This is a genomic window from Streptomyces sp. NPDC001709 (assembly GCF_053596375.1).
In genome coordinates this window covers 55,883-109,402 of the sequence record NZ_JBSFGB010000025.1, presented here as the reverse complement: position 1 = coordinate 109,402, position 53,520 = coordinate 55,883, and the positions used below count along the sequence as shown (strand labels likewise).

Below are 53,520 nucleotides of genomic sequence, written 5' to 3'. Positions count from 1 at the left end.
CGTCGCCGATGACCGGGACACCGGCGGCCTTGGCGGCGAGCGCGGCCTCGTAGATCGCGGTGACCTGCGGGACGCCGACGCCGGCGACCACACGCGTCGTACAGATGGAGCCGGGCCCGACGCCGACCTTGATGCCGTCGGCGCCCGCGTCGACCAGGGCCTGGGCGCCGTCGCGCGTGGCGACGTTGCCGCCGATGACGTCGACGCCGGAGGAGTTCGACTTGATCTTGGCGATCATGTCGCCGACCAGGCGGGAGTGGCCGTGCGCGGTGTCGACGACGATGAAGTCGACGCCGGCCTCGATCAGCGCCTGGGCGCGCTCGAAGGAGTCACCGGCCACGCCGACCGCGGCGCCGACCAGCAGCCGGCCCTCCGAGTCCTTCGCCGCGTTCGGGTACTGCTCGGCCTTGACGAAGTCCTTGACGGTGATCAGGCCCTTGAGGACGCCGTCATCGTCGACCAGCGGCAGCTTCTCGATCTTGTGCTTGCGCAGCAGCTCCATGGCCTCCGGGCCGGAGATGCCGACCTTGCCGGTGACCAGCGGCATCGGGGTCATGACCTCGTGCACGCGGCGGCTGCGGTCGCTCTCGAAGGCCATGTCACGGTTGGTGACGATGCCGAGGAGCCTCTTGTCGCCGTCGGTCACCGGGACGCCGCTGATGCGGAACCGGGCGCACAGCGCGTCGGCCTCGGCGAGCGTGGCGTCCGGGTGGATGGTGATGGGGTCGGTGACCATGCCGGACTCGGAGCGCTTCACCAGGTCGACCTGGTTGGCCTGGTCCTCGATGGAGAGGTTGCGGTGCAGGACGCCGACGCCGCCCTGACGAGCCATCGCGATCGCCATGCGGGACTCGGTCACCTTGTCCATGGCGGCGGACAGCAGCGGGATGTTGACCCGCACATTCTTGGAGACGTACGAGGCGGTGTCGATCTCGTCGGGCGCCATGTCCGACGGGCCCGGCAGCAGAAGCACGTCGTCGTAGGTCAGCCCGAGTGTCGCGAATTTACCGGGCACTCCGTCGACGTTGACAGTCATGACACCTTCCCCAAATGGCCTTGATCGGTGCGGATGTCCATGCTAACGGGAAGCATCGCTAGCAAATTCCACGGTACGGGGTCGCTTCAGGCTTCGTATGTTCGTACGGAAACGGAGGCGTGCCTGTTCAACTGAAGGAACTGCAGGGGCTTCACCCTGGGTTTTACTGCTCGGCGAGCGCCCTGAGGCGGCTCAGCGCACGATGCTGAGCCACCCGGACCGCTCCCGGTGACATTCCCAACATCTGACCCGTCTCCTCCGCGGTCAAGCCCACGGCGATGCGCAGCAGGAGCAGTTCCCGCTGGTTCTCGGGGAGGTTGGCCAGCAGTTTCTTGGCCCACTCGGCGTCGCTGCTGAGCAGGGCGCGCTCCTCGGGGCCGAGGGAGTCGTCGGGCCGTTCCGGCATCTCGTCGGAGGGCACCGCGGTCGAACCCGGGTGGCGCATGGCGGCGCGCTGCAGGTCGGCGACCTTGTGGGAGGCGATGGCGAAGACGAACGCCTCGAAGGGGCGGCCGGTGTCGCGGTAGCGGGGCAGCGCGAGCAGGACCGCGACACAGACCTCCTGGGCGAGGTCCTCGACGAAGTGGCGCGCGTCCCCGGGGAGCCGGGACAGCCGGGTACGGCAGTAGCGCAGCGCCAAGGGGTGGACATGGGCGAGCAGATCATGCGTGGCCTGCTCGTCCCCGTCGACGGCGCGATGCACGAGCGCACCGATCGCCCCGTGGGCCGTGCCCGCCTCGTCGTCGCGCATCGGTCCATGGTGCCCTGCGGCCGTCCGGTCCGTCGCATTGTGCTCGTGGTTGTGCACCGAAGCGTTATGAGCAGGCGCGCCGGCACTCATTCCCTGCGCCCTCCCCTTCCGCTCGACCGACTCGTCCCCGAGAGACTCCACACCTCAAGGATGCGGCATCCGCGGCGAAACGAGCAGCACGCGTCTGGCGGGCCGCCTTGCGCATGGCCCGCCGAAGTGTCCGTCGCCGGCGTACGCCGAGGGCGCGAACAGCCGTCCCGTGTACGCGCCTATGCCCGCCGAGCAGCGCCGACCACGGATGTTCCCGGAGTGGATCTCCGTTCCCGGGTGGCTCCTCGGATGTGACCGGGTCCACCCTTCGAAGGCACCTCACGACCGCACCCCTGGGCAACCGGAACACCCGTCACGGCGATTCGCACCCCGGACGGCACCCCGAGCGGCGTGCCGAGGGGGCTGCACGGGTGATGCCGGCGGCTGCGAGGTGCCCCGCTGCTGCCAGGGGAGGCGGATACGCGTCCGGCTCCGGGAGTGGTGCCCGGTGGCGGCCGGTCCCGCCTTCCCCGCGGGGCTGGGCACTGCCTACCGGACCAGTCCCCAGCGGAAGCCGAGCGCCACGGCGTGGGCCCGGTCCGAGGCGCCGAGCTTCTTGAACAGGCGCCGCGCGTGCGTCTTGACGGTGTCCTCGGAGAGGAACAGCTCGCGGCCGATCTCGGCGTTGGAGCGGCCGTGGCTCATGCCCTCCAGGACCTGGATCTCGCGCGCGGTGAGCGTGGGCGCGGCGCCCATCTCGGCCGAGCGGAGCCGGCGCGGGGCGAGGCGCCAGGTCGGGTCGGCGAGGGCCTGGGTCACGGTGGCCCGCAGTTCGGCGCGCGAGGCGTCCTTGTGCAGATAGCCCCGGGCGCCGGCGGCGACCGCGAGGGCCACGCCGTCGAGGTCCTCGGCGACGGTGAGCATGATGATGCGCGCGCCGGGGTCGGCGGAGAGCAGGCGGCGCACGGTCTCCACGCCGCCCAGGCCGGGCATGCGCACGTCCATCAGGATGAGGTCGGAGCGGTCGGCGCCCCAGCGGCGGAGGACTTCCTCGCCGTTGGCCGCCGTCGTCACGCGCTCGACACCGGGCACGGTCGCGACCGCGCGGCGGAGCGCCTCTCGGGCAAGCGGGGAGTCGTCGCAGACGAGGACGGATGTCATGACCGCCCTCCGCAGCTGATGCGCGTCACCTTGAGCCTCCAGGCTGGTACGGAATCGTCACCTGTGCGGTCGACCGTCTCGGACGCCTGCCCGAGCGCTTGTGTTTTCAACCGCCTCCGCACTCTCAACGACGGTCACTCGAAAGAGTTACGGGGCTGCCTGCCGTCTTCGGCACTCTACGTGAGGGGGTCGACACGGTGCAGACATGACCAACGGACCCTCAACTTTTCATCACAACTATGCCCCATTTGGCCGCTTTTCTTCCCGTTTCGCGGTGTCCGAGGCTAGATTCGCAATGAGTCATATTTTCATCTCCTTAGACCGGAGATGTACGGTCGTTGGCACCGTATCCGCTCAGAACGGCTACAAGGGGTCACGTAATGGCAGATTTCTCCCGGCTTCCCGGACCGAACGCGGACCTGTGGGACTGGCAGCTGCTGGCCGCCTGCCGCGGCGTGGACAGCTCGCTCTTCTTCCACCCGGAGGGCGAGCGCGGGGCGGCTCGGAGCGCTCGCGAGAACTCGGCCAAGGAGGTCTGCATGAGGTGCCCTGTCCGTGCGGAGTGCGCGGCGCACGCGCTGGCGGTACGCGAGCCGTACGGCGTATGGGGCGGCCTGACCGAGGATGAGCGTGAGGAGTTGATGGGGCGTGCACGCAACCGCCTGGTGACAGCCTCGGCCACCGGCGCGGATACCGCCCCCAACCATTGAAGGAACGTTTCTGCACCTAAGGATCCGCCGGGCGCGTCTTTCCGCCCACCATGGGCACGCCGCCTCGCGACGCGCGTGCCCATGACACCGCCGCCCTGAGTTCTCTACGCCCGCATCCCTACGCCCGCACCCCTGCGACCGAATCCCTGTGACGGATCCCTACGACGGACGCCCGGCCACCCTGGACAGCTGTTCCAGCGTCGCCGCCACCGCCGGCACCTGTGCCAGGTCGGGCAGGGTGAGGGCGACGATCTCGCGCCGTACCGCCGGTTCCAGCCGCACCGTGCGCACGCCCCTGGGCCGTACCGACTCCACCGCCAGCTGCGGCAGTACGGCGACGCCCAGGCTCGCGCCGACCAGGCCGACCACCGCGGGGTAGTCGTCCGTGGCGAAGTCGATGCGCGGGGTGAAACCGGCGCCCTCGCACACCTCGACCAGCTGGCCGCGGCAGCGCGGACAGCCCGCGATCCAGGGCTCCTGGGCCAGCTCGCCGATGGCGACGCTCGCCGCGCGGGAGAGCCGGTGCCGCTCGGGCACCAGCGCCACCAGACGGTCCATCAGCAGGGGCCGTACGACCAGGTCGTCCCAGTCCTCGGCGACCGCCGCCCCCTCGTAGCGGAAGGCAAGGGCCAGATCGCAGTCGCCCTCGCGCAGCAGCTCGACGGACTTCGGGGGCTCGGCCTCCTCCAGGGAGACGCGGGTGCCGGGGTGGGCGGCGCGCAGGGCGGCCAGGGCGTTGGGGACCAGGGTGGAGCTGCCGCTGGGGAAGGAGACCAGCCGGACCCGGCCGGCGCGCAGGCCGGCGATGGCGGCGACCTCCTCCTCGGCCGCGGTGAGCCCGGCGAGAATGCCGGAGGCGTGCCTGACCAGGGCTTCCCCGGCCTGGGTCAGCCGCATCTCGCGGCCGGTGCGGACCAGCAGCGGGGTGCCGACCGAGGACTCCAGGGCCTTCATCTGCTGGCTGACGGCGGGCTGGGTGCAGCCCAGTTCGCGCCCCGCCGCCGAGAAGGAACCGGTGGTGGCGACGGCGCGCAGGACGCGGAGATGACGGGCCTCGATCACCCGTCAAGCATAAGGGCAGCTTGGAGATGGTGCGTGATATTCGCTCGACGCTTTGAGGTGGGGTCCCGTACCGTGCGGATATGAAGCTTCTCTCGGTCAATCTGGGCCGCCCCACGCCGGTGCCGTACACGGACCAGGCGGAGGGTGTGACGGGCATCGACAAGCAGCCGGCCGACGGGCCGGTGAGGGTGGCGGCGCCGGGTCCCAAGGGGGTCGGCGCGAGCGGGCTCGCCGGGGACGCGGTGTGCGAGCTGCGGCACCACGGCGGGGACGACCAGGCGGTGTACGCCTACGCGCGCGAGGATCTCGACGACTGGGAGCGCGAACTCGGCCGATCGTTGGCCAACGGTTGCTTCGGAGAGAACCTGACCACCGACGGGCTGGATGTCTCCGGGGCGCTGATCGGTGAGCGCTGGCGGATCGGCGGCGGGGTCGTTCTGGAGGTGACCTCGGGCCGGATCCCGTGCCGTACGTTCCAGGGCCATCTGGGCGAGCGCGGCTGGGTCAAGAGGTTCACCCTGAAGGGCGCGACGGGCGCCTACCTCCGGGTGATCGAACCGGGTGAGATACGGGCGGGCGACCCGATCGAGATCGTGCACCGGCCGGACCACGAAGTGACGGCGGCGATGCAGTTCCGCGCGGTCACCACCGAGCGTGAGCTGCTGCCGCGCGTGCTCGCGGCGGGCGAGGCACTGCACACGGAGACCCTGGCGAAGGCCCGCAAGTACGTGGCGGAGCACCAGGGCTGACGGGGCGTCCCCGGCCGGGAACGCCTTCCTCCCGAGGGAGGGGAGCAGTCAATACCCTTGGGCCATGACAACGGCTCTGATTACGGGATCGACCGCGGGGATCGGCGCCGCGTTCACGCGGCGACTGGCGGCTGACGGGCATGACCTCGTCCTGGTGGCGCGGGACGCGAAGCGGCTGCGCGAGCAGGCGACCGAACTGCACGACCGGCACGGCATCGAGGTGGAGGTGCTGGCCGCCGACCTGTCCGAGGACAAGGGCATCGAGGCGGTGGCCGACCGCCTGGGCAGCCGCAAGAACCCGGTCGACCTGCTGATCAACAACGCCGGCTTCGGCAACAAGGGCCGCTATCTGGACGTGCCCATGGCCGACGAGCTCAAGATGCTCAAGGTGCACTGCGAGGCGGTGCTCCGGCTGACCTCGGCGGCCGCCGAGGCGATGCGCGAGCGTGGCCGGGGCGGGATCGTCAACGTCGCCTCCGTGGCCGCCTTCGTACCGCGCGGCACCTACGGCGCCTCCAAGGCGTGGGTCGTGCAGTTCACGCAGGGCGCGGCCAAGGACCTGGCCGGCAGCGGGGTGCGGCTGATGGCGCTGTGCCCCGGCTTCGTGCGCACCGAGTTCCACCAGCGGGCCGGGATGGGCACGGACAACATCCCGGGCTGGATGTGGCTGGACGCCGACAAGCTGGTCGCGGCGGCCCTGGCCGATCTGGCGCGCGGCAAGTCGCTGTCGATCCCCGACCCCCGCTACAAGGCGCTGATGGGCCTGGTGAAGGTCACCCCGCGCGGGCTGCTGGGCGGTGTCACGTCCCGTACGGGGCGGAAGTACGGGCCGCAGTAGCGGACGGGTGGCGCTGCCGTCCCGGTGCGAAAATGAGCGTGACACACACCGGGTCAGGGGGGCCGGGAGGCGGCGTCATGACCTTTGTACAGCTCATCGAGTGCAGGACGAGCCGGCTGGATGAGATGAACCGGCTCATGGACGACTGGGTCGCGCAGACCAAGGGGAAGCGGACGGCGACGCACGCGCTGGTCGGCAAGGACCGCTCGGACGCGTCGCACATCGTCGAAGTGGTGGAGTTCCCGTCGTACGAGGAGGCGATGCGGAACTCGAACCTCCCGGAGACCGACAAGATCTTCCAGGAGATGGTCGCCCTGTGCGACGAGACGCCGACGTTCACCGATCTGGACGTCGTGCGGGACGAGCGCCTCGCCGAGGACACCGTGCGCAGGTTCTTCACCGTGCTCGAGACGCCGGGCGAGCTGCCTCCGCTCAACGACCTTCTCGACGAGGACATCCACAGCCATGACCCGGTGAATCCGCAGGACACCATCGGGCTGGACAACGCCCTCACCGAGTACCGGATGTGGCGTGGCGCCTTCGACTTCGGCTTCACCGTCGAGGACGTGCTGGCCCAGGACGACCGGGCCTGCGCGCGGTGGTCCTGGAACGCGACGCACAAGGGCGACTTCCTCGGGATCGCACCCACCGGCAGGAAAGTGACCATGACCGGGCTGACGCTGTTCCGGTTCACGGGCGAGGGCAAGATCGCCGAGACCTGGTGGCAGCACGACCAGCTGGGGCTGATGCAACAGCTCGGCGCGCTGGACGAGTTGGAGCAGTAGCGGTCTGGGGCGGTAGCGGTCCGGACAGGGCGAAGGCCCGGCTCCCCCTGCGGGGAACCGGGCCTTCGTACGAGCGTGTCAGGCTCAGTGGGCGTGGCCGTGGCCGTGGCCCGCGGCGGCCGGCTCTTCCTCTTCCTTCTTCTCGACGACCAGGGTCTCGGTCGTGAGCAGCAAGGAGGCGATGGAGGCGGCGTTCTCCAGGGCGGAACGGGTGACCTTGACCGGGTCGATGACGCCGGCCTTGACCAGGTCGCCGTACTCGCCGGTGGCGGCGTTGTAGCCCTGACCCTTCTCCAGGTCCTTGACCTTGGAGACGATGACGTAGCCCTCCTGGCCGGCGTTCTCGCCGATCCAGCGCAGCGGCTCGACGACCGCGTTGCGGACGACCGCGACACCGGTGGCCTCGTCGCCGGTCTTGCCGAGGTTGCCCTCGAGGACCTTGGAGGCGTGCACCAGGGCGGAGCCACCACCGGAGACGATGCCCTCCTCGACCGCGGCGCGGGTCGCGGAGATGGCGTCCTCCAGACGGTGCTTCTTCTCCTTCAGCTCCACCTCGGTGGCGGCGCCGACCTTGATCACGCACACGCCGCCGGCCAGCTTGGCGAGGCGCTCCTGGAGCTTCTCGCGGTCCCAGTCGGAGTCGGTGTTCTCGATCTCGGCCTTGATCTGCGCGACGCGGCCCGTCAGGTCCTCCTGCTTGCCGGCACCTTCGACGATCGTGGTGTCGTCCTTGGTGACGGTGACGCGGCGGGCGGAGCCGAGCACGTCCAGGCCGACCTGGTCGAGCTTGAGGCCGACCTCCTCGGAGATGACGGTGGCACCCGTGAGGATCGCCATGTCCTGCAGCATCGCCTTGCGGCGGTCGCCGAAGCCGGGGGCCTTCACCGCGACGGCGTTGAAGGTGCCGCGGATCTTGTTGACGACCAGGGTCGACAGGGCCTCGCCCTCGACGTCCTCGGCGATGATCAGCAGCGGCTTGGAGGAGCCGGCCTGGATGACCTTCTCCAGCAGCGGCAGCAGGTCCTGGATGGAGGAGACCTTGCCCTGGTTGATGAGGATGTACGGGTCCTCCAGGACGGCCTCCATGCGCTCCTGGTCCGTCACGAAGTACGGCGACAGGTAGCCCTTGTCGAAGGCCATGCCCTCGGTGAAGTCCAGCTCCAGACCGAAGGTGTTGGACTCCTCGACGGTGATGACACCGTCCTTGCCGACCTTGTCCATCGCCTCGGCGATGAGCTCGCCGACCTGCTGGTCCTGGGCGGACAGCGCGGCGACGGCGGCGATGTCGGACTTCTCGTCGATCGGGCGGGCCGAGGCGAGCAGCTCGTCGGAGACGGCCTTGACCGCGGCGTCGATGCCCTTCTTCAGGGCGGCCGGGGAGGCACCGGCGGCGACGTTCTTCAGGCCCTCGCGCACCAGCGCCTGGGCGAGCACGGTGGCGGTGGTGGTGCCGTCACCCGCGATGTCGTTGGTCTTGGTCGCCACCTCCTTCACCAGCTGGGCGCCGAGGTTCTCGTACGGGTCCTCGATCTCGACCTCGCGGGCGATCGTGACACCGTCGTTGGTGATGGTGGGGGCGCCGAACTTCTTGTCGATGACGACGTTGCGGCCACGGGGGCCGATCGTCACCTTCACCGTGTCGGCCAGCTTGTTGACGCCGCGCTCGAGGGCGCGACGGGCGTCCTCGTCGAACTTCAGGATCTTCGCCATGACAGCGGGAGCCCTCTCGGAAATCTATGGGTGGAAAGACAACTGCGCCCCGGACGCCCGGCTTCGTTATCGGTCGCGGGGGCCAGGGGCGCAGCTCAGGAGCAAAGGAATGCTCGAGGTGGTTACTTCTCGATGATCGCGAGGACGTCGCGAGCCGAGAGGACGAGGTACTCCTCGCCGTTGTACTTCACCTCGGTGCCGCCGTACTTGCTGTACAGGACGACGTCGCCGACCTTGACGTCGAGCGGAAGGCGCTCGCCGTTCTCGAAGCGGCCCGGGCCCACGGCGAGGACGGCGCCCTCCTGGGGCTTCTCCTTCGCGGTGTCCGGGATGACCAGGCCAGAGGCGGTGGTCTGCTCGGCGTCGAGCGGCTGGACCACGATCCGGTCCTCGAGCGGCTTGATGGCAACCTTGGAGCTGGTGGTCGTCACGATCCGACCTCCCCCTTCGGAGATCTCACGGGGTTAACTGTCTGAGGTGGCGACCAGGTGGATCCGTCGTCGCGGGTGCCGGACCTGCCCGTCGCGTTTGTTGGCACTCTCCAGGGGGGAGTGCCAGAGCCGAGACTATGACCGCGATTAGCACTCGGTCAAGCGGAGTGCCAATGCCGTGCGGCGCGTCGGCCGGATCTTGTCGGCGCCGGGCTCGTTCAGTGGGCCGGTGTCGCCCCGCCGTCCTGGGGGCTGCCGCCCCCAGACCCCCGCTTCGGCCTGGACGGCCTCGTCCTCAAGCGCCGGACAGGCTGATTGGTGCCGGCCCTCGCTGAAGCGTCGGCGAACGGTCCTACAGGTAGTCCTCAAGGCGTCCCACCGTCAGCCCCCGCTGCTGCACCCTCCGCAGTACCCAGGCCGTGCGCTGCCTGAGGCTCGGGCCCGTCGTCTCGTCCGGGCCGATCAGGATGATGTCGCCGGGGCGGAGGTGGTGTTCACCGTGGGCGTAGACGAGGTCGGTCGGGGTCATCGCGGCGCGCCAGAGGACGACCGTGGAGATGCCGCAGTCGGTCGCCGCGCGCAGGGTGGTGGTGTCGTACGAGCCGTACGGCGGGCGGAAGAGGCGGGGGCGCACGCCGAGGCTGGATCTGAGCCTGGCCTGCTGGCCGCAGATCTCGGCGCGCTGCCCGGCGTAGGGCAGCCCGGCGAGCGCGCGGTGGTCGAGGGTGTGGTTCTGGATGCCGGCGCCCAGCCGGTGCAGGCGGGCGAAGTGGCCGTAACCGGGGCCCGCGACGCTGTCGGTGAGGAACATGCTGACCGGCAGCCGGAGTTCGCGGACCATGTCGACGAAACGGGGGTCCTTGTCGGCGCCGTCGTCGTAGGTGAGGAAGACGACCCGGTCGTGGGTGGGGACATGGTCCACGGCGCGGGGCAGGGTGCGGCCGCCGGTCTGCGGGGAGAGGGCGAGGACGCGGGCGGGGTGCAGCGGGGGGCTGGCGAGGGGCTCGGTCAGGCCCCAGCGGCGGTAGCTCTGGTCGGGGGTGGGGCCGTGCGGGCGTACGCCCTCGGCGGCCTTCTTGCCGAGGCGTTCGATGGGGTCGACGGACTGGGCGCAGGCGGTGAGGAGGAGGGCCGAGGCGAGGAGTGCGCCGGAGTACCGGCCGAGGCGGCGTCGCCGCCCGGAAGCCGCTCTCCGGTCCCCCGCCCCCGGCCTCACAGGTAGTCCTCCAGGCGGGCCACGGCGTAGCCCTCGCGCGTGACCTTGTTCAGGAAGCGGCGCATGTCGTCGACCATCGTGCCGTCCCAGTCGGAGCGGCCGCGGAAGTGCGTGAGGACGATGTCGCCGCGGCGCATCCTCTGGTCGTCCTCGCGGTACTCCCAGTGGTCGACGTAGACCTCCTCGTTCCAGATCGGCGCGTACTTGATGCCGCAGGCCTTGGCGGCGCGCAGGGTGTCCTGGTTGTAGTTGCCGTACGGTGGGCGGAACACCGTGGGGCGCTTGCCGAACTGCTTCTTCATGATGTCCTGCATGCCGCAGATCTCGTCCTTCTGCTCCTCGTAGGACAGACCCGGCAGGTAGGGGTGGTGCAGGGTGTGGTTGTCGAGGGTGTGGCCGTAGGACCGCATCGTGCGGAAGTAGCCGTAGTCGTCCTTGACCAGGTAGTTGCTGAGGAAGGCGGTGTACGGGACCTTCAGGTCCTCCATCATCCGCAGGAACCTGGGGTCCTTCTCCGAGCCGTCGTCGATCGTGAGGAAGACGATCTTCTTCTTGGTGGGGATCGTGGTGAAGACCGGCGGCAGGTCCCAGTCCTCCTGGTGGTCCACCTCGAAGCCGGCCCGGGCGGTGATCTCCGGCTTCCTCCTGGGTGGCGGGGGCGGGGTCAGCGGGGCCTGTTTCAGCCCCCAGCGCTTGGCGGCGGCGACCAGGCGGGCGTGTTCGGCGGCCTGGCGGGCCTGGGGGCCCAGGACCTGCACGGGGCCGGATGCGTGACGGGTCGTGCCGAAGCCGGAACAGCCGGGCAGGAGGGCCGCGAAGGCCAGTGCGACGGCGGCCCCCCGGAGCAGAACACGGGTCCCTTTTTTATCGTTTTGTACGACTGCTCGCATGGTGCCGGATCCTCCCAGGCAAGAGCCCTGAGCCCGGACCGACACCGCCACCGGAGGCGCACGATCCACCGACTGGCCCACAATGAGCCGGTGAACGACCTCGCCCTGCTCCTCACCCCCGAAGGCCGCGCCCTCCTCGACGAGGTCCGCGACACCGCCCCGGCGGACGAACTCGCCGTCGCCACCCGGCTGCGCCGCGACCATCCCGCCGAACTGGTGTCGGCCGCGCTCGGCCAGGCGCGGCTGCGGCAGCGGGCGGCGGCGAAGTTCGGGGCGGCGGACGCGGGGCGGATGTTCTTCACGCCCAACGGGGTCGAGCAGTCGACGCGGACGAGCGTGGCGGCGTACCGCGCGCAGCGGCTCAAGGGGCTCGGCGTGACCTCCGTGGCCGACCTGTGCTGCGGGATCGGCGGGGACGCGATCGCGTTCGCCCGGGCCGGGATCCGGGTGCTCGCCGTGGACCGGGACCCGGTGACGGCCGCCACGGCCCGGGTGAACGCCGAGGCGCTGGGGCTGGGCGAGCTGATCGAGGTCCGGGAGGCGGACGTCACCGAGGTGGACACCGGCGGGTACGACGCCGTGTTCGTCGACCCCGGCCGGCGGGGCGGGCGGTCAGACGGGGCCGCGCGAAGCGCGTCGGTGAGGGGTGGTGGTCGGGCGACGGGCGGGCGGATCTTCGACCCCGAGGCCTATTCCCCACCCCTGTCCTGGGCGGTCGAGGCCGCCCGCAGGGCACCCCGCGCGGCGCTGAAGGTGGCGCCCGGCATTCCGCACGAGGCCGTGCCCGCCGACGCCGAGGCCGAGTGGATCTCGGACGGCGGGGACGTGAAGGAGGCGGTGGTGTGGTTCGGGACCGAGCCGGGCGCGGTCCGCGCCACCCTGCTGCCCGGCCCGCGCACACTCCTCGGCAGGGGCCTGCCCGATCCCCGGGTGCGGCCCGTGGGGCGTTACCTGTACGAGCCCGACGGCGCCGTCATCCGCGCCCATCTGGTCGCCGAGGTCGCCGAACAGCTGGGCGGCGGCCTGATCGACCCCACCATCGCCTACGTCACCGCCGACGACCTGCGCCCCACCCCGTACGCCTCCGCCTACCGGATCACCGACCAACTCCCCTTCAACGTCAAGAAGTTGAAGGCCCTGCTGCGCGAACGGGAGGTCGGCACGCTCACCGTGAAGAAGCGCGGCTCGGCCGTCGAACCGGAGGAACTGCGTAAGAAGGTCAAGCCGCAGGGGCCGCACGCGGCGACCGTGTTCCTGACGCGGGTGGCGGGGGCGCCGACGATGCTGGTCGGGCAGCCCGCCTAGCTACCTACCAGAGTCCGGCGCCACCTCGGCGGCCCGGCGCAGCAGCAGGTGGCGTTCCTGCTCGTTGCGGGCCAGGGTGGCCGCTCGTTCCAGCTCCGTGCGGGCCTCCGCCGTGCGGCCGAGGCGGGCCAGCAGGTCGGCGCGGACGCTGGGCAGCAGGTGGTAGTCGCGCAGGGCGGGTTCGGCGGCCAGGGCGTCCACCAGTTCCAGGCCCTCGGCCGGGCCGTCGGCCATCGACACGGCGACCGCGCGGTTCAGCTCGACCACCGGGGACGGGGCACGGGCGGCCAGCAGGCCGTACAGGGTGGCGATGGCGCGCCAGTCGGTCTCCTCGTACGTGTAGGCGTGCGCGTGGCAGGCGGCGATGGCCGCCTGGAGGGCGTACGGGCCCGGGGCGCCCGTCGCCGTGGCGCCGGCGCGGTCGAGGGCGCGGATGCCGCGGGCGATGAGCATGCGGTTCCAGCGGCGGCGGTTCTGGTCCTTGAGCAGGACGGGCGCGCCGTCCGGGGCGGTGCGGGCGGCGGTGCGGGACGCCTGGAACTCCAGGAGCGCGGTCAGGCCGTGCACCTCCGGCTCCTTGGGCACCAGCACGGACAGCACGCGGGCCAGGCGCAGCGCGTCCTCGCACAGGCCGGGGCGCAGCAGGTCGTCGCCGGCGGTCGCCGCGTACCCCTCGTTGAAGATCAGGTAGATGACGTCCAGGACGGAGCCGAGGCGGGCCTCGCGGTCGGGGCCGTAGGGCATCTCGAAGGCGATGTTCTTCTTCGCCAGGGTGCGTTTGGCGCGGACGATGCGCTGGGCGATCGTCGGCTCCGGGACAAGGTAGGCGCGGGCGATCTCGGTCGTGGTCAGGCCGCCGAGCAGGCGCAGGGTGAGCGCGGTGCGGGCCTCGGGCGACAGCACCGGATGGCAGGCGGTGAACACCAGCCGGAGCAGGTCGTCGTCGATGTCGTCCGGATCGGCGGGCTCGTCGTACGAGACCGGGGCCGACTGCGCGAGGTCCCGGCCGATCTCCTGCAGCTTGCGGGCGTAGGTCTCGCGGCGCCGGACCAGGTCGACGGCGCGGTGCCGGGCGGTGGCCATGAGCCAGGCGCCGGGGTTGTCGGGCACGCCGTCGCGGGGCCACCGCTCCAGGGCGGCGACCAGCGCGTCCTGCGCCAGTTCCTCGGCGATACCGACGTCCCGGACGATCCGGGCGACGCCGGCGATGACGCGGGGCGACTCCAGGCGGAAGACGGTCTCGATGGCGTGGGCCGCAGTGGACCGTGCTGCGGTGGGCTGTGCTGCGGTCGGCTGTGCTGCGGTCGGCTGTGCTGCGGTGGGCTGTGGTTCCACAGCCCACCATGCAACACCTCCGTCGGCGTTGCGCCAAGGAATGGTCAGGCCTCGGCGATCTCCCGCACCTCGCAGGTCACCGTCCAGTACTCCTCGTGGGTCCGGACGAACCGCTTGGTCCACTCCAGGGCCTCGTCCATGTCCTTGCACTGCATGAGGGCATAGCCGCCGATGACCTCCTTCGACTCGGTGAACGGCCCGTCCGTGACGGTGAGCTTCCCGCCCTCCCAGTGCACCCGCTTGCCCTGGCCCTGAGGGGTCAGCCCGGCGGTGTCGAGCATGACGCCGGCCTTGGTGATCTCCTCGATCAGGGCACCCATCCGCTCCATCAGCTCGGGGCTGGGGCCCTCCGGCGGGGCGGTGGTCTCGTCGATCTTCACGATGGAGAGGTAACGCGGCATGGTGACTCCTTCGGTCCGGCGGCTGGGTCCTTCCCCGCCACTCACCCATGCGTCGAACGGAAGAGCCCGGGATCGACACGCCCCGGAACTTTTTCTTCGAATTTCTTCAGCGCAGGGACGCCCACAGGTCCCTCGCCGCCGGCTCCTTCGCGATCACCCGGTTGGGGTCGGAGGGGGCGGTGACGACCGGCATCATCACCGTCTTCACATGGCCGGCGGTCAGGCCCTCGAGGCTCTGGCCGAGCCGGATCAGCTCGGCCAGGGAGTCGAGGCCGGTGTCGGTGGTGAGGCCGGCGGTGACCGCGTCGGCGACCCGGTACAGCCTGGCCGGGTCGGTGAGCAGACTGGTGCTGCTCATCTGCTCCAGCAGGTCCTTCACCAGCATCTGTTGCAGGCCTATGCGGCCGAGGTCGCTGCCGTCGCCTATGCCGTGCCGGGTGCGGGCGAGGGCCAGGGCCTGCTCGCCGCCGAGGTGGTGGTGGCCGGCCTCGAGGTGCAGATGGCTCATGTCGTCGTCGATGTCCCGCGTGGTGGTGACGTCGACCCCGCCGAGCGCGTCGACCAGGTGCGCGAAGCCGGAGAAGTCGATCTCGATGTAGTGGTCCATGCGGACGTTCGTGATCGACTCGACGGTCTTCACCGCGCACACCGGCCCGCCCACCTCGTAGGCGGTGTTGAACATCGCGCCGTACGCCACCGCCGTCGAGCCGCCGGAGGCCAGCGGGCAGGAGGGGCGGGTGACGAGGGTGTCGCGCGGGATGCTGACGACGGTGGCGCTGGTGCGGCCCGCGTCGAGGTGCACGACCATCGCCGTGTCCGAGCGGGCGCCGGAGCTGTCGCCGCCGCCGAGCTCCTTGTTGGCCTTGCCGCTGCGCGAGTCCGAGCCGAGGACCAGGACGTTCAGGGAGCCGGTGGGCAGCGGGGAGGCGGCGGCCGAGGGGTTGACCACCGCCTTGGCCGGGCGGTCGTCGCCCAGTGCGCTGTTGATGTCGACGCCTTTGATGTTGTCGTTCAGATGCCAGTACGCATAGCCGGCCAGCGCCGCGCCCAGTACCAGGACGCCCGTCAGGGTGATGCCGACGGCCTTCAGCGCTCTCGACCGTCGGCCCACCTGTCTGCCGGCGTCGCGTTGCTCCTCTTGTCGCGTCACGGCAGGAACGTAAGTCCGAATTATTAGGGGACTGTTAGCAGAACCGGTGAACGGCGGACTTCTTGGGAAATTCTCATCCCAGCGTCACCGTGGGTACCGGATTGCCGCCGCTCCAGGACGCGTTGAAGCCGAACGTGACCGAACCCCCGTCCGGCACGGTCCCGTTGTAGGAGGCGTTGGCGCACGACACCGCCGTCCCCGACTGGGTGCAGGTCGCGTTCCAGGCCTGGGTGAGCTGCTGGCCGGCGGGGTGCCGCCACCGCTGCCGCCCAGCGCCTCCGCGATGCCGTAGTACGCGGGTTTCGGCTGGTGGTTCTCGTCGTACGGGGTCGCCGCCCCGTAGCCGGGGAAGGTGCCGGGCACCCAGGAGTCGGCGTCGGTGAAGCCCCACACGGTGACGTTCACACAGCGGGCGACCGCCGCGCAGGCGGCCACGACGGACTTGAAGTCGGCCTTCTGCTGCGCCGGGTCGGCCGCGTGCGCCCAGGTCAGCGCACGTCCCAGGCGGCGATCCTGCTCTTGTAGCGGCCGACCTCGGTGCTGACGTGGTTCTGCGGGGCGCATCCGAAAGTTTCGGTTGCGGAACCGATTGACTTCGGAGGAGCGTGGGGGTGCCCACCCCACCCGTCAATACGTCACCTTCCGGCCACCCGCGTCACGGGGCAGCCGTGCTGCTGCGTACGACGAGGCTGGTCGCCAGCTCCACCCGGGTGGCCGCCCGCTCCCGCCGCTCGCGTCCCAGCTCCAGCACCAGCCGGGCCGCCGCCTCGGCCATCTCGGTCAGCGGCTGCCGTACGGTCGTCAGCGGCGGGCCGACCCAGCGGGCCACCGGCAGATCGTCGAAGCCGACCACGCTGAGGTCCTCCGGGATGCGCAGGCCCAGCTCGCGGGCGGCCTCGTACAGGCCGAGGGCCTGCAGGTCGTTGCCCGCGAAGACGGCCGTCGGCCGGTCGGGGCGGCGCAGCAGCGCAAGGCCCAGGCGGTAGCCGGAGTCGTGGTGGAAGTCGCCGGCCGCGATCAGCGAGGGCTCGACGGGCAGGCCGGCCGTCTCCAGCGCGGCGCGGTAGCCGTCGACGCGGGCCCGGCTGCACATCATCCGGGACGGGCCGCTGATCGCGCCGATCCGGGTGTGGCCGAGTTCCACCAGATGACGGGTGGCGGCCAGCCCGCCCTGCCAGTTGGTGGCGCCGATGGACGGCACGTCCGGGCCCGGGTCGCCGGCCGGGTCCATCACCACGAACGGGATGGAGCGGCTGGTCAGCAGCGCCCGCTGGGACTCGTCCAGCCCGGACAGCACCAGCACCACGCCGTGCGGGCGGCGGGCGGCCACCTGGTCGGCCCAGGTCCGGCCCGGCGTGAGCCGGCCGGCCGACTCGGAGAGCACGACGCTCAGCCCGGCCTCCCGGGCCACGTTCTCCACGCCCCGGATGACCTCCAGCGCCCAGGCGCTCTCCAGCTCGTGGAAGACCAGGTCGATCAGCGGGGAGCGGGACGCCTCGGCGCGTCGGCGCCGGTAGCCGTGGGCGCGCAGCAGCTCCTCGACCCGGGTCCGGGTCGCCGGGGCGACATCGGCACGGCCGTTGAGCACCTTCGAAACAGTCGGAGCCGACACCCCGGCCGCACGGGCGATCTCGGCGATAGTCGCCGTCTGTGTCTCTGCCGACTTCGAAGGCTTCATGCCCGGGATCGTATCCCCGCGGCGCCCCTTGACGAAGGCCTTGGCGGGTCATAGGTTCCCGGAACATTCGGTGTATTCAGCGAAACATTCGAACCATTCGTGAGCGATAGTCAGAGTGATGGGAGTTCCATGGCCACCGCTCCTTGGCGCGACCCCGCCCTGCCCGCCGACGCCCGCGTGGCCGACCTGCTCTCCCGGATGACCCTGGAGGAGAAGGCCGCCCAGCTGTACGGCGTGTGGGTGGGCGCCGCCACGGACGGCGACGGGGTCGCACCCCTCCAGCGGGAGATGACCGCCGCATACGACTGGGACGAGCTGATCGCCCTCGGTCTCGGCCAGCTGACCCGCTCCTTCGGCACCGCCCCCGTGGAGCCGGCGCTCGCCGCGCAGGCCCTGGCCCGTGCCCAGCGCCGGATCGCCGCGGCCGGCCGCTTCGGCATCCCCGCCGTCGCCCACGAGGAGTGCCTGGCCGGCTTCACCGCCTGGCGCGCGACGGCGTACCCGGTGCCGCTCGCCTGGGGCGCCTCCTTCGACCCCGCGCTGGTCGAGGAGCTGGGCCGGCGCATCGGCCACGACCTGCGCGCCTCCGGCGTCCACCAGGGCCTCGCGCCGGTCCTGGACGTGGTCCGCGACCCGCGCTGGGGGCGGGTCGAGGAGACGATCGGCGAGGACCCGTACCTGGTCGGCACCATCGGCACGGCCTACGTCCGCGGTCTGGAGTCGGCCGGTGTCGTCGCCACGCTCAAGCACTTCGCCGGGTACGCGTCCTCGGCCGGCGCCCGGAACCTGGCGCCTGTCCGGGCGGGCGTACGGGAGTTCGCCGACATCACGCTGCCGCCGTTCGAGATGGCGCTGCGCGAGGGCGGGGCCCGCTCGGTGATGGCCGCCTACACCGAGACCGACGGGGTGCCGGTCTCGGCCGACCCGCGCCTGCTGACCGGGCTCCTCCGCGACGAGTGGGGGTTCACCGGCACGGTGGTCGCCGACTACTTCGGCATCGGCTTCCTCCAGACCCTGCACCGGGTCGCGGCGGACGAGGCGGCGGCGGCCCATCTGGCGCTGGCCGCGGGCATCGACGTCGAGCTGCCGACCCTGCGGTGCTACGGCACCCCGCTCGTGACCGCCGTGCGCGAGGGCCGTATCCCCGAGGCGCTGGTGGACCGCGCGGCCCGCCGGGTCCTGCTGCAGAAGTGCGAGCTGGGCCTGCTGGACGAGGACTGGCGCCCCGAGCCGGCGGGCCCGGTCGACCTGGACTCGGCGGAGAACCGCGCCCTGGCCCGGCGCCTGGCGCAGGAGTCGGTGGTCCTGCTGGACAACCCCGACGGCCTGCTCCCCCTGCCCTGCGACGCCCGGATCGCGGTCGTCGGCCCGCGCGCGGCGGACGCGCTCGCCATGCTCGGCTGCTACTCCTTCCCCTCCCACGTCCTCACCCACCACCCCGACGTCCCGCCCGGCATCGAGATTGCCACCCTGCTGGACTCCCTGCGCGCCGAACTCCCCGACGCCAAGGTCACGTTCGCCGCGGGCTGCGCGGTCGCGGACCCGGACACCGCCGGCTTCGCCGAGGCGGTGGCCCGGGCGGCGGAGGCGGACGTGTGCGTGGCGGTGCTCGGCGACCGGGCGGGCCTGTTCGGGCGGGGCACCTCCGGCGAGGGCTGCGATGCCGCCGATCTCCACCTCCCCGGCGTACAGGCGGGGTTGCTGGACGCGCTGGTGGCGACCGGCGTCCCGGTGGTGCTGGTCCTGCTCACCGGACGGCCCTACGCCCTGGGCCGGTGGCATGGCCGGCTCGGCGCGGTCGTCCAGGCCTTCTTCCCCGGCGAGGAGGGGGGACCCGCGGTGGCCGGGGTGCTGTCCGGCCGGGTGAACCCCTCCGGCCGCCTCCCGGTGAGCGTGCCGCGGATGCCCGGTGGCCAGCCCTGGACCTACCTCCAGCCCCCGCTGGGCCTGGCCGGCGAGGTCAGCAGCCTGGACCCGACCCCGCTGTACCCGTTCGGGCACGGCCGCTCGTACACGACCTTCGTCTGGGAGGACGTGCACGCTCCCGAGGCCGGGATCCCCACGGACGGCTCGTACGACCTCTCGCTGACCGTCCGCAACACCGGCGACCGCGCGGGCGCCGAGGTGGTCCAGCTGTATCTGCACGACCCGGTGGCGAGCGTGACCCGGCCCGACGTACGGCTGATCGGGTACCGGCGCGTGGAGCTGCCCCCGGGCGCCTCCCGCCGGCTGACCTTCCGCTTCCACGCCGACCTGGCCGCCTTCACGGACCGCACGGGGGCACGGGTGGTGGAGCCGGGCGCGCTGGAGCTGCGGCTGGCGGCGTCGAGCACGGACGTGCGGCACACGGCCCGGATCCGGCTGACCGGGCCGCTGCGGGTGGTGGGGGCCGAGCGGCGGCTGCGGTGCGAGGTGGAGGTGTCCCGCGGCACTGATTGAACGTCAGGGGCCGGGTGGAACGTATGGAGCCATGGCGGAGGCACACAGACCCCCCTTCCGCAAGACCCCTGACACGGGCGTTCAGGATGGCTTCAGGTTGCCCCTGGCAGGGTCGTCGATCACCTGACACCCCCTCACAGGAGCACCTTTTGACGACGACGAAGTCCGTCATGAAGAAGCTGCCCGAGGTCACCCTCGCGTTCTGGATCATGAAGATCGCGGCGACGACCCTGGGCGAGACCGCGGGCGACCTGTTCGCCCAGACCCTCAAGCTCGGCTACTTCCTCACCACCATCGCGCTGTTCCTGGTGTTCGTGGTGACGCTGGTGGTCCAGCTGCGCTCGAAGCGCTACAACCCGTTCTTCTACTGGACCGTGATCCTGTCGACCTCCATGGCCGGCACCACCATGTCCGACTTCATGAACCGGGACGCCAGCGCGAAGTACCTCTCGAACGGCGCCACACACCTCGGCTGGGGTCCGCAGGGCCTCGGCCTCGGTTACCCGGAGGGCGCCGCGATCCTGATCTCGATCCTGCTGGTGATCTTCCTGGGCTGGAAGCTGAGCGGGATGACCTTCCAGATCACCGAGATCGTCACCTTCCGGGGCGAGGCCCTGTTCTGGTCGGCGATCCTGGTCTCCAACACCCTCGGCACCTCGATGGGCGACTTCCTGTCCGACAGCTCGGGCCTGGGCTATCTGGGCGGCGCGGCCCTGGTGACCGGCCTCCTGCTGGTCCTGGTTGCCCTGATGAAAGTCCCGGCGGTGCCGAACGTGCTCCTCTTCTGGATCGCGTTCGTGCTGACCCGCCCGCTGGGCGCCACGGCCGGCGACCTGCTCACCAAGCCGGTCGCCAAGGGCGGTCTGGACCTGGGTACGGCGGGTTCCTCGGCGGTGCTGCTCGCGGTGCTGTTCGCCCTGATGGGGTACGCGCACCTCCAGGAGCGGCGGGCGGCGACGGCCCCGGAGTTCGCCGGCCCCGAAGCGGAGGCGGACCAGCCGCAGCGGGTCGGCCGCCGGTAACGCGAAACCCCGCCCCGGAGATCCGGGGCGGGGTTTCAGTGGAGCGCCGGGCAGGCCTTGCACCTGCATCTCCCCGCAGGAAGCGGGACGTCTTTCCTTGGACCACCAACGCACCGCGTCCGAGCCGGTGTTCCCCGTTCCGGGTTCCCGGCCGTTCGCTGTGTGATGATCATAGACCAGATCGGCCGCACACCTCAACTTCGGCCGTCGGCCACCGGCTCGAACCGCCAGCGGTGCACGGCCCGGGTCACCAACCCACCGTCCGGCTCGGGCAGTTCGGGCAGCTCGGCGTCGTACGGCGCGTCCCACCACGTGATGACCAGCACCCGGTCCTGCGGCGCCCGGAGGGTCTCGCGGCGCAACGGCTCTTGAGCCAGGCGTTGTTCGCGTACCCAGGCGAGCAGCTCCGCGCCCCGGCCCTCGGCCGCCCGGGCCTCCCACATCAGCGCGACGGTCACGAGTACAGGTTCTCCTTGCTGACCTCGTGCACATGGTCGTGGTTGCCCGGGACGTGCGGGTCGGTGACCGGCAGGGAGGAGTCGGCCGACAGGTCCCAGCTGGAGGCGGCCCGGTTTCGGGCGACCATCTCGGCGCCGAGCGCGGCCACCATCGCGCCGTTGTCCGTGCACAGCTTGGGGCGCGGGACGCGCAGCCGGATACCGGCCGCCTCACAGCGCTCCTGGGCGAGGGCGCGCAGCCGGGAGTTGGCCGCGACTCCGCCGCCGATCATCAGGTGGTCGACGCCCTCGTCCTTGCAGGCGCGGACGGCCTTGCGGGTGAGGACGTCGACGACGGCCTCCTGGAAGGACGCGGCCACGTCGCGTACCGGGACCTCCTCGCCGGCCGCGCGCCTGGCCTCGATCCAGCGGGCCACGGCCGTCTTCAGACCGGAGAAGGAGAAGTCGTACGCCGGGTCGCGGGGGCCGGTCAGGCCGCGCGGGAAGGCGATCGCCTCCGGGTCGCCCTCGCGTGCGTACCGGTCGATGACCGGGCCGCCCGGGAAGCCCAGGTTCAGCACGCGGGCGATCTTGTCGAAGGCCTCGCCGGCCGCGTCGTCGATGGTCGAGCCCATCGGGCGGACGTCGGAGGTGATGTCCTCCGACAGCAGCAGGGACGAGTGGCCGCCGGAGACCAGCAGGGCCATCGTCGGCTCGGGCAGCGGGCCGTGCTCCAGCTGGTCGACGCAGATGTGCGAGGCGAGGTGGTTGACGCCGTAGAGGGGCTTGCCCAGGGCGTAGGCGTAGGCCTTGGCCGCCGAGACGCCGACGAGGAGGGCGCCCGCGAGACCGGGACCGGCGGTCACGGCGATGCCGTCGAGGTCCTTCGCCGAGATTCCCGCCTCCTTCAGCGCACGGTCGATGGTCGGGACCATCGCCTCCAGGTGGGCGCGGGACGCCACTTCCGGGACGACACCGCCGAAGCGGGCGTGCTCGTCGACGCTGGAGGCGACGGCGTCCGCCAGCAGGGTGGTGCCGCGGACGATGCCGACGCCGGTCTCGTCGCAGGAGGTCTCGATGCCGAGTACCAGCGGCTCGTCGCGTGAGTCAGTCATTGCTCTCGGTTTCCTGTACTGATGGACGTACTGCTGAGGAGGGGTCGCTCAGGCGCATCACCAGGGCGTCCACGTTGCCCGGCTGGTAGTAGCCGCGCCGGAAGCCGATCGGCTCGAAGCCGAAGCGCTCGTAGAGCTTCTGTGCGCGGACGTTGTCGACCCGGCATTCGAGCATCACCTCGTGGCACTCGAACGCGGTCGCCGCGCGCAGCAGCTCGGCCAGCAGCAGGGCGCCGAGGCCGGTGCCCTGGTGCTCGCGCGCCACGGCGATGGTCTGGACGTCGCCCTGCTCACCGGCGGCGACCAGTCCGGCGTAGCCGACGATGTGGCCCTCGGTCTCGGCCACGAGATAGCGCCGGGTCGCCTCCGCGCCCCGGGCGTGGGCCAGCTCGGACCAGAACATGCCCCGGGACCAGGCGTCCTCGGGGAACAGGTCCTTCTCCAGCTCCAGGACCCGGTCGATGTCCCACCAGCGCATCTCGCGCATGCGTACGGTCACTTCGGGGTGACCACCTTGTAGTTCTTGGGAACCTGGGCGTCCGGGCGGCGCAGGTACAGCGGCCGGGGTGCCGGCAGCTCCTCCCCCGCGGCCAGCTTCTCGACGGCGAGCGAGGCGAGGGCCGCGGCGGACACGTGCTCGGGCTCGTGGGTGCTCGGGAACGTGTCCGGGTACAGCAGCGCGCCCGCGCCGACCGCCGGGAGGCCCGCGACCTGCTCGGCGATGTCGGCCGGCCGGTCCACGGCGGGGTCGGTCAGCCGGGTGCGGGAGTCGGCGTACTTCGCCCAGTAGACCTCCTTGCGCCGGGCGTCGGTCGCCACGACGAAGGGGCCCTTCTCGATGTCGGCGGCATAGGCGAGGCCGTCCAGCGTGCACACGCCGTGCACCGGGACGCCCAGCGCGAGGCCGAAGGTGTCGGCGGTCATCAGGCCGACGCGCAGGCCGGTGTAGGGGCCGGGCCCGATGCCGACGACGATCCCGGTGACCGCCTCCAGCTTCAGCCCGGCCTCGGCGAGCACACGGTCCACGGCCGGCAGCAGCAGCTCTCCGTGCCGGCGCGCGTCCACCTGGCTCGACGAGGCGACGACGCCCGTGCCGTCGTGCAGCGCGACGGTCACGGCGGGTGTTGCGGTATCCAGAGCGAGCAAGAGCACGCGAACAGCCTACGGCGCCCGCGCCCCCTGCATGGCCGTCCGGGTCGTACGGTCACTGACTGCTACGGTCTGTACGAAGTACGACATATGGCGCGAGGCAGAGGTGGGCGCGGGTGACAGGGACCAGCTCGGGGATCGTGGCCGGCCTCACCGCGCTGGCCGTCGCAGCCGTCGGCTTCCTCACCTACCAGGCCCGGGCGACCGTACCGGCGGGCCTGGGCGCCGGGCCCACGGCGAGCGTGTCACCCTCGGCGACCGCCTCGAAGGCGCCGCGCGACCGGAACAACCCGACCGCCCTGCCGGGCGGATCCGGCCAGGGGGAACGGGTCGTGTACTCGGTGGACGACGACCGGGTCTGGCTGGTCGGCCCCGGCGACCAGGTGGAGCGGACCTACAAGGTCGTCCCGGGCAGGGTCGATCCGCCGGTGGGCACGTACTGGGTCACATCGCGCTCGAGCGCGACCAACGGGACGGACGGCATGCCCATCGAGCACGTGGTGCGGTTCACCAGCGTGGACGGGGTGGCGATCGGCTTCAGCGCGGAGGTGGGCAGCGGAGCGGCTGCCGCCGAGCCCGGCGTGCGGACCGGGGGGATTCGGGAGACGCGGGTCGACGGGGAAGCGATGTGGGAGTTCGGGACGGTCGGGGTGAAGGTGGTGGTGATCCGCTAGGGGCAGTGCCGGGTTCGGCCGTCTGGCGTCTGCGGGTGCGTTGTGGCTGGTCGCGCAGTTCCCCGCGCCCATTCGGGGCGCTGCAGGTCCCGGGGTGGTCTGGAAACCGCCTCCGCCGCCGCGCACGACGCCAGCAGGTCGTGCATGGACACCCCGGTGGGTCGGGACTCGGTCATGGGCGCCTCCTGAGGTGCGGGGGCGGAGGTAGTTAGGTATGCCTAACTACGGGCTGGGTACCATGTGACCACGCCCGGGGCGTCCTGCGCAATATGTTGCCGACGGACTGTCGGAATCCTGATGCCGGTCAAGCAGTGAGCGTCTCCAGACCGGCCTCGGCCCAGCGCTCGCCCAGCCCGGTCACCGTCACGTGCCGTACCTCGTCCGTGGTGTCGCCGACGGCGCGGTGGATGACGACCTGGAGGCGGTCCTCGGTCAGTTCCTCGACCTTGCCCTCGCCCCACTCCACGACGATCACCGAGTCGGGCAGGTTGACGTCGAGGTCCAGGTCCTCCATCTCGTCCAGGCCGCCGCCGAGCCGGTAGGCGTCCACGTGGACGAGGGGCGGGCCGCCGCCGAGGGAGGGGTGCACCCGGGCGATCACGAAGGTCGGCGAGGTGACCGCGCCGCGCACGCCGAGGCCCTCGCCCAGGCCGCGGGTCAGCGTGGTCTTGCCGGCGCCCAGCTCACCGCTGAGCATCACCAGGTCGCCCGCGCGCAGCAGCTTGGCAAGCCTGCGGCCCAGCTCCCGCATCTGCTCGGGCGAGGTGATCGTCAGCCGGGTCTCAGCGGGGTCCCGCGGTGCTGCTGGTGCTTCCATAGCCCATAACCGTAGCCCCTGCGGGCACCGCACCCGCGCGGGTGAGCAGGTCGGCGAGGCGGTCGGTGACCACTTCCGGGTGTTCCAGCATCACCAGATGCCCGGCGTCCGGGACCAGGACCAGCTCGGCGTCGGGCAGCAGGTCGGCGATGGCCTCGCTGTGCTCGCTGGGCGTGACCAGGTCCTGGACGCCGGCCAGCACGAGCACCGGCATGTCCCGGAAGGAGGCGAGCGCCTCGGTCTTGTCGTGGTCGGTGAAGGCCGGGTAGAACTCGGCGACCACGTCGATCGGTGTGGACTCGATCATCCGCTCCGCGAACCGCTCGACGGCCGGGTCGACGTCCCGCCCCGCGAACGAGTACCGCTTGATGATCCCGGCGAACAGATCGGCGGTGGCCCGGCGCCCCTTCTCCACCAGCTCCGCCTGCTGCCCGAGCGCCTTCAGCACGCCGGGCAGGATCCGGCGCACCGCGTTGACGCCCGCGAGGGGCAGCCCGAAGTTGACCTCGCCGAGCCGCCCGGACGACGTACCCACGAGGGCGGTGGCGACGACCCGGTCCCGGATCAGCTCCGGGTACTCGGAGGCGAGCGCCATCACGGTCATGCCGCCCATCGAGTGGCCGACCAGCACGATCGGCCCGTCGGGTACGGCGGCGTCGAGGACGGCCTTCAGATCGCGGCCGAGCTGGTCGATGGTGACGGGCACCCGGTCCCGGGTCTGGGCCACGCCCCGCCCGGAGCGGCCGTGGCTGCGCTGGTCCCAGTGCACGGTCCGCACCACCCCGCGCAGGGCCGCCCGCTGGAAGTGCCAGGAGTCCTGGTTGAGGCAGTAGCCGTGGCAGAAGACGACGGTGACCGGGGCGGGCGCCTTGCGGCCGAACAGCCGGCGGCGGCGCGGGGAGACGTTCGGTCCCGGGTCGGGCTCGACCTCGTCGACCTCGTAGTACAGCTCGGTGCCGTCGTCGGCGTACGCCTTGCCCGGGGTGCCGCGCAGGGTGCCGTAGGGGCCCGCCGAGTCCAGCGCCAGCCGGGCCTTCCTGCGCATCCCGCGGCCCACCGTCATCCGCTCGATGGCGACGCCGGCCGCCGCGCCCGCGGCGAGCACGCCTATCGCGGCACCGGCGATGCCGGTCGCCCTGCGCCAGCTCCCGGCCGCCTCCGCGGCGGAGGCGGCGGCCGCCGAGGCGACGACGTCCGCCAGGGCCTCCGCGCTGCTCTCGCTCACGTACCGCTCCTCTTCGCCGTACTGCAGTTCGCCTGGGTGGGTGCATCGGATGTTCGGATGTAACGATGGTTCCGGTCGTGCCGGTATGACCGGCGTTACAACCGAGCCGTGCTGTCGCTCACGAACGGATTACCCGACTCTTCCCCGTTCACATGGACGCGTTCACATAGACGCGGGGAACCCGGGTTCCGATGCGTGTGACGATTTCGTAAGCGATCGTGCCGCAGGCCTGCGCCCAGTCCTCGGCGGTGGGCTCACCGCGGTCGCCGGGCCCGAACAGCACGGCCTCGCTGCCCACCGCGGGCTCGTCCCCGCCGAGATCCACCACGAACTGGTCCATGGCGACCCGTCCGGCGACCGTACGCCACTTGCCGTCGACCAGCACCGGGCCGGTGCCGGAGGCGTGCCGGGGGATGCCGTCCGCGTAGCCCACCGGCACCAGGCCGAGGGTGGTCTCGCCGGGCGTGACGTAGTGGTGGCCGTAGCTGATGCCGTGCCCGCCGGGCACGTGCTTGACCAAGGCCAGCGAGGCGGTGAGCGTCATCACCGGGCGCAGCCCGAAGTCGGCCGGGGTGCCCAGCTCCGGGCTGGGCGAGATGCCGTACAGGGCGATGCCCGCGCGGACCAGGTCGAAGTGGGTCTCGGGAAGGGTGAGCGCGGCGGGCGAGTTGGCGATGTGCCGCACCTCGGGTCGCACGCCCTGCTCCTCGGCGTACGCCAGCATCTCCCGGAAGCGGTCCAGCTGGGCGGCGATGGAGGGGTGCCCCGGCTCGTCGGCGCAGGCGAAGTGCGACCACAGCCCGGTGATCCGGACCAGCCCCTCGGCCTGGGCGCGCAGGGACTCACGGATCAGCTCGGCCCAGTCGTCCCCCGGCTGGCAGCCGTTGCGGCCGAGCCCGGTGTCGGCCTTGAGCTGCACGCGCGCGGTGCGCCCGGCCTCGCGGGCGGCCGCGACGACCTCCCGCAGCGCCCACATCCCGCTCAGGGACATGTCGATGTCGGCCTCTATCGCCTGCCGCCAGGGGCCGCCGGGCACCCACAGCCAGCACAGGATGCGGCCCGGCAGCCCGGCCGCGCGCAGCGCGAGGGCCTCCTCGGGTGTGGCCGTGCCGAGCCAGGTCGCGCCCGCGTCGAGGGCCGCGCGGGCGCACGGTACCGCCCCGTGGCCGTACCCGTCGGACTTGACGACGGCCATCAGGGCAGCCGTGTTCGCCCGGGCCCGCAGGGCGCGCACATTGGCCCGCAGGGCACCCAGATCGATCTCCGCGCGGGCGCGCAGGGGGGCGGTCGGCACAGTCGCAGTCTCAGTCATGGCGCCCCCAGTCTCTCAGAGGGCCGCTTGGGCCCCGATCACGGACTCAGGTACCCGGCCGGCGCCCCCACACGTAGACGTGGTCGCCCTTCTTCAGCACGTCCCACAGCCTGCGCGCGTCGTCGAGCTTCAGGTTGACACAGCCGTAGGAGCCGACGGTGGTGTAGATGCTGCCGTAGACGGCGTGGAAGGCCTCGCCGCCGTCGAAGAACTGGGCGTAGGGCATGGGCTGGTCGTACAGGGTCGACACGTGGTTCTTGTGCCGCCAGTAGATGGTGTGCCAGCCCTTCCTGGTGACGAGCCCCTTACGTCCGCTGCGCATCGGCACCGGTCCGAACACCACCTTGGAGCCCTTCTGCACCCAGGTGAGCTGGCGGTCCAGATCGACGCAGGCGACCTTGTACGACCGCACGGGACACTTCTTGGCGGCGTTCGGGTTCTTCTTCGCCGCGGCGAGCATCATCGTCGACCAGGTGACGGGTCCGGCGAACCCGGTGGCGGGCTTGATCTTGTGCTTCAGCTGGAACGCCCGGACGGCCCTGCAGTCGGCGGCGGACTGTTTGCCGTCCACCTTCAGCTTCAGCCAGCGTTCCACCTGCCGCTGGTACGGCCCGGTCCGCTTGCTGCACGCCACCCTGGCCACGGCGTCGGCGAGCGGCACGTACTCGATGAGGTCGTACGTCCCCGCAGGCGCGGCCTTGGGCTCGACGGCGTCCTCCTGGGCGGTGGGCGTGTACACCTTCGGCGGGAGTGCCTGGTCGGGCGTGTCGATCTGCCAGGGCTGACCGGGTCCGGGGGCGACACCGGGGACCAGTTCGGGGGCGGTGCCGGGAGCGGGGGCCGGGGCGGGGGCAGGGGGTGCGGGGGTGCCGGCCCGTACGGGCGGTACGGCAGGTACGGCAGCGGCCGCGGTCCCGGCCGCCGGGAGTGCGGTCGCGGTGGCGAGCAGCACCGTGACGGCACGCGACGCGATTCGTCTGACGATCATGCGATCAGCCAAACGTCCGGCTCCACCGGATCAACGGTGCCGCGCGGGAGGGGTCACCCGAGGGGTGGAGCGGGGTACGTCGGTCGCGGCCGGCTTCGGGGCGCCGTAGCCGCGGGCAGTCGTGCCGCTGGGCGCCCGTCACGGAAAGCGGCACCCCGTCAGCGCCGGCAAGCGCCCCCGCTCCCGCCCAGCGACAGCACAGGGCGCCCCGCCAGCGCAGGCAAGCGAAACCCCGGTCGGCTACAGCGCCCGCACGTCCCGCCACGCCTCCGGAATCCGTGCGGCAACGTCATGCGCCCCCGCCGGCGCCCCCGCCGCCGCGAACCGCCCGGCAAGGCCATGCAGATACGCCGCCGCACTCCCCGCGTCCACAGCGGACAGACCCGACGCCAGCAAGGACCCCGCGAGCCCCGACAGCACGTCCCCGCTGCCCGCCGTGGCCAGCCAAGAAGTCCCCGTGGCGTTCACCCGCACGGCCCCACCCCCCGCGTCGGCGACCAAGGTCGTGGAGCCCTTCAACAGCACGGTCGCCCGGTACACCGCCGCCAGCTCCCGCGCCGCCGCCAGCCGGGCCCCCTCGACCTCCTCCCTGCGCACCCCCAGCAACGCGGCGGCCTCCCCCGCATGAGGCGTCATCAGCGTCGGGGCCGTACGCCCGCGCACCGCGTCCCGCTCGGCCAGCCGCAGCCCGTCCGCGTCGAGCAGCACCGGCACGTCCGCGCCCAGCACCTCGGCCACGGTCGCCGCGTCGTCCCCGGCGCCCGGCCCGGCCACCCAGGCCTGCACGCGCCCCGCCTTGTGCGGCCCCCGGTCGGACACGAGCGTCTCCGGGAAGCGGGCGATGACCGCGTCCCCCGCGGGCCCGACGTACCGCACGGCTCCCGCACCGCCCCGCAGCGCCCCGGAGACGGCGAGCACGGCGGCGCCCGGATAGCGCGCGGATCCGGCGGCGATCCCCACGACCCCCCGCCGGTACTTGTCGCTCTCCGCGGCCGGCACCGGCAACAACCGTGCCACGTCAGCGTGTTGCAGGGCCTCCAGCTCACCGTCGGCGGGCAGTTCGAGACCGATGTCGACGAGCCGCACGACCCCGGCGTACTCCCGCGCCGGATCGATCAGCAGCCCCGGCTTGTACGTCCCGAAGGTCACCGTCAGATCGGCCCGGACCGCGGCGCCCCGCACCTCACCGGTGTCCGCCTCGACCCCACTCGGCAGGTCCACGGCCACCACGGCGGCACGGGACCGCCGGGCGACCCCGGCCAGGGCCTCGGCTTCGGGCCGCAGCCCGCCCTTGCCGCCGATTCCCACGATCCCGTCCACCACGAGGTCGGCCCGCTCGACCAGTTCGTCGACGGCGTCTGACGCGGCGACGGATCCCCCGGCCCTGCGCAGGGCCGCCAGCCCACCGGAATGCGCCCGTTCGGGCGTAAGGAGTACGGCCGTCACCCCGGCCCCCCGCCGGGCCAGCCGCGCCCCCGCGTACAACGCGTCACCGCCGTTGTCGCCACTCCCGACGAGCAGCACCACCCGGCTGCCGTAGACCCGCCCCAGCAACTCGGCGCAGGCAGCGGCCAGTCCCGCGGCGGCCCGCTGCATCAGCGCACCCTCCGGCAGCCGCGCCATCAACGCCCGTTCGGCCGCCCTTACCGTCTCCACGCTGTACGCAGTACGCATGGCACCGAGTCTGCCCCGCAACCCCCACCACCCACACCCGGGGTACTCGGGGACACCTCACCGAACGGGCCTAGCCCTCGGCGACCACCACCGCCGAAGCGACGCCCGCGTCATGACTGAGCGACACATGCCAGGACCGCACGCCCAGCTCGGCGGCCCGCGCGGCCACGGTGCCCTTCACCCGCAGCCGGGGCTGCCCGCTGTCCTCGACGTACACCTCGACATCGGTCCAGTGCAGTCCGGGCGGCGCGCCCAGCGCCTTTGCCAGGGCCTCCTTGGCGGCGAACCGAGCCGCGAGCGAGGCGATCCCGCGCCGCTCCCCGCTGGGCAGCAGCAGCTCCCGCTCCACGAACAGCCGGTCGGCCATCCCGGGCGTCCGCTCCAACGACGCGCGAAACCGGTCGATCTCGGCGACATCGATCCCCACTCCGATGATGCTCATGCCCGGCAGCCTACGGTCGCGGCCCCCGTGGCACCCGCCCACCTGCCGAAACCCGGCTGCCGGACCGGCGCGAGCCGTCTACGCTCCGTCCATGACCTCCCAGGCCTACCTCTCCGACCTGTTCTCGCTGGACGGCCGTGTCGCCCTGGTGACCGGAGGCAGTTCCGGCATCGGGCGGGCCATCGCCGGCGCGCTGGCGCGGGCCGGCGCGAGTGTGGTGGCCGTGGCCCGCGGCAAGGAGCAACTGGAGGCGACCGTGGGCGAGTTGACGGCCGACGGCTGCCGGGCCGGCTGGGTCGCGGCCGACCTGGGCAGCCGCGCCGGGGTGCGTGCGGCGGCCGAGGAGGCGGCCGGTGTCTTCGGCGAGCCGGACATCCTCGTCAACTCCGCCGGGATCAACCTGCGGCCGCCGATGAGCGAGCTGGGCGAGGACGTGTGGGACACCACCATGGCCGTGAACCTGGAGGCGCCCTTCCTGCTGGGGCAGCGGTTCGGGCCCGGCATGGCGGAGCGCGGCTTCGGCCGGATCATCCACATCACCTCCCAGCAGGCCCACCGCGCCTTCGTGCAGAGCGGCGCGTACGGCGTCTCCAAGGGCGCGCTGGAGTCGCTGGCCCGCTCCCAGGCCGAGGCCTGGTCGCCGTACGGCGTCACCGTCAACACCCTGGTGCCGGGCTTCGTGATGACCCCGCTCAACCAGCGGCTGTCCGCCGACCCGGAGAAGGTGACCGCCCTGGCCGCCCGCACGATGACCGGCCGCAACGGCCTGGCCGAGGACTTCGAGGGCGCGGCCGTCTTCCTCGCCGGCCGCGCCTCCGCCTATGTCACCGGCCAGTCGATCTTCGTCGACGGCGGTCTGTCGGTGCACTGAGCCCGCGCCCCGAGCAACCGCAACTCGGCCCTACTCCACCGTCACCGACTTCGCCAGATTCCGCGGCTGATCCACCTCGTTGCCCCGGGCGGTGGCCAACTCGCAGGCGAAGACCTGCAGCGGCACCGTCGCCACCAGCGGCTGCAGCAGGGTCGGGGTGGCCGGGATGCGGATCAGGTGGTCGGCGTAGGGGACGACCGTCTCGTCACCCTCCTCCGCGATCACGATGGTGCGCGCCCCGCGGGCCCGGATCTCCTGGATGTTGGAGACGATCTTGTCGTGCAGGACCGAGCGGCCGCGCGGGGACGGCACCACGATCACCACCGGCACGTCCTCCTCGATCAGCGCGATCGGGCCGTGCTTCAGCTCGCCCGCCGCGAAGCCCTCGGCGTGCATATAGGCGAGTTCCTTGAGCTTCAGGGCGCCTTCCAGCGCCACCGGGTAGCCCACGTGGCGGCCCAGGAAGAGGACCGTGTTCTTGGTCGCCAGGGTGCGGGCCAGCGCCCGCACCGGCTCCATGGTCTCCAGGACCCGCTCGACCTCCTCGGAGATCCGGGAGAGGTCCTTGATCACCGCCTGGATCTCGTCGCCCCACTTGGTGCCGCGGACCTGACCCAGATACAGCGCGACCAGATAGCAGGCCACCAGCTGGGTCAGGAACGCCTTGGTGGAGGCCACGGCGACCTCCGGCCCGGCGTGCGTGTAGAGCACGGCGTCCGACTCGCGCGGAATCGTGGACCCGTTGGTGTTGCAGATGGCCAGCACCTTGGAGCCCTGCTCGCGGGCGTGCCGCAGGGCCATCAGGGTGTCCATGGTCTCGCCGGACTGGGAGATGGCGATGACCAGGGAGCGGCCGTCCAGGATCGGGTCCCGGTACCGGAACTCGCTGGCCAGCTCCACCTCGCACGGGATGCGCGTCCAGTGCTCGATGGCGTACTTGGCGATCAGGCCGGCGTGGAAGGCCGTACCGCACGCGACGATGACGACCTTGTCGACCTCCCGCAGCTCGGACGGGGCGATCCGCACCTCGTCCAGCGTCAGCGAGCCGGACGGGTCGATCCGGCCGAGCAGCGTGTCGGCGACCGCCTTGGGCTGCTCGGCGATCTCCTTGAGCATGAAGTAGTCATAACCCCCCTTTTCCGCCGCCGACGCGTCCCAGTCGACGTGGTACGAACGGACCTGCGCCGGCTGCCCGTCGAAGCCCGTCACCGTCACGCCGTCGCGGCGCAGCTCCACCACCTGGTCCTGGCCCAGCTCGATCGCCGACCGCGTGTGGGCGATGAACGCGGCGACGTCCGAGGCGAGGAAGGCCTCACCCTCTCCAACGCCCACCACCAGCGGCGAGTTCCGGCGCGCGCCCACGACCACGTCCGGCTCGTCGGCGTGCACCGCGACCAGCGTGAACGCGCCCTCCAGCCGTCGGCACACCAGCCGCATGGCCTCCGCCAGGTCGGCGGTCACCGAGAACTCCTCGGCGAGGAGATGGGCGACGACCTCGGTGTCCGTCTCGGAGGTCAGTTCATGGCCCCGCTCGGCCAGTTCGCCCCGCAGCACCGCGAAGTTCTCGATGATGCCGTTGTGGACGACGGCGACCCGGCCCGCGTTGTCGAGGTGCGGGTGGGCGTTGGCGTCCGTGGGGCCACCGTGCGTGGCCCAGCGGGTGTGGCCGATGCCGGTGGCGCCCGTCGGCAGCGGCCGTTCGACCAGTTCCTTCTCCAGGTTGACCAGTTTCCCTGCCTTCTTCACCGCGGCCAGCCCGCCGTCGGCCAGCACGGCGACGCCCGCCGAGTCGTATCCGCGGTACTCCAGCCGCTTCAGTCCGGCCATCACGACGTCGAGCGCCGACTGCGGCCCTACATAACCCACGATTCCGCACATGGGCCGCAGCCTACGGCCAGGGAACGGCCCGAACAGGCCTCCGCCTGCCCGAAATCGGAAATTCTCGCCGCCGTACGGAGGTGTTTTCGGCTGCGGGAGACCGCCGAGGTCTGCACCGAGTGCCTGGCGTGACCCGGCGGGCAGGGATGCGTGACGGACCCCACCCACCGTCCCGTTCAAACTCCGTTAACAATGGACTGTGATCTCACCGGTCTCCTCGATGCCCCGGAGCGCCCACCGGCACAGGCCGGAGGTGACTCCCTACGTCGACCTCACCCGCGCCGAGTGGAGCGCGCTGCGCGACAAGACGCCGCTGCCGCTCACCGCCGAGGAGGTGGAGAGGCTGCGCGGTCTGGGCGATGTGATCGACCTGGACGAGGTGCGGGACATCTACCTCCCGCTCTCGCGGCTCCTCAACCTCTACGTCGGCGCCACGGACGGCCTCAGAGGCGCCCTGAACACCTTCCTCGGCGAGCAGGGCTCCCAGTCCGGCACCCCGTTCGTGATAGGGATCGCCGGATCCGTGGCGTGCGGCAAGTCGACCGTCGCCCGTCTCCTGCAAGCTCTCCTGTCCCGCTGGCCCGAGCACCCGCGCGTGGAGCGGGTGACCACCGACGGCTTCCTGCTGCCGACCAAGGAGCTGCAAGCCCGTGGCCTGCTGTCACGGAAAGGTTTCCCCGAGTCCTACGACCGCAGGGCGCTGACCCGTTTCGTCGCCGACATCAAGGCGGGGAAGGGCGAGGTCACCGCCCCCGTCTACTCCCACCTGATCTACGACATCGTCCCGGGCGAGAAGCTCGTCGTCCGCCGGCCCGACATCCTGATCGTCGAGGGCCTCAACGTCCTCCAGCCCGCCCTGCCCGGCAAGGACGGCCGCACGCGGGTCGGTCTCGCCGACTACTTCGACTTCAGCGTGTACGTCGACGCGAACGCCGAGGACGTCGAGCGCTGGTACCTCAACCGCTTCAAGAAGCTGCGCCAGACCGCCTTCCAGGACCCGAGCTCGTACTTCCGCAAGTACACCCAGGTGTCCGAGGAGGAGGCCCTCGACTACGCCCGCACGCAGTGGCGGACGATCAACAAGCCCAACCTGGTCGAGAACATCGCCCCCACCCGCGGCCGGGCCACCCTTGTGGTCCGCAAGGGCCCGGACCACAAGGTGCAGCGGCTGCGGCTGCGCAAGCTGTGACGCCCGGTCGGCACCACCGTCCTGGGCCGGCACGCTCACGCTGCCGGCCCAGAAGGGGCTGTGGGCGAGGCAGCGTTAGCGCACGGCGGAGGCCGGCAGCCTCTAGAACACTCTTTCGCAGTTGACGACGGTGTCGCCGGAGTCGCGGTACACCGTGTCGGAGCCGCCGGGCAGCTGCGCGCCGCAGTTCACGAAGTCGCCACCCGCGTTGTCCTGCACACCGACCGTGTCATTACGACCGTCGGTGGTCACCATGTCGATGCCCGTACCGGCGTCGACGGTGGTGTTGACCGGAGCCATGGAACCGTCGAAGGTGTCGTTCCCATCGCCCAGCTGGACGGCGAGGCCGCTGGCGATGCCGCAGTCGGCGGTGAAGGCGTCCACCCGAGTGCAGCCCGGGCCGATCGCGATGCCCGTGCTGTCGCTGAGGATCAGATGGTGGGTCATGGGATCGACGCTCGCCGTGACGTGGTTCGCCACGCCGGCGCGCGCCTGGAGCCCGACGAGGCCGCCGAAGATGCGGAACGCCGTGGAGCCCGGTGTCTGGGCGGCGGCCGGGGTGGCGGCCGAGGTGACGAGAACACCCGCCACCAGGGCCGGACCGACCGCTCGCTTCAAGGTACTGCTCACGATCTTCATGCTGCGTTTTCTCACTTCCGTCGAGGGGGGCACGCCACACGGGGCGGCCTCGACGGAAGGGATACCGACAGCGATCGATTACGCATCCTTTATTACGTTCATAGGGTGATTCGCGTCGCGCGAAAGGGTGACTACCCCAGCGCCGACTTCACCGCGTCGGCGAGCCGCCCGGCCACCGACCGCGCCTGGTCGATGTCCGCCGCCTCGACCATCACCCGCACCAACGGCTCGGTACCCGAGGGACGGAGCAACACCCGCCCCGTCTCGCCGAGTTCGCGCTCGGCCTCGGCGACGGCGGCGACCAGGTCGGCGGACGTCCGCACCCGGGACTTGTCCACGTCCGGCACGTTGATGAGGACCTGCGGCAACCGCTCCATGACAGAGGCGAGCTCCCGCAGCGAACGCCCGGTCTCCGCGACCCGAGCGGCCAGCAGCAGCCCCGTCAGCGTGCCGTCGCCGGTGGTCGCGTGGTCGAGGATGATGACGTGCCCGGACTGCTCGCCGCCGAGGGCGTACCCGTGCTCCTTCATCTCCTCCAGCACGTACCGGTCGCCGACGGCGGTCTGCACAAGCTGGATCCCGGCCTTCTCCATCGCCAGCTTGAAGCCCAGGTTGGACATCACCGTGGCGACCACCGTGTCGGCCCGCAGCGCGGAGTGCTCCCGCATCGCCAGGGCCAGCACGGAGAGGATCTGGTCGCCGTCGACCTCCTCGCCGGTGTGGTCCACGGCCAGGCAGCGGTCGGCGTCGCCGTCGTGCGCGATGCCGAAGTCCGCGCGTTGCTCGACGACCGCGGCCTTCAGCCGGTCCAGGTGGGTCGAGCCGCACCCGTCGTTGATGTTGAGCCCGTCCGGCTCCGCACCGATGGTGACGACCTCGGCGCCCGCCCGGGAGAACGCCTCCGGCGAGACCCCCGAGGCCGCGCCGTGCGCTTCGTCCAGGACGATCTTCAGTCCGTCCAGCCGGTTCGGGAGGACCGACAGCAGATGGGCGACGTACTGCTCGAAGCCCTCGTCGTAGGACCGCACGCGGCCCACGCCCGCACCGGTCGGCCGCTCCCACGGCTCGCCGTGCCGGTGGGAGTCGTACACCGCCTCGATCCGGTCCTCCAGCTCGTCGGCGAGTTTGTGGCCGCCGCGGGCGAAGAACTTGATGCCGTTGTCCGGCATGGCGTTGTGGCTGGCGGAGAGCATCACGCCGAGGTCGGCGCCGAGCGCGCCGGTCAGGTGGGCCACCGCGGGCGTCGGCAGCACACCGACGCAGAGCACGTCCACGCCCGCGCTGGCCAGGCCCGCGACCACGGCCGCCTCCAGGAACTCCCCGGACGCCCGCGGGTCCCGGCCGACCACCGCCGTCGGCTTGTGGCCCGCGAAGGTGCCCGCCTCGGCCAGCACGTGGGCCGCCGCTACGGACAGACCGAGCGCCATCTCGGCCGTCAGGTCCGCGTTGGCGACACCGCGCACGCCGTCCGTCCCGAAGAGTCGTCCCACTTGTCCTCCATCCGATCACACAAGCCTTTGAGCACCTGAGCGTCTTGTGTCGTTATACGCCCTCGGCTGGGATAAACGAACGCCCCGACAGCACATGTGGCGTGCCGCCGGGGCGTTCGGAGTACGCAGAGGGGCCGGAGCCCGTAATACGTACGAGCAGGCAGCGAAGCTTAGCGCTTGCTGTACTGCGGAGCCTTGCGGGCCTTCTTCAGACCGGCCTTCTTGCGCTCGACCGCACGGTCGTCGCGGCGCAGGAAGCCGGCCTTCTTCAGGGGGCCGCGGTTGTTGTCGACGTCGGCCTCGTTCAGGGCGCGGGCGACACCGAGACGGAGGGCACCGGCCTGACCGGAGACACCGCCACCCGCGATGCGGGCGATGACGTCGTAACGACCCTCGAGCTCGAGCACCTTGAAGGGCTCGTTGACTTCCTGCTGGTGCACCTTGTTCGGGAAGTAGTCCTCGAGGGTGCGACCGTTGATCTTCCACTTGCCGGTGCCCGGAACGATCCGGACGCGGGCGATGGCGTTCTTCCGGCGGCCCAGGCCGGCGGCCGGCTGGGGCTCGCCGAAGCGGGAGGCCAGGGACTCCGAGGTGTACTCGCCCTCGACGGGGACCTCGGACTCGGTGGTGTAGCTCTCGATGTCGATCTCTTCGATCGGCTGCTCGGCAGTGGTCTCGGCCACGATTCTCCTCAGATTCTCTTCAGTCTTAGGGGGTGGCCGGACTTACTGCGCGACCTGGGTGATCTCGAACGGAACCGGCTGCTGCGCAGCGTGCGGGTGGTTCTCGCCGCGGTAGACCTTCAGCTTCGAGAGCATCTGACGGCCCAGGGTGTTCTTGGGGAGCATGCCCTTGACGGCCTTCTCGATGGCCTTCTCGGGGTTCTTGTCGAGCAGCTCGTCGTAGCGGACGGAGCGCAGACCACCCGGGTAGCCGGAGTGGCGGTACGCCATCTTCTGGGTCCGCTTGTTGCCGGACAGGTGCACCTTGTCGGCGTTGATGATGATGACGAAGTCACCAGCGTCGACGTGCGGCGCGTAGATCGGCTTGTGCTTGCCCCGGAGAAGGGTCGCTGCGGTGGTGGCGAGACGGCCCAGGACAACGTCCTGAGCGTCGATGACGTGCCACTGGCGCGTCACATCGCCGGGCTTGGGGCTGTACGTACGCACGGTTCGTAGCCTTCGCTTCGAGTGAATGGTCCTGAACAGGTCACCGAAACGATCACGACAGCCTTGACCGCACCGCGGTGACGCAAACCGCGTGCTGATCGCTGGTCATCGGCCCGGTGGACCGGTGTAAGGGCCCGTCCCGTGAGAATGAGCAAGCCAATACACAACGAAGAAGCAGGTTACCTGGGCGCCCCCGGCAGGGTCAAAACGAGGCTCTTCCCCCTCATGTCGTGCGGACAAACAAGGCATGCCGACCGGCGCACTCCAGCACCCCTCGGCCCCCGTCTAAGATGCGCCCCATGAGTTACGGGCAGGGGGGACCCCAGTCTCAGTGGGATCCCTGGAAACCGAATTCCCAGCAGCCCTGGAACAGCGGCGGTGACGACGGGACCCCGGACTGGGCGGCGCTCGCCGAGGCCTCGGAGACCCGCACCAAGCGCCGCAAGCTGCTGTTCATAGCCGGCGGCGCGGTCGCCACCGTCGCGATAGGCACCGCGGTCGCCATGGCCGTGGTCTCCGCGAACAGCGGCAACAGCGCCCACGGCACCCCCACCAACCTGCCCTCCAGCGCCTCCGTGCCGAGCGGCTCGGCCACGCCGTCCTTCGCCCCCACCAGCGCCCCGCCGCCGCTGGACCCGAGGGACTTCATCGCCAGCGCCAAGAAGGACACCGCCCCGCTGAGCCCCGACACCCTGTTCCCGGGCACGCAGCTGACCATGAGCAGCACGGTGTACAAGAAGGGCGCCACGGCCGACACGACCAACTGTGCCTCGGCCGCCTCCGGCAACCTGCCGAAGATCTTCTCCGCCAACGGCTGCAAGCGCCTGATCCGCGTGACCTACAGCAACGGCGGCATCGCGATCACCGTCGGCGTCGCCGTCTTCGACGACCAGGCCCAGGCCACGAAGGTCAGGAAGCTGGCCGCCAAGAAGGCCATGGTGCGCTCCCTGCCCGGCAAGGGCGTCAAGAACTTCTGCGACGCCGCGGTCTGCCTGACGACCACGAACGCCGTCGGCCGCTACGCCTACTTCACGACCGGTGGCTTCCTCAACGGCAAGAACGTCACCAACAAGGACACGAAGGTCTTCGGCGTCGGCAACGACCTGCAGCAGTTCACCTTCAACCAGATCTACCGCCGCGGCCAGGCCCAGGCCTCCGCGGCGGCGAACCGGTAGGGCCTGTCCAGCGGATCAGGTCGCGGGAAGGCGACGGCGCCTCATAAGCCCCCGCGTCCGCGACTGGATCCGCCGGGCAGGCCCTACGTCAGCAGCACCCCGCCGACGGAAGCGAACGCTTGTTCCGCGCCTCCTTGCTGCGCGCGGCCAGCAGCTCGTCGGCGGGGTAGCCGACCTCCTCCAGGGTCAGCCCGTGCGGCCGTACGACATGGACGGCCGAGTCCCGCACCCCCGCGGCAAGCACCTTGCCGGGCCACTGAGGCCCGCGGTGCCCGTCCCCGACGAACAGCAGGGCGCCGATCAGCGAGCGCACCATGTTGTGGCAGAAGGCATCGGCCCGGACGGTGGCGGTGATGATCCCGTCGGCGCCCTTTTCGAGGCTCAGCTCCTGCAGCGTCCGGATGGTGGTGGCCCCCTCCCGCTTCTTGCAGTACGCCGCGAAGTCGTGCTCCCCCAGCAGCTGCCGGGCGGCCTCGTTCATGGCGTCCACGTCGAGCGGCCAGTCGTGCCAGAGGACGTGGCCCCGCAGGAGGGGGTCCACTCCCCCGGGGTTGTCCGTCACCCGGTAGGCATAACGCCGCCAGATGGCCGAGAAACGGGCGTTGAAGCCGCTGGGAGCCTCTCGCAGGGCCCAGACCCGCACGTCCTTGGGAAGGCGCCCAGCGAGCCGCTTGAGCAGCTTCCCGCTCTGCTCCGCCCAGACCTCCCGGGGCAGATCGACATGGGCGACCTGACCGCGCGCGTGCACACCGGCATCGGTCCGTCCCGCCACGGTGAGGTCGTACGTCTCCTTCGACCGCGTCACCGTACGCAGGGCGTCCTCGATCTCACCCTGCACGGTCCGCTTGCCGCCGGCCTGCTTGGCCCAGCCGTGGAAGTCGGTGCCGTCGTAGGAGAGGTCGAGGCGGATGCGTACGAAACCGGGCTGTACTTCGTCAGTCACACGAGAATTCTTTCAGGGCGGTGTCATGGGGAAAAACGTGAAAGCGGGCCCGCCCCGAAGGGCGGGCCCGCTTCCAGCGTCAGGCAGAGACTCAGGCCTCCGTCGACTCCTCGGCAGCGGCCTCCTCGGCCGGCGCCTCGGTGGTCTCCGCAGCCTTGGCCTCGTCGGCCTCCTTGACCGCACGCTTGGTGGCGGCCTCGGCCTCACCCACGGCCTTCTGCTGCACCGTCAGCGCCTCGACCAGCTCGATGACGGCCATGGGCGCGTTGTCGCCACGGCGGTTACCGATCTTGGTGATGCGGGTGTAGCCACCCGGACGGTTCTCGTAACGCGGGCCGATCTCGGTGAAGAGCGTGTGGACGACGCTCTTGTCCGTGATGACCTGGAGCACCTGACGGCGGTTGTGAAGGTCGCCCTTCTTCGCCTTGGTGACCAGACGCTCGGCGTACGGGCGCAGGCGGCGGGCCTTCGCCTCGGTGGTGGTGATACGGCCGTGCTCGAAGAGCGCCTTCGCGAGGTTCGCGAGGAGCAGCTTCTCGTGCGCGGCGCTGCCGCCCAGACGGGCACCCTTGGTGGGCTTCGGCATTGTTCTTCTCCTGTGTGTCTGCCCCGGCCGTGTCAGGTACCGGGGTCAGGAACCCGATGAGCGGATGCTCACCGGCAACGACCGGTCAGTACGGTCAGTACTGCTCGGTCTCCACGAAACCCGCGTCCGCGTCGTCGTCGGCGCCGAAGGCGTCGGCAGCGGCCGTGGGGTCGAATCCGGGCGGGCTGTCCTTCAGGGCCAGACCCATGCCGGCCAGCTTCGCCTTGACCTCGTCGATGGACTTCGCACCGAAGTTACGGATGTCCAGGAGGTCGGCCTCGGAGCGGGCGACGAGCTCACCCACGGAGTGGATGCCCTCACGCTTGAGGCAGTTGTAGGAGCGGACCGTGAGCTCCAGCTCCTCGATCGGCAGCGCGAGGTCGGCGGCAAGGGCGGCGTCCGTCGGGGACGGGCCCATGTCGATGCCCTCGGCGTCGATGTTCAGCTCGCGAGCCAGACCGAACAGCTCGACCAGGGTCTTACCGGCCGACGCCATGGCGTCCCGCGGACGCATGGCCTGCTTGGTCTCGACGTCGACGATCAGCTTGTCGAAGTCGGTGCGCTGCTCGACACGCGTGGCCTCGACCTTGTACGTGACCTTCAGAACCGGCGAGTAGATCGAGTCGACCGGGATACGGCCGATCTCCTGGCCCACCTGCTTGTTCTGCACGGCGGAGACGTAGCCGCGACCGCGCTCGACGGTCAGCTCCATCTCCAGCTTGCCCTTGCCGTTGAGCGTGGCGAGGACGAGGTCGGGGTTGTGCACCTCGACACCGGCCGGGGGCGCGATGTCGGCGGCGGTGACCAGACCCGGGCCCTGCTTGCGCAGGTACATCACGACCGGCTCGTCGTGCTCCGAGGAGACGACCAGCTGCTTGATGTTGAGGATCAGGTCGGTGACGTCCTCCTTGACGCCCGGCACGGTGGTGAACTCGTGCAGGACACCGTCGATCCGGATCGAGGTGACGGCGGCACCCGGGATCGACGACAGGAGCGTACGGCGCAGGGAGTTGCCGAGGGTGTAGCCGAAGCCCGGCTCCAGCGGCTCGATCACGAACCGGGAGCGGAACTCGTCGACGACCTCTTCGGTCAACGAGGGACGCTGAGCGATCAGCATGTGTGGATCAGATCCTTCTTTCGTGGACGCCCGCTATTTGACGTCCGACGGAGACCGCACCCGTGAAAAGTGCGGGTACTGCAAGGGTACGGGCGGTACGACCCGAAGGAGCCGTACCGCCCGGAACCGCAGCCTTGCGAGGCAGCCGTGCGTCAGACGCGGCGGCGCTTCGGCGGACGGCAGCCGTTGTGCGGGGTCGGGGTGACGTCCTGGATGGAGCCGACCTCGAGGCCCGTGGCCTGCAGGGAGCGGATCGCGGTCTCACGACCGGAACCCGGGCCCTTCACGAACACGTCGACCTTGCGCATGCCGTGCTCCTGGGCGCGGCGGGCAGCCGACTCGGCGGCCATCTGCGCGGCGAACGGCGTGGACTTCCGGGAGCCCTTGAAGCCGACGTGGCCGGCGGAGGCCCAGGAGATCACGTTGCCGGACGGGTCCGTGATCGAGACGATCGTGTTGTTGAACGTGCTCTTGATGTGCGCGTGGCCGTGAGCGACGTTCTTCTTTTCCTTGCGGCGCACCTTCTTGGCAGCGCCCTGACGACCCTTGGGGGGCATCTATAACTCCTACGGGAGGTGGTCGGTCCTACAGCGAAGACCGCTGGACGGCGAGTCCGCTGCGGACTACTTCTTGCCCGGCTTCTTCTTACCGGCGATGGCGCGACGCGGGCCCTTGCGGGTGCGGGCGTTGGTGCTGGTGCGCTGACCGCGGACGGGCAGACCGCGACGGTGACGCAGACCCTGGTAGCAGCCGATCTCGACCTTGCGGCGGATGTCGGCCTGGATCTCGCGACGGAGGTCACCCTCGGTCTTGATGTTGTTGTCGACGTACTCGCGGATCGCGACCAGCTGCTCTTCGGTCAGGTCACGAACGCGGGTGTTCGGGTCGACGCCGGTCGCAGCCAGCGTCTCCTGCGAGAGGGTCCGGCCAATGCCGAACACGTAGGTGAGGGCGACCTCCACGCGCTTTTCGCGCGGGATGTCAACACCGGAAACGCGTGCCATTCAATGGCTCCTGGTGATCTTCGGAGGTCTTCCGCAGAACCGGCTCCCGGCCGCCGTATCAGGTACGAACCGGGTCCCCGGCCTCCGACCGGGGGTGTCAAGCCGCTTGCGACGGCTTGGGTCCTGCGTATGAACAATTCAGCTCGCGTCGCGCGAATCTCTGCGATAGAGGTGCAGAGGGAGATGGTCGTGCGTCAGCCCTGGCGCTGCTTGTGGCGCGGGTTCTCGCAGATGACCATGACCCGGCCGTGACGGCGGATCACCCTGCACTTGTCGCAGATCTTCTTGACGCTCGGCTTGACCTTCATGGGATTGAGGTTCTCCGGGTCAGTGCCACCACCCCGCCTTCAGCGGGATGCGGGCAAGATCTACTTGTAGCGGTAGACGATCCGGCCACGCGTCAGGTCGTACGGAGACAGCTCCACCACGACCCGGTCGTCAGGGAGGATGCGGATGTAGTGCATACGCATCTTGCCGCTGATGTGTGCCAGGACCTGGTGGCCGTTCTGGAGCTCGACCTTGAACATCGCGTTCGGAAGAGACTCGACGACAGTGCCCTCGATCTCGATGGCACCTTGCTTCTTGGCCACGCTTCGCCCTTCGAATCGACTACCTTGGCCGGCTTTCGTAGCAGTCTCAGGCTTGAAGGCATGAGGGTGCACGAGAGCCGACGAGTCAGTCTACGTCGGCGTCCCGGGAAAGGCGAATCGAGAGAGTCTGCCCCATGCGTGAGATCACTAAGCGAGCGGATCGGGGGCGGCCGTGATGCCGTACTCCGCCAGCTTTGCCTTGCCTGCGTCCGGTGCGGTGAGGACGAGGGGGCCCTGGGCCGTCAGGGCGACCGAGTGCTCCCAGTGGGAGGACCAGGTGCCGTCCGTCGTGATGACCGTCCAGTCGTCCGACAGGACCTCCGTGCGCGGGGTGCCGAGGGAGACCATCGGCTCGATCGCGAGGCAGAAGCCGGGGACCAGCTTGGGGCCCTTGCCGCGGCGGCGGTCGACGTAGTTCAGCAGATGCGGGTCCATGTGCATCTCGGTGCCGATGCCATGGCCGCCGTAGTCCTCGATGATCCCGTACTTGCCGCCGCCCGGCTTCGGCTGGCGGCGGATGTACGTCTCGATCGCGCGGGAGATGTCGACCAGCCGACTGCCCTGCTTCATGGCCGCGATGCCGGCCCACATCGACTCCTCCGTCACCCGGGAGAGCTCGACCAGCTCCGGAGCGTGACCGGAGCCCACGAAGGCCGTGTAGGCCGCGTCGCCGTGCCAGCCGTCGATGACCGCGCCGCAGTCGATGGAGATGATGTCGCCGTCCTTGAGGACGACGTCGTCGGAGGGGATGCCGTGGACGACGACGTCGTTCACGGAGGTGCAGATCGTCGCGGGGAAGCCGCCGTAGCCGAGGAAGTTCGACTTGGCGCCGTGCTCGGCGAGGACCTTGCGGGCGACCTCGTCCAGGTCCTTGGTGGAGGCGCCGGGCACCGCGGCCTCGCGGGTGGCCGCGTGGATGGCGGCTACGACCAAGCCCGCCGCACGCATCTTCGCGATCTGCTCGGGGGTCTTGATCTGCACCATGGGGGCCTGCGCTCTCCGTCACTCACGTCGGCTGGGTTTCTGTACAACAGTACGGCCGCGGCACCCTGAGGGAGGGCACCGCGGCCGGAAGAGCCGGGCTGCTACTGCTCGGCCTTCTCGCGCTTGAGGGCCTCCAGTGCCCGCTGCGTGATCTCGTCCACGGGGCCCAGGGAGGAGATCGTCACGACCAGGCCCTGCGCCTTGTAGTAGTCGATGATCGGCTCGGTCTGCGTGTGGTAGACCTCCAGCCGCGTACGAACGGTCTCCTCGGAGTCGTCGTCGCGCTGGTACAGCTCACCGCCGCAGACGTCGCACACGCCCTCCTTCTTCGGCGGGCTGTACGTCACGTGGAACACGTGAGAGGAGTCGTTGCGGCAGATGCGCCGGCCGGCGATCCGCTTGACGACCTCGTCCTCCGGGACCTCCAGGTCCAGGACGGCGTCCAGCTTGATGCCCTCGGTCTTGAGCAGTTCGTCCAGCGCCTCGGCCTGCGAGACGTTGCGCGGGAAGCCGTCCAGCAGGAAGCCCTTCTCGGCGTCCGGCTGCTCCATGCGGTCCTTGGCCATCGCGATGGTGACCTCGTCCGGGACGAGGTTGCCGGCGTCCATGTAGGACTTCGCGAGCTTGCCCAGTTCGGTCTGCTGGCTGATGTTGGCCCGGAACAGGTCGCCCGTGGAGATGTGCGGGATGGCCAGCTTCTCGGCGAGGCGGACGGCTTGCGTTCCCTTACCGGCACCCGGCGGCCCGACGAGGACGATACGCATCAGCGGAGGAACCCTTCGTAATTGCGCTGCTGGAGCTGGCTCTCGATCTGCTTCACCGTCTCGAGACCGACACCCACGATGATCAGGATGCTGGTTCCGCCGAACGGGAAGTTGTTCGTCGCCCCGAACCCGACCAACGCCATTGTTGGCACGAGAGCAATCAGACCCAGATACAGCGAACCCGGCCAGGTGATCCGGTTGAGCACGTAGCTGAGGTACTCAGCGGTCGGTCGGCCAGCCCGGATGCCCGGGATGAAGCCACCATACTTCTTCATGTTGTCGGCGACTTCCTCGGGGTTGAAGGAGATCGCCACGTAGAAGAACGCGAAGAACACGATGAGCAAGAAGTACAGACTGATGTAAATCGGGTGGTCGCCCTTGGTCAGATTGTTCTGGATCCACTGCTTCCAGCTCGAGTTGCCCCCCGCGAACTGCGCCACGAGCGCCGGGATGTAGAGCAGCGAGGAGGCGAAGATGACCGGAATCACACCCGCCTGGTTCACCTTGAGCGGGATGTACGTGGACGTACCACCGTAGGAACGACGGCCGATCATGCGCTTCGCGTACTGCACCGGGATGCGGCGCTGCGCCTGCTCGACGAAGACCACGAGCGCGACCATGACCAGGCCGACCAGGATCACGGTGCCAAACTCGATCCAGCCGCCGGCCAGAGTGCCCTGCTTCTTGATCGCCCACAGCGCGGACGGGAAGGTCGCGGCGATCGAGATGAACATCAGGATCGACATGCCGTTGCCGATGCCGCGGTCGGTGATCAGCTCACCGAGCCACATCACGACGGCCGTACCGGCGGTCATGCAGATGACCATCGTGATCGTCGTGAAGATCGCCTGGTCCGGGACGATGCTCGCGGCGCGCGAGCAGCCGTTGAAGAGCGCGCCGCTGCGGGCGGTGGCCACCAGGCCGGTGCCCTGCAGGATGGCGAGGGCCACGGTCAGGTAGCGGGTGTACTGCGTGATCTTCGCCGTGCCCGCCTGGCCCTCCTTCTTCAGGGCTTCCAGGCGCGGGATGACCACGGTCAGCAGCTGAAGGATGATGCTGGCCGTGATGTACGGCATGATGCCGAGCGCGAAGACCGTGATCTGCAGCAGCGCGCCGCCGCTGAACATGTTCACAAGGCCGAACAGGCCCTGGTTGGCCCCGGCCTCGGTCACACACTGCTGGACGGCCTTGTAGTTGACGCCGGGGATCGGGATGTGGGTACCGACCCGGTAGACCACGATGATGGCCAGCGTGAAGAGCAGCTTCTTGCGCAGGTCGGGCGTCCTGAACGCCCGGGCGAACGCGGTGAGCACGGTGCCTCCTGCGACCCCCGCGCAACTGCGTCAAGGGTGACGGTCTTGAGGTTCGACGGATACAGACGAATTACTAACGGTCAACTGCCGCTCAGGGTGCCCCATGGGGAGCATCCATTGAAAGTAGGCAGTGCTGGCCACCTTACCGGCGAGAGCACCGCCCTAGGAACGACCAACCGGGGATACCCCTTTTGTGGGGTATCCCCGGTCGGGATCGTTCACGTCATCGAGGGACCTGAGGGACTCAGACCAGCTCGGTGACCGTACCGCCGGCGGCGGTGATCTTCTCCTTGGCGGAGCCGGAGACGGCGTCCACCGTCACCTGCAGCGCCACGGAGACCTCGCCCTGGCCGAGGACCTTGACGAGGCTGTTCTTGCGAACGGCACCCTTGGCGACGAGACCCTCGACGGTGACCTCGCCACCCTCCGGGTACAGCGCGGCCAGCTTGTCGAGGTTCACGACCTGGTACTCGGTCTTGAACGGGTTCTTGAAGCCCTTCAGCTTCGGGAGGCGCATGTGCAGCGGCATCTGGCCACCCTCGAAGCGCTCCGGAACCTGGTAGCGGGCCTTGGTGCCCTTGGTACCACGACCGGCCGTCTTACCCTTCGACGCCTCACCACGACCCACACGGGTCTTGGCGGTCTTGGCGCCCGGGGCGGGACGGAGGTTGTGGATCTTGAGCGGGTTCTGCTCCGCCATGATCAGTCGACCTCCTCGACCGTCACGAGGTGGCGGACGGTGTGCACCATGCCGCGGAACTCGGGGCGGTCCTCCTTGACGACCTGCGTGTTGATGCCCTTGAGACCAAGGGAGCGCAGGGTGTCACGGTGGTTCTGCTTGCTGCCGATGTAGGACTTGACCTGCGTGATCTTCAGCTGAGCCATCACGCACCCGCCCCGGCACGAGCACGCAGCAGAGCCGCGGGGGCGACGTCCTCCAGGGGCAGACCACGGCGGGCCGCGATCTCCTCGGGACGCTGCAGACCCTTCAGGGCCTCCACGGTCGCGTGCACGATGTTGATCGCGTTGTCGGAGCCGAGCGACTTCGACAGCACGTCGTGGATACCGGCGCACTCGAGCACGGCACGCACCGGACCACCGGCGATAACACCGGTACCCGGGGACGCGGGCTTGAGCAGCACGACGCCGGCAGCCTTCTCACCCTGGATCGGGTGCGGGATGGTGCCCTGGATACGGGGGACCTTGAAGAAGTGCTTCTTGGCCTCCTCAACGCCCTTGGCGATGGCGGCCGGCACCTCCTTGGCCTTGCCGTAACCGACACCCACGGTGCCGTCACCGTCGCCCACCACGACCAGCGCGGTGAAGCTGAAGCGACGACCACCCTTCACAACCTTGGCGACGCGGTTGATCGCGACAACGCGCTCAACGTACGCGGTCTTCTCGGCGGCAGCAGCGCCGCCGTCACGGCCCTTCCGGTCCCGCCGCTCGCCGCCACCGGCACCGCCACCGCGGCGCTGGGGTCCAGCCATTGGATTTACCTCTCTCTTTTCCGCTAGCTACGGCGGCTCAGAACCTGAGCCCGGCCTCGCGGGCGGCGTCCGCCAGGGCGGCGATGCGCCCGGCGTACTGGTTGCCACCACGGTCGAACACGACGGCCTCGACACCGGCGGCCTTGGCACGCTCGGCGACCAGGGCGCCGACCTGCTTGGCCTGCGCGGACTTGTCGGACTCGCCACCACGGATCGACGCGTCCAGCGTGGACGCCGACGCCAGGGTGTGGCCCTTCAGGTCGTCGATCACCTGCGCCACGATGTGGCGGTTGGAGCGGGTCACGACCAGACGGGGGCGCTCCGCCGTACCGGAGATCCGCTTGCGGATCCGGATGTGACGGCGCTTGATCGCGGCGCGCTTGTAGGCGTCGCCCTTGAGGATCTTCTGCCCGTATGCCATGGCTTACTTACCCGCCTTTCCGACCTTGCGGCGGATGACTTCGCCCTCGTACTTGACGCCCTTGGCCTTGTACGGGTCGGGCTTGCGCAGCTTGCGGATGTTGGCCGCAACCTCGCCGACCTTCTGCTTGTCGATGCCCTCGACCGAGAAACGGGTCGGGGTCTCCACCTTGAAGGAGATGCCCTCGGGGGCCTCGACCAGGATCGGGTGGCTGTAACCGAGAGCGAACTCCAGGTTCGAACCCTTGGCGGTCACTCGGTAACCGACACCGCTGATCTCGAGCTTCTTCACGTAACCCTGGGTCACGCCGGTGATCATGTTCGCCACCAGCGTGCGGGAGAGGCCGTGCAGGGCCTTGCTCTGACGCTCGTCGTTCGGGCGGGTCACCTGCAGGGTGCCGTCCTCGCCCTTAGCGATGTCGATCGGAGCCGCGACGGTGTGGGTCAGCGAGCCCTTGGGGCCCTTGACCGAGACCGTACGGCCGTCGATGGTGACGTCCACGCCGGCGGGAACCGCGATGGGGAGCTTGCCGATGCGCGACATAGCTGTTTCCTCCGTTCCCTTCTGCTACCAGACGTAGGCGAGGACTTCCCCACCCACGCCCTTCTTGCCGGCCTGCTTGTCGGTGAGGAGCCCGTGCGACGTGGAGATGATCGCCACGCCGAGGCCGCCCAGCACCTTCGGCAGGTTGGTGGACTTCGCGTACACCCGGAGACCGGGCTTGGAGATCCGCTTGATGCCCGCGATGGAGCGCTCACGGTTCGGGCCGAACTTCAGCTCGAGAACGAGGTTCTTGCCGACCTCGGCGTCCTCGACCTTCCAGCCCGTGATGAAGCCCTCCTGCTGGAGGATCTCCGCGATGTGCGACTTGATCTTGGACGCCGGCATCGTCACGGAGTCGTGGTACGCCGAGTTCGCGTTCCGCAGACGCGTCAGCATGTCTGCGATCGGATCAGTCATGGTCATGAATTGGCCTGTGGCCTTTCTCGCCGGGGTTTCCTATATGCGCCATCCCTCTCCCCGTACTTCTGAGACGGGACGGGTGCGGCGCGGGGACCTACGGCGTAGTAAGTCGATCCAGGGCGGCAGAGGCCCAACCCTCCTAGCCTAAGGCATGGAAGGAGTGGGCCTCCGCCGACCCAGTTGCTTACCGAGAGGTCCAGGAATCCCTTATTACGGGGATTACCAGGAGCTCTTGGTCACGCCCGGCAGCTCGCCACGGTGAGCCATCTCACGAAGGCACACGCGGCAGAGGCCGAACTTGCGGTACACGGAGTGGGGACGGCCGCAGCGCTGGCAGCGCGTGTAGCCACGCACACCGAACTTGGGCTTGCGAGCAGCCTTCGCGATGAGAGCCTTCTTCGCCATCTCGCTCACGCCTCCTTGAACGGGAAGCCGAGGTGACGAAGGAGCGCGCGGCCCTCAGCGTCGTTGGTCGCCGTGGTGACCACGGTGATGTCCATACCCCGGACGCGGTCGATCTTGTCCTGGTCGATCTCGTGGAACATGACCTGCTCCGTGAGACCGAAGGTGTAGTTGCCACGGCCGTCGAACTGCTTGGGGGACAGGCCGCGGAAGTCGCGGATGCGCGGCAGCGCGAGCGACAGGGTGCGGTCCAGGAACTCCCACATGCGGTCGCCACGGAGCGTGACGTGGGCACCGATCGGCTGGCCCTCACGCAGCTTGAACTGCGCGATGGACTTGCGGGCCTTGGTGACGGCCGGCTTCTGACCGGTGATCGTGGTGAGGTCGCGGATGGCGCCCTCGATCAGCTTGGAGTCGCGGGCGGCGTCGCCCACACCCATGTTGACCACGATCTTGACGAGGCCGGGAACCTGCATGACGTTCTCGTACTTGAACTCGTCACGCAGCTTGCCCGCGATCTCCTCGCGGTACTTCGTCTTCAGACGCGGAGTGGTGGTGGTAGCCATCAGATGTCCTCACCCGTCCGCTTGGCAACGCGGATCTTGTTGCCCTCTTCGTCGAAGCGGTAACCGACACGCGTGACGACCTTGTTGCCGTCCTTCTCCACGACCAGCTGAACGTTGGACACGTGGATCGGGGCCTCGGTGGTCACGATGCCGCCGGCCTGGGAACCGCGAGCGGTCGGACCGGCCTTGGTGTGCTTCTTGACCCGGTTGACACCCTCGACCAGGACACGCTCCTCGCGCGGGTAAGCGGCAATGACCTTGCCCTGCTTGCCCTTGTCCTTACCGGTGATGACCTGGACCAGGTCGCCCTTCTTGATCTTCATGCTTACAGCACCTCCGGCGCGAGCGAGATGATCTTCATGAACTTCTTCTCGCGCAGCTCACGGCCGACCGGGCCGAAGATGCGGGTGCCGCGAGGGTCGCCGTCGTTCTTCAGAATGACGGCGGCGTTCTCGTCGAAGCGGATGTACGAGCCGTCCGGACGGCGGCGCTCCTTGACGGTGCGAACGATGACCGCCTTGACGACGTCACCCTTCTTCACGTTGCCACCGGGGATCGCGTCCTTGACGGTGGCGACGATGACGTCACCGATGCCCGCGTAGCGGCGACCGGAGCCACCGAGCACACGGATGCAAAGGATTTCCTTCGCACCAGTGTTGTCGGCGACACGCAGTCGCGACTCCTGCTGGATCACGTCTATCTCCTGTTTGTCTGCCGGTTCCCGGCAGGGACCGCCTCTTCACGAGGTGCGGCCCCTGCCGAGCCTGGCGGAACTGACCTGCGGGTTTGCCCCGCAGGAATTACTTGGCCTTCTCGAGGATCTCGACGACGCGCCAGCGCTTCGTCGCGGACAGCGGCCGGGTCTCCATCAGGAGGACGCGGTCGCCGACACCCGCGGCGTTCTGCTCGTCGTGCGCCTTGAGCTTGTTCGTACGGCGGATGACCTTGCCGTACAGCGCGTGCTTGACGCGGTCCTCGACGGCGACGACGACGGTCTTGTCCATCTTGTCGCTGACGACGAGACCCTCACGGGTCTTGCGGAAGCCGCGCGCTTCTGCGTTCTCAGTCACGTTCTTCTCGCTCATCAGGCGTTCTCCACCGTTTCGATGCCCAGCTCACGCTCGCGCATCAGGGTGTAGATCCGCGCGATGTCCTTGCGGACCGCCTTCAGACGGCCGTGGTTCTCGAGCTGACCGGTCGCCGCCTGGAAGCGGAGGTTGAACAGCTCTTCCTTGGCCTCGCGGAGCTTCGCCAGAAGCTCCTCGTTGCCCAGCTCGCGCAGCTCGGACGCCTTGGTACCGACCGACATCACGCTTCACCTGCCTCGCGCTTGACGATGCGGCACTTCATCGGCAGCTTGTGGGCCGCACGAGTGAGAGCCTCACGCGCAATCTTCTCGTTCGGGTAGGACAGCTCGAACATGACCCGTCCCGGGTGCACGTTCGCGATCCACCACTCCGGCGAACCCTTACCGGAACCCATGCGGGTCTCGGCCGGCTTCTTCGTGAGCGGGCGGTCCGGGTAGATGTTGATCCAGACCTTGCCGCCACGCTTGATGTGGCGGGTCATCGCGATACGAGCCGCCTCGATCTGGCGGTTGGTCACGTACGCCGGCGTGAGGGCCTGGATGCCGTACTCGCCGAACGCGACCGTGGTACCGCCCTTGGCCTCACCCCGACGCTTGGGGTGGTGCTGCTTGCGGTGCTTGACCCTACGAGGGATCAGCATGTCGGTCAGGCCTCCGTTCCGGTGCTCTCAGCCGGAGCGGCGGGGGCCTCGGCCTTGGGGGCCTCGGCGCCGGCAGCCTGCTGCGGCTTGCGACCGCGCCGCTCGCCACCGCGGCCACCACGGGCCGGGCGGTCGGCACCACCACGGGCCGGGCGGTTACCCGCACGGGCCGCAGCGTTCTCGGCGCGGACCTCGGCGATGTTCTTGACGTCGCCCTTGTAGATCCAGACCTTCACACCGATGCGGCCGAAGGTCGTCTTGGCCTCGAAGAAGCCGTAGTCCACGTTCGCGCGGAGCGTGTGCAGGGGCACACGGCCCTCGCGGTAGAACTCCGAGCGGGACATCTCGGCGCCACCGAGGCGGCCACCGCACTGGATCTTGATGCCCTTGGCGCCGGCCTTCATCGCCGACTGCATGCTCTTACGCATGGCGCGGCGGAAGGAGACGCGGGAGGAGAGCTGCTCGGCAACGGCCTGGGCAACCAGCTGAGCGTCGGTCTCGGGGTTCTTGACCTCGAGGATGTTCAGCTGGACCTGCTTGCCCGTGAGCTTCTCGAGGTCGCCGCGGATGCGGTCGGCCTCGGCGCCACGGCGGCCGATGACGATGCCCGGACGAGCGGTGTGGATGTCCACCCGCACGCGGTCACGGGTGCGCTCGATCTCAACCTTCGAGATACCGGCGCGCTCCATGCCGGACGTCATCATCCGACGGATGGCGACGTCTTCCTTGACGTAGTCCTTGTACAGCTTGTCGGCGTACCACCGGGACTTGAAGTCCGTGGTGACACCGAGCCGGAACCCATGCGGGTTAACCTTCTGGCCCATTACCGGGTTCCTTCCTTGCTGCTGACGACCACGGTGATGTGGCTGGTCCGCTTGCGGATCCGGTAGGCACGGCCCTGGGCACGCGGACGGAACCGCTTCAGGGTCGGGCCCTCGTCGACGTAGGCCTCGGAGATGTAGAGGCTGTCGGCGTCGGTGTGGTCGTAGTTGTGCGCGGCGTTGGCAATGGCGCTGTCGAGCACCTTGCCGACCGGCACGGAGGCTGCCTGCGGAGCGAATCGCAGAACAGCCTGGGCCTCCGTGGCGTCCATGCCACGGATGAGGTCCACCACGCGGCGGGCCTTCATGGGCGTGACGCGGATGTACCGCGCCTGGGCCCTGGCTTCCATGGTTGTCCCTTCAGTTACTTACGTGTCTGAATGCGATCCGCTACTAGCGGCGCTTCGACTTCCGGTCTTCCTTGACGTGACCCCGGAAGGTGCGGGTCGGCGAGAACTCGCCGAGCTTGTGGCCGACCATCGACTCGGTGACGAACACCGGGATGTGGGTCTTGCCGTTGTGCACCGCGAGCGTGTGGCCCAGCATGGCCGGGACGATCATCGAGCGGCGGGACCAGGTCTTGATGACGTTCTTGGTGCCGGCTTCGTTCTGGGCGTCCACCTTCTTGATCAGGTGGTCGTCGACGAAGGGCCCCTTCTTCAGGCTACGAGGCATCTCAACCCGTCCTTAGCGCTTCTTGTTCGTCTTGCGGCGGCGGACGATGTACTTGTTCGACGCCTTCTTGGGCGAACGAGTACGGCCTTCCTTCTTGCCCCACGGGGACACAGGGTGGCGACCACCGGAGGTCCGGCCCTCACCACCACCGTGCGGGTGGTCAACCGGGTTCATCACGACACCACGGACGGTCGGGCGAACGCCCAGCCA

65 protein-coding genes, 1 tRNA gene and 1 pseudogene (2 of these 67 only partly in view) are annotated in these 53,520 nt (G+C 70.0%); 11 read left to right on the top strand and 56 right to left on the bottom strand.

The features are described 5' to 3' along the window. From guaB to ACWC0C_RS31525, 3 genes are all read right to left on the bottom strand, one after another. Positions 1-1,036 carry the 5' portion of an IMP dehydrogenase gene (gene guaB / locus ACWC0C_RS31535; RefSeq protein ID WP_450867442.1) on the bottom strand. The gene continues 473 nt to the left of window position 1, outside the view, so 1,036 of the gene's 1,509 nt are visible here — the first part of the coding sequence; its start codon is at positions 1,034-1,036; its stop codon lies beyond the left edge, outside the window. Positions 1,037-1,199: 163 nt separating this feature from the next. Continuing rightward, entirely contained in the window at positions 1,200-1,787 is a 588-nt protein-coding gene (locus tag ACWC0C_RS31530; RefSeq protein ID WP_030641278.1) for a sigma-70 family RNA polymerase sigma factor, read from the bottom strand. 579 nt (positions 1,788-2,366) lie between these two features. Continuing rightward, complete coding sequence (locus ACWC0C_RS31525) at positions 2,367-2,978, bottom strand: response regulator transcription factor (RefSeq protein ID WP_003948568.1); 612 nt, start codon at positions 2,976-2,978, stop codon at positions 2,367-2,369. Positions 2,979-3,358: 380 nt separating this feature from the next. On the opposite strand from ACWC0C_RS31525, the gene ACWC0C_RS31520 reads away from it, so the two are divergent. Continuing rightward, positions 3,359-3,688: a WhiB family transcriptional regulator gene (locus tag ACWC0C_RS31520; protein ID WP_153539204.1), complete on the top strand. Its 330-nt coding sequence runs from the start codon at positions 3,359-3,361 to the stop codon at positions 3,686-3,688. A gap of 159 nt (positions 3,689-3,847) precedes the next feature. On the opposite strand, the gene ACWC0C_RS31515 is transcribed toward ACWC0C_RS31520, so the two are convergent. Next, positions 3,848-4,750: a LysR family transcriptional regulator gene (locus ACWC0C_RS31515; RefSeq protein ID WP_450867440.1), complete on the bottom strand. Its 903-nt coding sequence runs from the start codon at positions 4,748-4,750 to the stop codon at positions 3,848-3,850. A gap of 80 nt (positions 4,751-4,830) precedes the next feature. Between ACWC0C_RS31515 and ACWC0C_RS31510 the strand changes: the two genes are divergently transcribed. The 3 genes from ACWC0C_RS31510 (at position 4,831) to ACWC0C_RS31500 (ending at position 7,122) form a co-directional block, all read left to right on the top strand. Beyond that, positions 4,831-5,499, top strand: a complete 669-nt coding sequence (locus ACWC0C_RS31510; RefSeq protein ID WP_449198827.1) for an MOSC domain-containing protein — start codon at positions 4,831-4,833, stop codon at positions 5,497-5,499. A 64-nt stretch (positions 5,500-5,563) separates the two neighbouring features. Continuing rightward, positions 5,564-6,337, top strand: coding sequence for an SDR family NAD(P)-dependent oxidoreductase (locus ACWC0C_RS31505; protein WP_449198826.1), 774 nt, complete (start codon positions 5,564-5,566; stop codon positions 6,335-6,337). A 77-nt stretch (positions 6,338-6,414) separates the two neighbouring features. Continuing rightward, positions 6,415-7,122: an ester cyclase gene (locus ACWC0C_RS31500; protein ID WP_449198825.1), complete on the top strand. Its 708-nt coding sequence runs from the start codon at positions 6,415-6,417 to the stop codon at positions 7,120-7,122. A gap of 84 nt (positions 7,123-7,206) precedes the next feature. Here ACWC0C_RS31500 and groL read toward each other — a convergent pair whose 3' ends face one another. The 4 genes from groL to ACWC0C_RS31480 all read right to left on the bottom strand — a co-directional run bounded on the left by groL (position 7,207) and on the right by ACWC0C_RS31480 (position 11,369). Beyond that, complete coding sequence (gene groL, locus ACWC0C_RS31495; RefSeq protein ID WP_450867438.1) at positions 7,207-8,832, bottom strand: chaperonin GroEL; 1,626 nt, start codon at positions 8,830-8,832, stop codon at positions 7,207-7,209. A 122-nt stretch (positions 8,833-8,954) separates the two neighbouring features. Then, positions 8,955-9,263 carry a co-chaperone GroES gene (gene groES, locus ACWC0C_RS31490; RefSeq protein WP_020132158.1) on the bottom strand — a complete coding sequence of 103 codons (309 nt, stop codon included), beginning with the start codon at positions 9,261-9,263 and terminating at the stop codon, positions 8,955-8,957. Between the two features lie 352 nt (positions 9,264-9,615). Further along, a complete protein-coding gene (locus ACWC0C_RS31485) occupies positions 9,616-10,479 on the bottom strand; it encodes a polysaccharide deacetylase family protein (protein WP_450867436.1) in 864 nt (287 codons plus the stop codon). Beyond that, positions 10,476-11,369 carry a polysaccharide deacetylase family protein gene (locus ACWC0C_RS31480; RefSeq protein ID WP_450867434.1) on the bottom strand — a complete coding sequence of 298 codons (894 nt, stop codon included), beginning with the start codon at positions 11,367-11,369 and terminating at the stop codon, positions 10,476-10,478. Before ACWC0C_RS31480 ends, ACWC0C_RS31485 begins: the two co-directional genes overlap by 4 nt. Positions 11,370-11,459: 90 nt before the next feature. Between ACWC0C_RS31480 and ACWC0C_RS31475 the strand changes: the two genes are divergently transcribed. Beyond that, positions 11,460-12,674 (top strand): class I SAM-dependent methyltransferase, encoded by a 1,215-nt coding sequence (locus tag ACWC0C_RS31475; RefSeq protein ID WP_450867432.1) that lies wholly within the window; start codon positions 11,460-11,462, stop codon positions 12,672-12,674. Here the strand turns inward: ACWC0C_RS31475 and ACWC0C_RS31470 are convergent, their stop codons facing one another. From ACWC0C_RS31470 to ACWC0C_RS31450, 5 genes and pseudogenes are all read right to left on the bottom strand, one after another. After that, a complete protein-coding gene (locus ACWC0C_RS31470; protein WP_450867487.1) occupies positions 12,675-13,919 on the bottom strand; it encodes an RNA polymerase sigma factor in 1,245 nt (414 codons plus the stop codon). It lies immediately after the preceding gene. 134 nt (positions 13,920-14,053) lie between these two features. Beyond that, a complete protein-coding gene (locus ACWC0C_RS31465; protein ID WP_449198819.1) occupies positions 14,054-14,410 on the bottom strand; it encodes a YciI family protein in 357 nt (118 codons plus the stop codon). Positions 14,411-14,516: 106 nt separating this feature from the next. Then, on the bottom strand, positions 14,517-15,560 hold the full coding sequence (locus ACWC0C_RS31460) for an LCP family protein (protein WP_450867431.1): 1,044 nt from the start codon (positions 15,558-15,560) through the stop codon (positions 14,517-14,519). 73 nt (positions 15,561-15,633) lie between these two features. Next, positions 15,634-16,025 (bottom strand): annotated as a pseudogene (locus ACWC0C_RS31455) (endo-1,4-beta-xylanase); the annotation flags it as partial. A gap of 190 nt (positions 16,026-16,215) precedes the next feature. Then, complete coding sequence (locus ACWC0C_RS31450) at positions 16,216-17,238, bottom strand: LacI family DNA-binding transcriptional regulator (RefSeq protein ID WP_450867429.1); 1,023 nt, start codon at positions 17,236-17,238, stop codon at positions 16,216-16,218. A 129-nt stretch (positions 17,239-17,367) separates the two neighbouring features. Here ACWC0C_RS31450 and ACWC0C_RS31445 point away from each other — a divergent pair, with 129 nt between their 5' ends. Both ACWC0C_RS31445 and ACWC0C_RS31440 read left to right on the top strand, forming a co-directional pair. Then, complete coding sequence (locus ACWC0C_RS31445; RefSeq protein WP_450867428.1) at positions 17,368-19,677, top strand: beta-xylosidase/alpha-l-arabinosidase; 2,310 nt, start codon at positions 17,368-17,370, stop codon at positions 19,675-19,677. Positions 19,678-19,826: 149 nt separating this feature from the next. Beyond that, positions 19,827-20,699 carry a COG4705 family protein gene (locus ACWC0C_RS31440; RefSeq protein ID WP_450867426.1) on the top strand — a complete coding sequence of 291 codons (873 nt, stop codon included), beginning with the start codon at positions 19,827-19,829 and terminating at the stop codon, positions 20,697-20,699. 39 nt (positions 20,700-20,738) lie between these two features. Here the strand turns inward: ACWC0C_RS31440 and ACWC0C_RS31435 are convergent. From ACWC0C_RS31435 to tsaB, 5 genes are all read right to left on the bottom strand, one after another. Beyond that, positions 20,739-20,811: transfer RNA gene (locus ACWC0C_RS31435), tRNA-Arg, on the bottom strand. Between the two features lie 82 nt (positions 20,812-20,893). Next, complete coding sequence (locus ACWC0C_RS31430) at positions 20,894-21,157, bottom strand: hypothetical protein (RefSeq protein ID WP_449198814.1); 264 nt, start codon at positions 21,155-21,157, stop codon at positions 20,894-20,896. Continuing rightward, the gene (gene tsaD / locus ACWC0C_RS31425) at positions 21,154-22,251 is read right to left on the bottom strand and encodes a tRNA (adenosine(37)-N6)-threonylcarbamoyltransferase complex transferase subunit TsaD (protein WP_450867424.1); all 1,098 of its coding nucleotides are present in this window, start codon (positions 22,249-22,251) and stop codon (positions 21,154-21,156) included. Before tsaD ends, ACWC0C_RS31430 begins: the two co-directional genes overlap by 4 nt. After that, positions 22,244-22,738 carry a ribosomal protein S18-alanine N-acetyltransferase gene (rimI, locus tag ACWC0C_RS31420; RefSeq protein WP_449198921.1) on the bottom strand — a complete coding sequence of 165 codons (495 nt, stop codon included), beginning with the start codon at positions 22,736-22,738 and terminating at the stop codon, positions 22,244-22,246. Before rimI ends, tsaD begins: the two co-directional genes overlap by 8 nt. A gap of 8 nt (positions 22,739-22,746) precedes the next feature. Then, positions 22,747-23,403, bottom strand: a complete 657-nt coding sequence (gene tsaB / locus ACWC0C_RS31415) for a tRNA (adenosine(37)-N6)-threonylcarbamoyltransferase complex dimerization subunit type 1 TsaB (RefSeq protein ID WP_449198812.1) — start codon at positions 23,401-23,403, stop codon at positions 22,747-22,749. Between the two features lie 113 nt (positions 23,404-23,516). Between tsaB and ACWC0C_RS31410 the strand changes: the two genes are divergently transcribed. Continuing rightward, complete coding sequence (locus ACWC0C_RS31410; RefSeq protein WP_449198811.1) at positions 23,517-24,074, top strand: hypothetical protein; 558 nt, start codon at positions 23,517-23,519, stop codon at positions 24,072-24,074. Positions 24,075-24,378: 304 nt separating this feature from the next. Here ACWC0C_RS31410 and tsaE read toward each other — a convergent pair whose 3' ends face one another. From tsaE to ACWC0C_RS31380, 6 genes are all read right to left on the bottom strand, one after another. Further along, positions 24,379-24,891, bottom strand: coding sequence for a tRNA (adenosine(37)-N6)-threonylcarbamoyltransferase complex ATPase subunit type 1 TsaE (gene tsaE / locus ACWC0C_RS31405; protein ID WP_450867421.1), 513 nt, complete (start codon positions 24,889-24,891; stop codon positions 24,379-24,381). After that, the gene (locus tag ACWC0C_RS31400; protein WP_449198809.1) at positions 24,857-26,116 is read right to left on the bottom strand and encodes an alpha/beta fold hydrolase; all 1,260 of its coding nucleotides are present in this window, start codon (positions 26,114-26,116) and stop codon (positions 24,857-24,859) included. Before ACWC0C_RS31400 ends, tsaE begins: the two co-directional genes overlap by 35 nt. 148 nt (positions 26,117-26,264) lie before the next feature. Beyond that, positions 26,265-27,428 carry an alanine racemase gene (gene alr / locus ACWC0C_RS31395; RefSeq protein ID WP_450867420.1) on the bottom strand — a complete coding sequence of 388 codons (1,164 nt, stop codon included), beginning with the start codon at positions 27,426-27,428 and terminating at the stop codon, positions 26,265-26,267. 46 nt (positions 27,429-27,474) lie between these two features. Beyond that, positions 27,475-28,416 carry a L,D-transpeptidase family protein gene (locus tag ACWC0C_RS31390; protein WP_450867418.1) on the bottom strand — a complete coding sequence of 314 codons (942 nt, stop codon included), beginning with the start codon at positions 28,414-28,416 and terminating at the stop codon, positions 27,475-27,477. A 240-nt stretch (positions 28,417-28,656) separates the two neighbouring features. Continuing rightward, positions 28,657-30,090 carry an NAD(P)H-hydrate dehydratase gene (locus ACWC0C_RS31385; RefSeq protein WP_450867416.1) on the bottom strand — a complete coding sequence of 478 codons (1,434 nt, stop codon included), beginning with the start codon at positions 30,088-30,090 and terminating at the stop codon, positions 28,657-28,659. Between the two features lie 70 nt (positions 30,091-30,160). Further along, positions 30,161-30,532, bottom strand: a complete 372-nt coding sequence (locus tag ACWC0C_RS31380) for a holo-ACP synthase (protein ID WP_450867415.1) — start codon at positions 30,530-30,532, stop codon at positions 30,161-30,163. Between the two features lie 91 nt (positions 30,533-30,623). On the opposite strand from ACWC0C_RS31380, the gene ACWC0C_RS31375 reads away from it, so the two are divergent. Next, the gene (locus tag ACWC0C_RS31375) at positions 30,624-31,403 is read left to right on the top strand and encodes an SDR family NAD(P)-dependent oxidoreductase (protein ID WP_449198804.1); all 780 of its coding nucleotides are present in this window, start codon (positions 30,624-30,626) and stop codon (positions 31,401-31,403) included. A gap of 30 nt (positions 31,404-31,433) precedes the next feature. On the opposite strand, the gene glmS is transcribed toward ACWC0C_RS31375, so the two are convergent. Continuing rightward, positions 31,434-33,281, bottom strand: coding sequence for a glutamine--fructose-6-phosphate transaminase (isomerizing) (glmS, locus tag ACWC0C_RS31370; protein ID WP_450867413.1), 1,848 nt, complete (start codon positions 33,279-33,281; stop codon positions 31,434-31,436). Between the two features lie 220 nt (positions 33,282-33,501). Between glmS and coaA the strand changes: the two genes are divergently transcribed. Beyond that, a complete protein-coding gene (coaA, locus tag ACWC0C_RS31365; protein ID WP_449198920.1) occupies positions 33,502-34,470 on the top strand; it encodes a type I pantothenate kinase in 969 nt (322 codons plus the stop codon). Between the two features lie 102 nt (positions 34,471-34,572). Here coaA and ACWC0C_RS31360 read toward each other — a convergent pair whose 3' ends face one another. From ACWC0C_RS31360 to rplM, 4 genes are all read right to left on the bottom strand, one after another. After that, positions 34,573-35,100 (bottom strand): hypothetical protein, encoded by a 528-nt coding sequence (locus ACWC0C_RS31360; protein ID WP_449198802.1) that lies wholly within the window; start codon positions 35,098-35,100, stop codon positions 34,573-34,575. A 140-nt stretch (positions 35,101-35,240) separates the two neighbouring features. Beyond that, on the bottom strand, positions 35,241-36,599 hold the full coding sequence (glmM, locus tag ACWC0C_RS31355; protein ID WP_450867411.1) for a phosphoglucosamine mutase: 1,359 nt from the start codon (positions 36,597-36,599) through the stop codon (positions 35,241-35,243). A gap of 170 nt (positions 36,600-36,769) precedes the next feature. Continuing rightward, positions 36,770-37,282, bottom strand: a complete 513-nt coding sequence (gene rpsI, locus ACWC0C_RS31350) for a 30S ribosomal protein S9 (RefSeq protein ID WP_145879486.1) — start codon at positions 37,280-37,282, stop codon at positions 36,770-36,772. A 42-nt stretch (positions 37,283-37,324) separates the two neighbouring features. Beyond that, positions 37,325-37,768, bottom strand: a complete 444-nt coding sequence (rplM, locus tag ACWC0C_RS31345; protein WP_076087999.1) for a 50S ribosomal protein L13 — start codon at positions 37,766-37,768, stop codon at positions 37,325-37,327. Positions 37,769-38,067: 299 nt separating this feature from the next. Here rplM and ACWC0C_RS31340 point away from each other — a divergent pair, with 299 nt between their 5' ends. Continuing rightward, a complete protein-coding gene (locus ACWC0C_RS31340) occupies positions 38,068-38,943 on the top strand; it encodes a hypothetical protein (RefSeq protein ID WP_450867408.1) in 876 nt (291 codons plus the stop codon). 88 nt (positions 38,944-39,031) lie between these two features. On the opposite strand, the gene truA is transcribed toward ACWC0C_RS31340, so the two are convergent. From truA to rplB, 27 genes are all read right to left on the bottom strand, one after another. Further along, positions 39,032-39,886: a tRNA pseudouridine(38-40) synthase TruA gene (gene truA / locus ACWC0C_RS31335; protein ID WP_449198799.1), complete on the bottom strand. Its 855-nt coding sequence runs from the start codon at positions 39,884-39,886 to the stop codon at positions 39,032-39,034. A 91-nt stretch (positions 39,887-39,977) separates the two neighbouring features. Next, the gene (rplQ, locus tag ACWC0C_RS31330; protein WP_449198798.1) at positions 39,978-40,472 is read right to left on the bottom strand and encodes a 50S ribosomal protein L17; all 495 of its coding nucleotides are present in this window, start codon (positions 40,470-40,472) and stop codon (positions 39,978-39,980) included. A gap of 94 nt (positions 40,473-40,566) precedes the next feature. After that, on the bottom strand, positions 40,567-41,589 hold the full coding sequence (locus tag ACWC0C_RS31325; protein ID WP_003966937.1) for a DNA-directed RNA polymerase subunit alpha: 1,023 nt from the start codon (positions 41,587-41,589) through the stop codon (positions 40,567-40,569). 152 nt (positions 41,590-41,741) lie between these two features. Beyond that, positions 41,742-42,146, bottom strand: coding sequence for a 30S ribosomal protein S11 (gene rpsK, locus ACWC0C_RS31320; protein ID WP_003956432.1), 405 nt, complete (start codon positions 42,144-42,146; stop codon positions 41,742-41,744). Between the two features lie 66 nt (positions 42,147-42,212). Continuing rightward, positions 42,213-42,593, bottom strand: coding sequence for a 30S ribosomal protein S13 (gene rpsM / locus ACWC0C_RS31315; protein WP_116148529.1), 381 nt, complete (start codon positions 42,591-42,593; stop codon positions 42,213-42,215). 194 nt (positions 42,594-42,787) lie between these two features. Beyond that, a complete protein-coding gene (gene rpmJ / locus ACWC0C_RS31310; protein WP_003998809.1) occupies positions 42,788-42,901 on the bottom strand; it encodes a 50S ribosomal protein L36 in 114 nt (37 codons plus the stop codon). A gap of 60 nt (positions 42,902-42,961) precedes the next feature. Further along, a complete protein-coding gene (infA, locus tag ACWC0C_RS31305; protein ID WP_003948620.1) occupies positions 42,962-43,183 on the bottom strand; it encodes a translation initiation factor IF-1 in 222 nt (73 codons plus the stop codon). A gap of 147 nt (positions 43,184-43,330) precedes the next feature. Beyond that, positions 43,331-44,167 (bottom strand): type I methionyl aminopeptidase, encoded by an 837-nt coding sequence (map, locus tag ACWC0C_RS31300; RefSeq protein ID WP_450867406.1) that lies wholly within the window; start codon positions 44,165-44,167, stop codon positions 43,331-43,333. A gap of 101 nt (positions 44,168-44,268) precedes the next feature. Then, entirely contained in the window at positions 44,269-44,931 is a 663-nt protein-coding gene (locus ACWC0C_RS31295) for an adenylate kinase (protein ID WP_449196272.1), read from the bottom strand. Next, on the bottom strand, positions 44,931-46,244 hold the full coding sequence (gene secY, locus ACWC0C_RS31290; RefSeq protein WP_449196273.1) for a preprotein translocase subunit SecY: 1,314 nt from the start codon (positions 46,242-46,244) through the stop codon (positions 44,931-44,933). Before secY ends, ACWC0C_RS31295 begins: the two co-directional genes overlap by 1 nt. A 244-nt stretch (positions 46,245-46,488) precedes the next feature. Next, on the bottom strand, positions 46,489-46,944 hold the full coding sequence (rplO, locus tag ACWC0C_RS31285; RefSeq protein ID WP_030745257.1) for a 50S ribosomal protein L15: 456 nt from the start codon (positions 46,942-46,944) through the stop codon (positions 46,489-46,491). Between the two features lie 2 nt (positions 46,945-46,946). Further along, positions 46,947-47,129: a 50S ribosomal protein L30 gene (gene rpmD, locus ACWC0C_RS31280; protein ID WP_003974250.1), complete on the bottom strand. Its 183-nt coding sequence runs from the start codon at positions 47,127-47,129 to the stop codon at positions 46,947-46,949. After that, positions 47,129-47,734 (bottom strand): 30S ribosomal protein S5, encoded by a 606-nt coding sequence (gene rpsE, locus ACWC0C_RS31275; RefSeq protein ID WP_009190144.1) that lies wholly within the window; start codon positions 47,732-47,734, stop codon positions 47,129-47,131. The genes rpmD and rpsE overlap by 1 nt, the downstream gene beginning before the upstream one ends. Before the next feature lie 37 nt (positions 47,735-47,771). Beyond that, positions 47,772-48,155: a 50S ribosomal protein L18 gene (gene rplR / locus ACWC0C_RS31270; RefSeq protein WP_365332546.1), complete on the bottom strand. Its 384-nt coding sequence runs from the start codon at positions 48,153-48,155 to the stop codon at positions 47,772-47,774. A 3-nt stretch (positions 48,156-48,158) separates the two neighbouring features. Beyond that, positions 48,159-48,698 carry a 50S ribosomal protein L6 gene (gene rplF / locus ACWC0C_RS31265; protein ID WP_153539274.1) on the bottom strand — a complete coding sequence of 180 codons (540 nt, stop codon included), beginning with the start codon at positions 48,696-48,698 and terminating at the stop codon, positions 48,159-48,161. A gap of 24 nt (positions 48,699-48,722) precedes the next feature. Then, complete coding sequence (rpsH, locus tag ACWC0C_RS31260) at positions 48,723-49,121, bottom strand: 30S ribosomal protein S8 (RefSeq protein ID WP_007384075.1); 399 nt, start codon at positions 49,119-49,121, stop codon at positions 48,723-48,725. A 216-nt stretch (positions 49,122-49,337) separates the two neighbouring features. Beyond that, a complete protein-coding gene (locus ACWC0C_RS31255) occupies positions 49,338-49,523 on the bottom strand; it encodes a type Z 30S ribosomal protein S14 (RefSeq protein WP_003948630.1) in 186 nt (61 codons plus the stop codon). A 5-nt stretch (positions 49,524-49,528) separates the two neighbouring features. Beyond that, on the bottom strand, positions 49,529-50,086 hold the full coding sequence (gene rplE, locus ACWC0C_RS31250) for a 50S ribosomal protein L5 (RefSeq protein ID WP_053661885.1): 558 nt from the start codon (positions 50,084-50,086) through the stop codon (positions 49,529-49,531). Beyond that, entirely contained in the window at positions 50,086-50,409 is a 324-nt protein-coding gene (rplX, locus tag ACWC0C_RS31245; RefSeq protein WP_003998822.1) for a 50S ribosomal protein L24, read from the bottom strand. The genes rplE and rplX overlap by 1 nt, the downstream gene beginning before the upstream one ends. Positions 50,410-50,411: 2 nt before the next feature. Continuing rightward, positions 50,412-50,780 (bottom strand): 50S ribosomal protein L14, encoded by a 369-nt coding sequence (gene rplN, locus ACWC0C_RS31240; protein ID WP_003998823.1) that lies wholly within the window; start codon positions 50,778-50,780, stop codon positions 50,412-50,414. Positions 50,781-50,886: 106 nt separating this feature from the next. Continuing rightward, the gene (gene rpsQ, locus ACWC0C_RS31235) at positions 50,887-51,171 is read right to left on the bottom strand and encodes a 30S ribosomal protein S17 (protein ID WP_018543912.1); all 285 of its coding nucleotides are present in this window, start codon (positions 51,169-51,171) and stop codon (positions 50,887-50,889) included. Beyond that, positions 51,171-51,395, bottom strand: coding sequence for a 50S ribosomal protein L29 (gene rpmC, locus ACWC0C_RS31230; protein WP_023547377.1), 225 nt, complete (start codon positions 51,393-51,395; stop codon positions 51,171-51,173). Before rpmC ends, rpsQ begins: the two co-directional genes overlap by 1 nt. Then, positions 51,395-51,814 carry a 50S ribosomal protein L16 gene (gene rplP, locus ACWC0C_RS31225; protein ID WP_030788270.1) on the bottom strand — a complete coding sequence of 140 codons (420 nt, stop codon included), beginning with the start codon at positions 51,812-51,814 and terminating at the stop codon, positions 51,395-51,397. Before rplP ends, rpmC begins: the two co-directional genes overlap by 1 nt. Before the next feature lie 5 nt (positions 51,815-51,819). After that, a complete protein-coding gene (gene rpsC, locus ACWC0C_RS31220; protein ID WP_055706471.1) occupies positions 51,820-52,638 on the bottom strand; it encodes a 30S ribosomal protein S3 in 819 nt (272 codons plus the stop codon). Next, entirely contained in the window at positions 52,638-52,985 is a 348-nt protein-coding gene (rplV, locus tag ACWC0C_RS31215) for a 50S ribosomal protein L22 (RefSeq protein WP_019329637.1), read from the bottom strand. The genes rpsC and rplV overlap by 1 nt, the downstream gene beginning before the upstream one ends. A gap of 43 nt (positions 52,986-53,028) precedes the next feature. After that, the gene (gene rpsS / locus ACWC0C_RS31210; protein ID WP_023547380.1) at positions 53,029-53,310 is read right to left on the bottom strand and encodes a 30S ribosomal protein S19; all 282 of its coding nucleotides are present in this window, start codon (positions 53,308-53,310) and stop codon (positions 53,029-53,031) included. A gap of 12 nt (positions 53,311-53,322) precedes the next feature. Further along, positions 53,323-53,520: the 3' portion of a 50S ribosomal protein L2 gene (rplB, locus tag ACWC0C_RS31205; protein WP_018543909.1), read on the bottom strand. It continues 639 nt past the right edge of the window; the window shows 198 of its 837 coding nt (coding positions 640-837); its start codon lies off the right edge, out of view — the gene reads right to left on this strand; its stop codon occupies positions 53,323-53,325.

What these genes read in the sequence shown, in the direction of transcription:
- rimI (WP_449198921.1), bottom strand. Translation starts at nt 22,738, where the DNA reads ATGCGCGAGATGCGCTGGTGGGACATCGACCGGGTCCTGGAGCTGGAG.
- ACWC0C_RS31445 (WP_450867428.1), top strand. Translation starts at nt 17,368, where the DNA reads ATGGCCACCGCTCCTTGGCGCGACCCCGCCCTGCCCGCCGACGCCCGC.
- rpmC (WP_023547377.1), bottom strand. Translation starts at nt 51,395, where the DNA reads ATGTCGGTCGGTACCAAGGCGTCCGAGCTGCGCGAGCTGGGCAACGAG.
- rpsH (WP_007384075.1), bottom strand. Translation starts at nt 49,121, where the DNA reads ATGACCATGACTGATCCGATCGCAGACATGCTGACGCGTCTGCGGAAC.
- groL (WP_450867438.1), bottom strand. Translation starts at nt 8,832, where the DNA reads ATGGCGAAGATCCTGAAGTTCGACGAGGACGCCCGTCGCGCCCTCGAG.
- rpsK (WP_003956432.1), bottom strand. Translation starts at nt 42,146, where the DNA reads ATGCCCCCCAAGGGTCGTCAGGGCGCTGCCAAGAAGGTGCGCCGCAAG.
- ACWC0C_RS31510 (WP_449198827.1), top strand. Translation starts at nt 4,831, where the DNA reads ATGAAGCTTCTCTCGGTCAATCTGGGCCGCCCCACGCCGGTGCCGTAC.
- ACWC0C_RS31390 (WP_450867418.1), bottom strand. Translation starts at nt 28,416, where the DNA reads ATGATCGTCAGACGAATCGCGTCGCGTGCCGTCACGGTGCTGCTCGCC.
- tsaE (WP_450867421.1), bottom strand. Translation starts at nt 24,891, where the DNA reads ATGGAAGCACCAGCAGCACCGCGGGACCCCGCTGAGACCCGGCTGACG.
- ACWC0C_RS31375 (WP_449198804.1), top strand. Translation starts at nt 30,624, where the DNA reads ATGACCTCCCAGGCCTACCTCTCCGACCTGTTCTCGCTGGACGGCCGT.
- rplV (WP_019329637.1), bottom strand. Translation starts at nt 52,985, where the DNA reads ATGGAAGCCAGGGCCCAGGCGCGGTACATCCGCGTCACGCCCATGAAG.
- rplE (WP_053661885.1), bottom strand. Translation starts at nt 50,086, where the DNA reads ATGGCTACCACCACCACTCCGCGTCTGAAGACGAAGTACCGCGAGGAG.
- ACWC0C_RS31325 (WP_003966937.1), bottom strand. Translation starts at nt 41,589, where the DNA reads ATGCTGATCGCTCAGCGTCCCTCGTTGACCGAAGAGGTCGTCGACGAG.
- ACWC0C_RS31505 (WP_449198826.1), top strand. Translation starts at nt 5,564, where the DNA reads ATGACAACGGCTCTGATTACGGGATCGACCGCGGGGATCGGCGCCGCG.
- rplR (WP_365332546.1), bottom strand. Translation starts at nt 48,155, where the DNA reads ATGGCATACGGGCAGAAGATCCTCAAGGGCGACGCCTACAAGCGCGCC.
- ACWC0C_RS31520 (WP_153539204.1), top strand. Translation starts at nt 3,359, where the DNA reads ATGGCAGATTTCTCCCGGCTTCCCGGACCGAACGCGGACCTGTGGGAC.
- ACWC0C_RS31340 (WP_450867408.1), top strand. Translation starts at nt 38,068, where the DNA reads ATGAGTTACGGGCAGGGGGGACCCCAGTCTCAGTGGGATCCCTGGAAA.
- rpsM (WP_116148529.1), bottom strand. Translation starts at nt 42,593, where the DNA reads ATGGCACGCGTTTCCGGTGTTGACATCCCGCGCGAAAAGCGCGTGGAG.
- ACWC0C_RS31380 (WP_450867415.1), bottom strand. Translation starts at nt 30,532, where the DNA reads ATGAGCATCATCGGAGTGGGGATCGATGTCGCCGAGATCGACCGGTTT.
- ACWC0C_RS31465 (WP_449198819.1), bottom strand. Translation starts at nt 14,410, where the DNA reads ATGCCGCGTTACCTCTCCATCGTGAAGATCGACGAGACCACCGCCCCG.
- ACWC0C_RS31500 (WP_449198825.1), top strand. Translation starts at nt 6,415, where the DNA reads ATGACCTTTGTACAGCTCATCGAGTGCAGGACGAGCCGGCTGGATGAG.
- ACWC0C_RS31255 (WP_003948630.1), bottom strand. Translation starts at nt 49,523, where the DNA reads ATGGCGAAGAAGGCTCTCATCGCGAAGGCTGCTCGCAAGCCCAAGTTC.
- ACWC0C_RS31525 (WP_003948568.1), bottom strand. Translation starts at nt 2,978, where the DNA reads ATGACATCCGTCCTCGTCTGCGACGACTCCCCGCTTGCCCGAGAGGCG.
- rplX (WP_003998822.1), bottom strand. Translation starts at nt 50,409, where the DNA reads ATGAAGATCAAGAAGGGCGACCTGGTCCAGGTCATCACCGGTAAGGAC.
- tsaD (WP_450867424.1), bottom strand. Translation starts at nt 22,251, where the DNA reads ATGACTGACTCACGCGACGAGCCGCTGGTACTCGGCATCGAGACCTCC.
- ACWC0C_RS31385 (WP_450867416.1), bottom strand. Translation starts at nt 30,090, where the DNA reads ATGCGTACTGCGTACAGCGTGGAGACGGTAAGGGCGGCCGAACGGGCG.
- map (WP_450867406.1), bottom strand. Translation starts at nt 44,167, where the DNA reads ATGGTGCAGATCAAGACCCCCGAGCAGATCGCGAAGATGCGTGCGGCG.
- rpsQ (WP_018543912.1), bottom strand. Translation starts at nt 51,171, where the DNA reads ATGAGCGAGAAGAACGTGACTGAGAACGCAGAAGCGCGCGGCTTCCGC.
- ACWC0C_RS31295 (WP_449196272.1), bottom strand. Translation starts at nt 44,931, where the DNA reads ATGCGTATCGTCCTCGTCGGGCCGCCGGGTGCCGGTAAGGGAACGCAA.
- rpmD (WP_003974250.1), bottom strand. Translation starts at nt 47,129, where the DNA reads ATGGCTCAGCTGAAGATCACGCAGGTCAAGTCCTACATCGGCAGCAAG.
- coaA (WP_449198920.1), top strand. Translation starts at nt 33,502, where the DNA reads ATGCCCCGGAGCGCCCACCGGCACAGGCCGGAGGTGACTCCCTACGTC.
- ACWC0C_RS31530 (WP_030641278.1), bottom strand. Translation starts at nt 1,787, where the DNA reads ATGCGCGACGACGAGGCGGGCACGGCCCACGGGGCGATCGGTGCGCTC.
- ACWC0C_RS31450 (WP_450867429.1), bottom strand. Translation starts at nt 17,238, where the DNA reads ATGAAGCCTTCGAAGTCGGCAGAGACACAGACGGCGACTATCGCCGAG.
- glmS (WP_450867413.1), bottom strand. Translation starts at nt 33,281, where the DNA reads ATGTGCGGAATCGTGGGTTATGTAGGGCCGCAGTCGGCGCTCGACGTC.
- ACWC0C_RS31480 (WP_450867434.1), bottom strand. Translation starts at nt 11,369, where the DNA reads ATGCGAGCAGTCGTACAAAACGATAAAAAAGGGACCCGTGTTCTGCTC.
- rpsC (WP_055706471.1), bottom strand. Translation starts at nt 52,638, where the DNA reads ATGGGCCAGAAGGTTAACCCGCATGGGTTCCGGCTCGGTGTCACCACG.
- alr (WP_450867420.1), bottom strand. Translation starts at nt 27,428, where the DNA reads ATGACTGAGACTGCGACTGTGCCGACCGCCCCCCTGCGCGCCCGCGCG.
- rplO (WP_030745257.1), bottom strand. Translation starts at nt 46,944, where the DNA reads ATGGCGGAGCAGAACCCGCTCAAGATCCACAACCTCCGTCCCGCCCCG.
- rplQ (WP_449198798.1), bottom strand. Translation starts at nt 40,472, where the DNA reads ATGCCGAAGCCCACCAAGGGTGCCCGTCTGGGCGGCAGCGCCGCGCAC.
- rpsE (WP_009190144.1), bottom strand. Translation starts at nt 47,734, where the DNA reads ATGGCTGGACCCCAGCGCCGCGGTGGCGGTGCCGGTGGCGGCGAGCGG.
- rplP (WP_030788270.1), bottom strand. Translation starts at nt 51,814, where the DNA reads ATGCTGATCCCTCGTAGGGTCAAGCACCGCAAGCAGCACCACCCCAAG.
- rplF (WP_153539274.1), bottom strand. Translation starts at nt 48,698, where the DNA reads ATGTCGCGCATCGGCAAGCTCCCCATCGCGGTTCCCGCCGGCGTGGAC.
- rpmJ (WP_003998809.1), bottom strand. Translation starts at nt 42,901, where the DNA reads ATGAAGGTCAAGCCGAGCGTCAAGAAGATCTGCGACAAGTGCAGGGTG.
- rpsS (WP_023547380.1), bottom strand. Translation starts at nt 53,310, where the DNA reads ATGCCTCGTAGCCTGAAGAAGGGGCCCTTCGTCGACGACCACCTGATC.